Consider the following 57671-nt stretch of genomic DNA (forward strand, 5'->3'; position numbering starts at 1 on the left):
TTCGCGCTCAAGTAGCCGAATAGGCGGTAGCGCCACTATCATGGCTGTCTCTTTCTGGATCAGATCAAGCGCGAGAAGGGCGTTTGGTGAATGCCTTGGCAGTAAGAGGCGATGAAGGACGTGATACTCTGCGATAAGTCATGGGGAGCCGAGAATAGGCTTTGATCCATGAATTTCCGAATGGGGGAACCCACCTGACTGTTCATTATTGTTAGCCGCAAGGTTATCAATAATGTTCATAACCAGGTACTTAAGACCTGAATACATAGGGTTTTAAGAGCAAACCCGGGGAACTGAAACATCTAAGTACCCGGAGGAAAGGAAATCAATTGATACTCCCCTAGTAGCGGCGAGCGAACGGGGACCAGCCGAGCCTGATGAGTGACTAGAATGCGTTGGGAAGCGCAGCCATAGCGGGTGATAGCCCCGTATAGGAAGCTCTGAGGGACGTATTAAGTAGGGCGGGACACGTGAAATCCTGTCTGAAGATCGGAGGACCACCTTCGAAGGCTAAGTACTCCTTACTGACCGATAGTGAACCAGTACCGTGAGGGAAAGGTGAAAAGCACCCCGACGAGGGGAGTGAAACAGTACCTGAAACCGAACGCCTACAATCAGTTGGAGGCCCCTTGAGGGCTGACAGCGTACCTTTTGTATAATGGGTCATCGACTTGGTCTCACGAGCAAGCTTAAGCCGTTAGGTGTAGGCGCAGCGAAAGCGAGTCTTAATAGGGCGCATGAGTTCGTGGGATCAGACCCGAAACCGAGTGATCTAGGCATGGCCAGGTTGAAGGTGCGGTAACACGCACTGGAGGACCGAACCCACATCTGTTGAAAAAGATCGGGATGAGCTGTGCCTAGGGGTGAAAGGCCAATCAAACTCGGAGATAGCTGGTTCTCTGCGAAATCTATTTAGGTAGAGCGTCATCCGAATACCCCGGGGGGTAGAGCACTGGATGGGTAATGGGGCCCCACAGGCTTACTGATCCTAACCAAACTCCGAATACCCGGGAGTACTAGATGGCAGACACACTGCGGATGCTAACGTCCGTAGTGGAGAGGGAAACAACCCTGACCTCCGGCTAAGGCCCCTAATTCATGGCTAAGTGGGAAAGCAGGTGAGACGTCCAAAACAACCAGGAGGTTGGCTTAGAAGCAGCCATCCTTTAAAGATAGCGTAACAGCTCACTGGTCTAATTAAGATGTCTTGCGGCGAAGATGTAACGGGGCTCAAGCCATGAGCCGAAGCCGAGGATGCACATAGTGCATGGTAGCAGAGCGTAGTGTGACATAGTTCCATGCGTCTTTAACCTTCCTCTGGAAGGTCTTGGACGCAAGGAGCTTTCGATGAAGCGGGCGCGTGAGCGATCCCGTGGAGAGATCACTAGCGAGAATGATGACATGAGTAGCGACAAAGAGTGTGAGAGACACTCTCGCCGAAAGTCCAAGGGTTCCTGCTTAAAGCTAATCTGAGCAGGGTAAGCCGACCCCTAAGGCGAGGCCGAAAGGCGTAGTCGATGGGAACCAGGTTAATATTCCTGGGCCAGGAGGAATGTGACGGATCTCGAAGGTAGTTCATCCTTATTGGATTGAATGGGCTGCTGAGAGGTTCCTGGAAATAGCACCTCCATAAGATCGTACCCTAAACCGACACAGGTGGACTGGTAGAGAATACCAAGGCGCTTGAGAGAACGATGTTGAAGGAACTCGGCAAAATACCTCCGTAAGTTCGCGAGAAGGAGGCCCGGGTCCTACGCAAGTGGAATCCGGGGGCACAAACCAGGGGGTGGCGACTGTTTATTAAAAACACAGGGCTCTGCGAAGTCGCAAGACGACGTATAGGGTCTGACGCCTGCCCGGTGCCTGAAGGTTAAAAGGAGGGGTGAGAGCTCCGAATTGAAGCCCAGGTAAACGGCGGCCGTAACTATAACGGTCCTAAGGTAGCGAAATTCCTTGTCGGGTAAGTTCCGACCTGCACGAATGGCGTAACGACTTCCCCGCTGTCTCCAACATCGACTCAGCGAAATTGAATTGCCTGTCAAGATGCAGGCTTCCCGCGGTTAGACGGAAAGACCCCGTGCACCTTTACTACAGCTTCGCACTGGCATCAGGATTGTGATGTGCAGGATAGGTGGTAGGCATCGAAGCAGGGACGCAAGTCCCTGTGGAGCCTCCCTTGAGATACCACCCTTCGCACTCTTGATGTCTAACCGCGGTCCGTTATCCGGATCCGGGACCCTGCGTGGCGGGTAGTTTGACTGGGGCGGTCGCCTCCTAAAGCGTAACGGAGGCGCGCGAAGGTTGGCTCAGAGCGGTCGGAAATCGCTCGTTGAGTGCAATGGCAGAAGCCAGCCTGACTGCGAGACTGACAAGTCGAGCAGAGACGAAAGTCGGCCATAGTGATCCGGTGGTCCCGAGTGGAAGGGCCATCGCTCAACGGATAAAAGGTACGCCGGGGATAACAGGCTGATACTGCCCAAGAGTCCATATCGACGGCAGTGTTTGGCACCTCGATGTCGGCTCATCTCATCCTGGGGCTGGAGCAGGTCCCAAGGGTACGGCTGTTCGCCGTTTAAAGAGGTACGTGAGCTGGGTTTAGAACGTCGTGAGACAGTTCGGTCCCTATCTGCCGTGGGTGTAGGATACTTGAGAGGAGTTGCCCCTAGTACGAGAGGACCGGGGTGAACGATCCACTGGTGGACCAGTTGTCGTGCCAACGGCAGTGCTGGGTAGCTATGATCGGACAGGATAACCGCTGAAGGCATCTAAGCGGGAAGCCCCCCTCAAAACAAGGTATCCCTGAGGGCCGTGGAAGACCACCACGTCAATAGGCCGGAGATGTAAGCATGGTAACATGCTCAGTTGACCGGTACTAATCGCCCGATTGGCTTGATCTGATCCAGTAAAAGACAGCCAAACAGAAAGCACCAAGCAAGACTTGGACAACACTTGATTGTATTCCTGCGCTCTTGGAAGTGTCACGAAACACCATCGTGACATAACTCGGGTGCGGCTTCTCGCGCAGTTGCCACGCAACTACGCTGCCAGCCGCCAACCGAGAAAATCCAAGAACCGCAGGTTCTTGGATTTTACTCGGTTTGGTGGTCATAGCGAGAGCAAAACACCCGGTCCCATCCCGAACCCGGAAGTTAAGTGCCTTTGCGCCGATGGTACTTGGGCTTAAGCCCTGGGAGAGTAGGTCACCGCCAAACCTAGTAAAATCCAACAATCCTCTCTAAACGATCAATCAAAAATACCTCGCCTGACAAATCTATACGTTAAGTGAGGAAAAACGGGCCCAAAAAGCGATACGCTCAGAAGCCCGTAACCCTGTCCTCAAGCAGCCGAATAGGCGGTAGGACTAACACAGCGTCGCGGGATGGAGCAGCCAGGTAGCTCGTCAGGCTCATAACCTGAAGGTCGTAGGTTCAAATCCTACTCCCGCAACCAAAAACACAACAGAAATAGCAGAATGATAGCGCACAAAGGCGCGCTTTACCCGTTTGGGCCCAAAACTTCGTGGAAGCACCGTGGAAGCAAATTGAGCAAAGTGCTGTTGCAGCGGAGTTACAGTGCGTTGTTCCGAGCAGGCGTCCAGAAACGGCGGCCAGCCGAGCTTGGGAGCGGACTTTTGCGGCTTGAGCTACGATTGCCAAATTCTAATGGATGCAGATCTTTTTACTCATTTCGAATGTGGATTCAATCCGAGTCAGCTTCCTTATTCTTATTGAGCAGCTCTTCCAGAGCTTCGATGTCATCTTCATTTAACGCGGGGAAAAGCGACACCGACATTGCATTCTCTACCTTTGCTCGTGCGGCGTCCCAGTCGTCCAAAGGGTCATGCTCGATGTATTTTGCGATGGCTTCATACTGTTTGTGCACCTCAATGCGAGCCGACGTGGATAGTTCTCGGCTAAGAGCAAGGTGATAAGGGGTTGGATAGCCGAAACGTACGAGTTGAGGGAGGAAACCCGGCATCGGCCAATGGTAAATAGCGGTTGCAACCTCAACATCGGAGACTAACTGGGCGAAAGAACTCATAATGAAGCTAATCTCCGATGCAAACCGGTTCGAAAAACGTCTAGTGAATTTTGCCATTTCATCGGGTTTGATGGCTCTTTTTTCATCGCCTTCGTTATTAGCAATGAAGATAGAAATGGTTGAATCTATTTCGAGAAGTGTTTTTTGCTCAACCCAATCTACTAGGATTTCGCCAATACCCGTGAGAGCGACAGACCTCTTTGACACTAAGCCCTTTTGATTCTTGTATGCTCTGCCTAGAATTTTTTCCAAACTCTCGGGCCTGAAGAAGGCATCCAAATGATCCTCCCCCACTGAAGTGATCCGCCCGTATAGTTAGGAAACGGAGGATCAGATATGGGAATCAAGCGACACAAGCCCGAAGAGATTGTCACGAAGTTACGGCAGGTTGAGGTGCTTTGCGGCCAAGGGATGCCGCGCGTAGACGCCATTCGACAGGTGCAGATTACAGAACAAACCTTCTATCGCTGGCGCAAGCAATATGGCGGTATGGGAACCGACCAACTGAAGGAACTAAAGCGACTTCAGAAGGAGAATGACCGGCTGCGTCGGGCAGTTTCTGATCTGACATTGGACAAGCTCATTCTGTCGGAAGCTGCACGGGGAAACTTCTGAGCCCCTCGCGCCGCCGTAACTGCATTGATCATGTGCGACGCCAGTTCCACGTCTCAGAGCGTCGCGCCTGCCGTGTTCTGGGACAGCACCGTTCCACACAGAGGCGGGTGCCTGTTGGACGTGCTGACGAAGACCGGTTGGTGTCTGACATGATCGAACTGACACGCCAATATGGTCGATACGGTTACCGTCGGATAGCGGCTCTTCTGAGAGACGCCGGCTGGCAAATCAACGACAAACGTGTTGAGCGCCTATGGCGGCGTGAGGGGCTGAAAGTTCCAATGAAACAACCGAAGAAAGGACGGCTCTGGCTGAACGACGGGTCGTGTGTTCGACTCCGGCCCGAATATCGTGACCATGTCTGGTCCTATGACTTCGTGCACCATCGAACGGATGACGGGAAAGCGTTCCGGACACTGAACATTCTGGATGAACACAGCCGGGAATGCCTGGCGATCCGGGTGAAGAGGCGCTTGAACTCGGCAGAAGTTATTGACGCGCTGACAGATCTTTTCATCCTGCGTGGCGTTCCTGCTTTCATCAGATCAGATAATGGCCCAGAGTTCATTGCTCAGGCCGTTCGAGATTGGATCGCAGCGGTCGGTGCCCAAACGGCCTACATTGAACCAGGATCACCTTGGGAGAACGGATACTGTGAAAGCTTCAACGCGCGCTTCAGAGACGAGCTGCTGAATGGAGAGGTATTTTACAGCCTGCGTGAAGCCCAGATCCTGATTGAACAATGGAGAAATCACTACAACACAAAACGGCCGCATAGTGCTCTGGGCTATCGCCCACCGGCTCCGGAAGCCATCGTTCCGGTGGAAACCAGGCCGATCATGCACTAACACTCACACTGGACCACTTCGATGGGGCTGATCAGGCTTCCGTTTGATCCTTTCTCGTTGTTTCAGAATGGTCTGGCCGCGCCCGAAGTAGACATCAGCCGGGGCGAGATTTTGCAGGCTCTCGTGATAGCGCCGGTGGTTGTACTGATCGACAAAGGCATCGATCTGTTGCCTGAGATCACCCGCTGCCCGGCAGCACATGCAAAGCATGTGTGAGAGGGGGCAGGTAGTAGTTTTCCAGCAAGATGCGGCTCTTCAAGGTCTGGTGCCATCGCTCGACCTTCCCCTGAGTTTGCGGGTGATACGGAGCACCTCGAACATGTTCCATCTGCTGGTCCTCCAGCCAATCGGCCAACTCGCTGGAGAGGTAGCTGGACCCGTTGTCGCTGAGTAGCCGTGGCTTGTGAACGACTGTCACCCGATCACAACCCGAAGCCTTTAACGCGAGATCCAGCGTGTCGGTCACATCACCCGACTTCATCGTCGTGCAGAGCTTCCAGGCGATGATGTAGCGGCTGTAGTCATCGAGGATGGTCGACAGATAGAACCAGCCCCAACCGATGACCTTCAGGTAAGTGAAGTCGGTCTGCCAGAGCTGGTTCGGCCGCGTGGTTTTGTCGTGGAACTCGTCAGCGGCGGACAGAACCACATAGGCTGGGCTGGTAATCAGGTCATAAGACTTGAGGATGCGATAGGTTGAAGCCTCTGACACAAAATACTTTTCCGTGTCGGTGAAGCGCACAGCCAACTCGTGCGGCGACACATCGCTTTCCTTCAGAGCCAAGTCCTTGATCTTCTCCCGAACCGGCTCGGGAATGCGGTTCCAGACCCGTGAGGGCTTGGGACTGCGATCCTCAAGCGCCTCGGGGCCGCCCGACAGATACCGGTCATAGCCCGTTGACCGGCAGTCGATTGCTAAGCGATCGATGAGAGGGGGCGATAGAAAGTGGCCCTGGGGACACCGAGCTTGTCCAGCGTGCGCTTTGTCGGCAGATGCCCCCTCCACCAGCCGAATGATTTCGAGTTTCTCGGATGCAGGGTATCTCATTCGTCGTCGCCCCCATCTGCGATCATGCTTTCTTTGAGCAACCGCAGTTCAAGGGCCTGTTCGGCAACCACTTCCTTCAGATCGCGTGCCTCACGGCGCAGATCTTTGACCTCGGTCGATGTCGCTGCACGCGCCGTGTCGCCCGCCAGACGTTTCTTCCCAGCTTCGAGGAACTCCTTGGACCAGCTGTAGTAGAGGCTCTCAGCGATGCCCTCACGCCGACACAGCTCGGCAATGCTGTCCTCGCCCTTCAGGCCGTCCAGCACGATCCTGATCTTCTCTTCCGCAAAATACTGCTTGCGGGTGGCTCGGCGGATGTCTTTGACGACCTTCCCGCCGTGGCTCCGCTTAGTTCCGGGTTTCTGTCTCATCTCCACTCTTTGGTGGTTACGATGTGCCAGAAAACCTCTCTTATCAAATCACCCTAAACTGTCCCATTGGCGCTGACGTCAGACAGTTGGAACGGGGCTTTCAAGAGATGTCGCGAGGAGATCAAGGCTCTGAGGCGAGCTTGGGGCAAAGATACCGTGTTGTGATGTTTTCGGATGTTGGGTAAGTTCTATGGGTGCATGTTTTTGGGCGAATAACTACTGGGCTGTTGGCCATTGCGCTGGCCTTGGTAACAGGGCTGGGAGCACATGCACATGCTCCGACTAGTCTTTCTCCGGCTGGTCTTTGCGAGAACCTGCGCTGTGATGCGCATGTGTTGGCCTCTTCCCAACAAACACACTTCGGTCATTCCGTAGCTCATGAAAAATGTGACGAGCATTCCAGAGAGCAAAACAGCGAGTGCTGTGAATTCCTCTGTAGTGGCTCTGTGTTTTTTGGACTAAGGGCAATTGAAGTAAAGCATCAGCTTTTGATCCTTGCCACTTGGCCCGTTCTGTCTCTCTCAGCTTTTGAAGCGCCAGATATGCTGGAAAGACCACCTAAGCTGTAAAGCAGTTTCGCCTCCGATTTTAGGGCTACGCCGCCATTGGCCGTGTTCTGAAACGGAATGCCTCAAGCTGTTTTTCAAGGTTAGGACCAATCAATGAACCGAAGTCTCAATCTGGCAGGCGCTTGCGCTGCCTTGGCCGTTGCTGGCTATATACTTTTACCTTCAAACATCTCGAATGAGGAGGAGAGCTCCTCAAAGCTTCCAACCGTCGGCCTGGTTTCCATCCAGGTGCCTCCACTTGAGGGAAATGCTGCTGTTGGGGCGCGAATTTTCGAAAACGCCTGCGCGACTTGTCATGGTTCCAACGCGAGCGGAATAGAGGGTGCGGGACCTCCGTTAGTCCACAAAATATATAAACCGAGCCATCATTCAGATGAATCCTTTCAAAGAGCGGTTGCAAGAGGAGTCAAAAGTCATCACTGGCGATTTGGCGACATGCCGAGGATTACTGGCCTGACCCGTGGTGATGTTACCATGGTCATAGCCTATATTCGCCAGGTTCAACGCGCCAATGGTATCAATTGAGGACACCAGAATGAAAATGCTTTTTCCTTTCCTCCTGCTCTCAGCGCTGGCCAGCGGTGTATTCGCGCATTCTCGTGTAGACAGGACCGTGCCCGAAGATGGTGCAACCATAGCTGCGGCGCCAGATGTGCTTAGTCTCAGCTTCGCCGCTGATATCCGTTTGACTCGGGTAGAATTGACCCATCAGGATCAGCACTCCGTCCGGCTGGACCTTGGGGAGCAGAGGAGTTTTGCTCAGGAGTTTTCCATACCTTTCCAGGACATGGGGCAGGGTAGATACCGCATTGAATGGCGAGGGCTCGGAGTTGATGGCCATTCGATGCAGGGCGCGTTCTCCTTTACGGTGGATTAAACATGCCTGATATCTGGGCGGTCACCGCGATACTGGTAAAGCTGTTGCTCTATATCTGTATCTTATGGGGAAGTGGGCTTGCGATCATGCGGGTCATTTTCTCTGACTTGGTCTCACCCCTTGCTTCTCTGATGACCTGGCACATGCTTTTTTGGGCTGGGGGTATCTTACTGACTTCAGGCCTTGGATTTATGCTGCGAGGTGCCGCCCTTACGGGTAGCGCCGATGGTATGATAGACCCTGAAATGCTCGGCCTGTTGTGGCAGACCTCAGCGGGGGATGCTTTGCTCTACCGTTGCATTGGGGCTGTCGTGCTTATTATTGGAACTATGCTCCCTCTTGGTGGGGCCTGGGTCTCGCTCTTTGGAGGGCTACTGACGATTTGGTCCTTTGGGCTGATCGGCCATGTGCCGGAACTCGGAGGGGGAGCTGCGCGAGTGCTCTTGTTTCTACATCTTCTGGGTATTGCTTTTTGGGTTGGTATTCTGGGGCCGTTGCGCAGGCTCGCGCAGCAATCCTTGCACCATCAGAGATCTGCTAGGCTGGGGCATCGCTTTGGCCAAGTCGCCGCGGTCATTGTCCCTGCGCTGATCTTGGCGGGGCTTCTGATGGCTTGGATTGTTTTGGGGGAAATCTCGGCATTGTTCACAACCGGCTATGGGCAAACTCTGGTTGCAAAAATGCTACTTGTGGCGGCGCTGCTCACCCTGGCAGCGGTAAACAAGCTACGGTTCGTTCCTGCGATGTTGGCGGGGGACAAACAGGCTGTGGGTCATTTGACCCGCTCCATCGAAATCGAAACCTGGATTATCCTCACCGTGCTTGCGGCAACCGCAATGCTTACCAGTGTTCTGGCGCTTCCAAACTGAGCTGTTTTTTATGCTTCTCGACCTGTGTCCACTCCTGGGCTAAGCTTGCTCCGGAGTGGATTTGGAAATCTGTGTTCGCTGACGGAAAATGATTAAAGGTTTAGGATCCAATTGAAGTGGATCGCTCTCAGGCACATATTCCAGAATGCTCTAATTGATTTTTGTTACTAAGTACTTTTCTGGAGATTTCGGCGATGTGGATAATCTACACGACAAAACCCGGTGACACCTTGGAAACCATAGTTGCGAAACATCGCATCAAGGATCCGGCCACCATTCTGACCCACAAACAGAACAAGAAGATTGCCAAAGACCTCAAAGCTGGCAAGGAACTGCCAAAGGGAACTAAAGTCACAATACCAGACCCTAAGGGTAAGGTTTACGTTGTGAAGACGAAATCCGGCACCCAGTACCTGGATGAGGCCGGCTACAAAGACTACTTGAAAGTCGTGCATAAGAAGATGGATGAAGCCATCTTTAAGTTAAAGCAGCGTATCAACTATGCGACGGGGCGGCATGATGCGCAAAACAAAATCAATGACGACCAGTGGTTCGTTGCGGCCTGCATTAGCGTCGTCAATTCTGTTCCAGAGCCCAAATCGCGCAAGAAAGCGGAGTCTGCCTTTAGCAAGGCAGAGAAAGCCGGAAAGGCGCGCGATTACAAAGCTTTTGAAAAGAATATTGAACCGGCCAATATCGCTATTGCCACCTACAGCAATGAGGTCCTCTCCTGGATTGACGGCATTATCAATGCTGGCGAGGGTACTGTTAAGGTTCTCGAGGGGGTAAAGACCGTCGGAATGGTCTGTGGTGCGGTTGCGGCAACGACGGTGATTGCACCGGCTGGACTGGCCGCCGGTGTCTTGACCGGGGCTGGTGTCGGTGGGGGAACCACGATGGCCTACGACGGTTTTGACCAAATTGGCCGGGTTGTCGCCGGAACCAAGCCGCGTCCTACGGATGAGATCCTGAAACGCGCCGCCGGTGGGGCACTGGCCGGAGCTGCAGGTGCTGCGGTTGTCGGCATCATTATGAAGGGAGCCGGTCCCTATATTTCCAAATTGGCAAGTTCGAACAAGTTTCTGGAAGGCCAGGTGCAACGCATCCTGACCGGCTCCCACCTGAACCTGGATAAAGTCTACGCGGCTGAAGTCAGTGCCATGGTGCAGAAACTTGGCATCGAAAGCACTGAAGCTTTGCTCAAGGCCCGTGCCTCCATCATGGGTGTCGCTCTGTCCAAGCTTCTATTGCGTATTTCTATGGGCGCTTTGAACAAACAGGTTGGTAGCGGAAAATGGATCACGGATCAGATCACCAGCTGGATTTCTGGAGATGAAAAACGCGTTGGTGGAAAGAGCGCTGATGCGACCTCCAAGGCCTTCGCAGAAGATCTGGTGAAGTCCAAGGCTCTGGATCCCGTGTTTGATGATATGGTGCATAAGAACGAAAAGAACCTTCGGAAACTTCTTCAACAGGAAATCAAAACTGCTGCTCTGGCGGAGTTGAAGAAACAGAAGGCCTAAACAAGGGCTTCTGGAAGAGAACCAAAGGCGGTGGGGCAGCTCTGCCCCTGCCGCGCTTTCCGTGGTAACCGAAGATGCCAGGTGAAACCCCGCTATTCGGGGGCAAATCCAAGTTCCTGGCCACTTCTGCGCGAAGAAGCAAGAGCCGTTGGTGGTGCGGTTTTTGATACCAACGAAGGGTTTTCCAAGATTTTACCGGATTAGTTCGAATGCTGTGAATTTTCAGCTTCCGAGCGGTTCGAATTACGCTCTGACTTCTGCATTTGATTAACTTCCCGCTCCTAGACTCGCCTCAGCTTGACGCAAGTTCGGTGGGGCTGGGATGGGACCCTGTGACCTCTCCTGCTGGCTCGCGTATCGCCATTGGAAAGGATCAAAATGCTGAAATCAACTTTTGCCGCAATCGGCACCGCCGCAGTTCTGGCCACGGGGGCAAGTGCAGCCGAGCTGGGTGATGTCAATAAGCCAATTCGACTGGGCTTGAACAACTGGACTGGCCATCAAGTCAGCACCTATGTTGCAGGTGAAATCCTCAAAGCTGCAGGCTATCAGGTCGAATATGTGAATGTGACCAACCAAGATTTCTGGTCCTCTTTGGCCGCTGGTGACATCCATGCAAACGTGGAAGTCTGGTCAACCAGCCAAACTGCGGAAGTTGCCGAGTCTTTGGCAAGCGGTGCCACAATGGACCTGGGAGATTTGGAACTCTATGCGCAGGAAGGCCTGGTCTATCCGGCGCATGTCGAGGAGCTGTGCCCAGGGCTGCCGAACTGGGAAGCGCTGCGTGATTGTGCATCCGTCTTTGCAACCTCGGAAACCGGTGATCAAGGGCGCCTCATCGGCTATCCTGCGGATTGGAGCAGCCCGGGGGCCGATCGGGTCGCAGGCTTGGGCCTCCCCTTCACGAATACTCCCGCTGCGGATGAAAACGGATTGACCGAGGCTCTGCGCGAGTCAGTTGAAAACAATACCGCAGTGCTGGCGACCTTCTGGCAGCCGCATTGGGCCATGCTGGAATATAACCTCAAGTTCGTGCAGCTGCCTCCGGCAGAGCCTGCCTGCTTTAGCGACCCTTCTTGGGGGCCAAACCCAAATGCCGTCAACGACTGCGGATTTGAAAGCGCACGTGTGATGAAAGCGGGCTGGGGTCAGCTTGCTGAAACATGGCCGGCTGCTTTTGAAATCCTCTTCACCTTCACTCTGAATATTGAAGATCAACAGCCTATGATGGGCTCTGTTGATGTTGAAGGGCGCCCGGTGGAGGAAGTTGTAAAAGAATGGATGAGCATGAATGAATTCGTCTGGCGTCCACTCCTGGATGACGCGACCTCCTAAACAGGTCCATTCCTAGGCATTAAACAAAGAAAGGCCCGGAAAACACCGGGCCTTTCTTCTTTTATCCATCGTCTTGTTCTGTCCTGGTCAGGAGGCGCGGCTAAAGCGAGCCTCGGCAGGCATATGGGCATCCAGAACACTGGCAATCAGACGAGTGAGCGGGCGCCCATCTGGGTGGATTTCCAAGACCTCATTGTTCAGGGTAACCAGGTCGCCAAAGCGCGCAGCGGCCTTCAGCAAATCTGGTTCCAGCACCTCGCTGAGATTGCCAAATGTCAAAGACAGTTCTTTGCGATCTACGCGGAAATCACACATGATCATCTCAATGGCGCGGGCGCGAAGCAGGTCTTCCTGGGTCATCTCATGTCCGCGCGCGCCCGCCAGTCGCCCTTCCTCCACGCGTTTCACATAGGCTGGTGTTGCGGGTGCATTCTGCACATAGCCGCCGGGAAACCGGGAAATGGATGAGGCTCCAAAGCCGATCAGGGCCGGGCAGGTATCTACCGTATACCCCTGAAAATTCCGGCGTAGATGGGCGCTGTGCGCAGCAATGGCCAGACTGTCATCCGGGCGCGCAAAGTGATCAATGCCAATCGCGGAGAAACCCGCCGCCTCAAAAGCCTCTGCTGCCTGTCCAGCCAAGGCATGGCGATCCCGATCCCCTGGCAAGGTAGCCTCATCGATCAATTGCTGACGTTTGGCCATCCACGGCACATGTGCATAGCCAAAGAGGGCGATGCGGTCAGGGGAGAGAGAGAGGACTTTCTCCAGAGTGTCCTGCATGCGGGCCTGGGTTTGATGGGGTAAACCATAGACTAGATCCGCATTAAGTGAGGTAATGCCCGCAGCCCGCAGGTCTTCGACACAGGTCTTGGTCACGTCATAGGGCTGGGAGCGGCCGATTGCGTCCTGCACCAGCGGATCAAAGTCCTGAATGCCGATGCTTGCGCGACTCATCCCCTCAGCCGCAAGGGCCGAGATCTTGTCACGGTCCACCAGTGTTGGGTCGATCTCGACCGAGAATTCCCAATCGTCGGTCGGGGTGAAGACTGTTTTGATCGCCTTGGCGAGCCGGTGAATCAAGTCAGGTGGCAAGATGGTCGGGGTGCCGCCCCCCCAATGCAGGCGCCCCATCCTGAGGCCCTGTGGAATGATGCGGCTAACATGCGCCAGCTCTTGTTCTAGGGTGCCGATATAGGCTTCAACCGGTGACAGGGATTGGGTGCCTTGGGTGCGGCAGGCGCAGAACCAGCACAGGCGCTCGCAAAACGGGATGTGAATGTAGACAGAGACCGGAACCGATGGGTCAAGATCCGCCAGTTGGCGCTGTTGCAGTGCTTCACCTGTCTCTGGCTTGAACACCGGAGCGGTAGGGTAAGATGTATAGCGGGGCACGCGGCTGTCAAAAAGACCCAGCGCGGCGAGTCGATCAATCTGTTTCATGACTCCCGTTTGTCTCTTTGTTGGCTCGCCCGCTTTGCGCAGGATCAAATTCTGGCCCAAATGGTGAAACACAATTCTCCAATCATGCTAAAGTAATTTTCGCTTAAATGTTTGAAAAAGAAGTGGTTTTCTCTGTCTTGAGCCAATTTCCCAAGGAGGTTTAAAAAATGGCATGGGCCATCTATTTTTCCATTTGACGATGCCGGGAACTCAGCTTATACGCCCATCACGACACCTGCCCAGGTGGCGGAATTGGTAGACGCGCTAGCTTCAGGTGCTAGTGTCCGTATGGACGTGGAGGTTCGAGTCCTCTCCTGGGCACCACTTTTCCCGCATCTTCAAAATTTGCAGCGCACAGCGCGTTTATGTTGACCCATACTTGCCGCATCGGCGGGGGGTAGGTGTTTTCAACATTCGAAAGGCAATGCTTCTTCGAGGTGTTCCAGGATCTTTGACCTCTGATTGAGAGGCAGTCTTGAACAAAAGTTCTAGGGCAGTTTCTGGTTAGGCTATCTTTCCTGGATTGGGGCGTTGCGGACGTGAAAAAGGCCCCTCAAGAGAGGGGCCTTTTCGTCAAACAGACTATGTTGCTTAGCTGCGGCCTTTCCAGGGGACCAGCCAGTTTTCGGCCTTGCGCATCAGAATGTCGATGCCATAGCCAATGATCCCGATCAGCACGATGCCCATGATGACGATATCCGTCAGCTGGAACTTGGAAGCGGCGATGATCATCATGCCAGCACCTTTTTGTGCGGCAACCAGTTCGGCGGCCACAACAGTGCCCCAGCAAACGCCCATAGCGACCCGGGCACCGGTAAAGATCTCTGGCAGCGAGTTCGGTACAATCACATGCCGCATGATTTGTGCTTTGGAGGCGCCGAGAGAGTAGGCGGCGTGGATCTTGGAGATATTCACCCCGGATACCCCGGCACGTGCCGCAATTGTCATGATCCAGAGGGCGGCTAGGAACAAGAGGAAGATCTTGCCGGTTTCCCAGATGCCGAACCAGATTATGACCAGTGGGATCAGCGCCAGGGGTGGCACCGGACGCATGAATTCCACAATTGGGTCAAACCAGCCGCGGAACCAGCCGCTCAGCCCCATGGCGTAGCCCAGCGGGATACCAACTATCGAGCCAAGGACAAAGCCAACAACAACACGGATCAGCGACCAGCCGAGATGCTCCCACAGGGTGAAGTTCTGGTAACCTTCGTCCGCAATCTCAAAGAAACGCTCAACGACCTTTTCCGGCGCAGGCAGCCAGATCGGGTTCATCTGCATCCCCAGTGACGGTGTGAACAGGATTGCGCCCTTACCGCTGAGCGAAACAGAGCCATCCCCGGTATCCACAGAACCATCAGCGCTGATCTCTTGGCCATTGATGGCCACGACACGTGCACCGGATTTGCGTTTCAGTTCATCGTTCTTGTCAAAGAGGATGGTGGCAGAGCGAGAAGCGGTCATCGCTACCGCGTCGTTCGAGGCGAGTCCTTCGCCGGGCTCGACTTCGAACTTCTCAGCTTTTTCCCCAAAGGGCGCAACACGCACAAAGATTGTCGCGTCATCCCGTTGGCCGTCTTCAGCTTCCACCGTGTAGGTGAATTGGGTTTCACCGGTAAACGGGGCAGGGACATGGATGGGGATCAGCTTTGAACCGGTGAAGGCACCCCAGATCACAAAGATCACCACCACTGATATGATCGAGGCGGCACGATCAGGGCGTACCGCACTTTCATCGCCAAAGGTCACGGTCTTGAGGCTGGTAAAATCCTTTTGCGAGGTCATGCCGCCGCGGATCACCTTGACCAGCACAAAGGCGCCAATAAAGAGCGCGAGATAAAACAGAAGAACGGTCATGCTACTTCCTCCGTGCGGCCCATGATTTCCTCTTCCATCTCCCAGATCATCGAGAGGATTTCATCGCGGGTTTCAGCAAAACCTTCGGATTTCTTGACGTCGCGCAGATCGGCATTCACACCACGCTCAGCAAAGGGCAGGCGATATTCCTTGTGGATGCGGCCAGGGCGCGGCGCCATGACCAGCAGCCGCTCACCCAAAAGCAGGGCTTCTTCCACAGAGTGAGTGATCAGGATGATAGTCTTGCCGGTTTCTTTCCAAAGCTTCAGAACCAGCCCCTGCATCTTTTCGCGGGTCAAGGCGTCCAGGGCGCCAAGGGGTTCATCCATCAGGATGATGTCGGGTTCATTGGCGAGGCAACGGGCGAGAGCCACACGCTGCTGCATGCCGCCTGATAGTTCGTAGACCGCCTTTTCCTTAAAGTCCTGCAGGCCAACGACCTCCAGCAGGTGATCAGCGATCTTGTCGCGCTCGGCCTTGGGCATGCCCTTCATCCTGGGGCCGAAATCGACGTTTTCACGCACGCTCATCCACTCGAAGAGCGCCCCCTTTTGGAAGACCATTCCGCGTTCGGCATCCGGGCCGGTGACGAGATGGCCGTTCAATTCGATCTTGCCCTCGGTTGGGGCAAGAAAGCCTGCCACGATGTTCAGCAAGGTGGTTTTGCCGCAGCCTGATGGCCCCAGCACCGACATCAATTCACCGGGTTTCAATGAGATCGAGACGTCTTTGAGCGCTTGAACCGAGCTGCCGTTGGGCAGATCAAAGCGCATGGAAAGACCGTTGATGTCCAATCCAGACATGGGCATCCCCTAGTGTTTATGTAGATAAGGAAATGGCCCGGATTTTACCGGGCCATAGAGCAAGTGTGCTGTGGTTTAGTTGCCTGAAGCAGAGTCCAGCGGACCAGTATCCACCGCACCTTCGTAGGTGTCCAAAGCGCTTTCGATGCTGCCGGCGGAAACAAAGACATTGGCAACACCGCCCATGAAGATCTGCGCCGCGCCGCCCAGCCATTTGTCCGAAAGCTGCTCTTCAACTGAGGGGAAGGTGAATGTGGCGATTGTTGCTTCCGCTTCTGCTACATCCATGCCGGCGTCTTTGGCGATCACTGGAAGCATCACGTCCTTTTTGTCGCCAGCGTTCCACATGGCATTCATATCGGCGGTCACCTGCAGGAATTTTGCAACCAGTTCCGGCTGTTCTGCAACAAAGTCAGAAGGCGCAGAGGTGACGTCAAAAACCAGGATGCCCAGTTCTTCTTTCTCTGCACCGGTCAGGAGAACATTGCCGTGCTCTTTCATGCGTCGCAGCGCACCGCCCCAGCCGCAAACCATATCCAGGTTGCCCTGAGCAAAGGCTGCCGCGCCATCCGCAGGTGCCATATCGACGATTTCCATGGAGTTCACATCGACGTTGAAATGCTTCATCTGCGACAGGAAGCCGTAGTGCGCGGCGGTCCCGATAGGCACACCGACCTTTTTGCCTGCCAGCTCAGACGCACTGGTTTTGTCGATTTCCAGTGTTTCGGCGACAACACAGTTGTCGTTCTCGGAATAGCTCACAGCAACATCGAGGGTCTGCAGGTCCTGACCTGCGGAGGTGGCGACCACGAAGGGGGGCACGCCCTGGCTGACTGAGATCTGAACGTCACCAGAGGCCATTGCAGCGGACATTGCTGTGCCCGCGTCAAAGGAAACCCAGTTGATCTTAACGCCCAGCTCTTTCTCATAGATACCTTCAGCCTTGCCATATTGGAAAGGCATCGGCCATTCTAGGAAGTAGGCCACAGTCAATTCATCCAGAGCTGCCGCCTGGGAGGCGGTCAGCATTGCTGCCGCAGCTGCAGAAGAGGCCAGTGCTGCTTTGATTTTGGCTAGTTTCATTTTTTCACCCTGTTTTGGTTGTCATCTAAGCGGCAGTTCTCTCTGCCTTGGTATCGTTGTGTTCAAAGAGCCTAGCGAAGAAATTTCCGGAGTCGGGTCACAAAAAGGTGGTTCCAGTAAAGTCGAAATATAGTATCGGAAAAACCGTAACTGCCAAAAGGCATGAACCCAAGGGAGATCGCGACCGATGGATCGTTCCAAACTCAGCATGCGCTGGCTCGAAATTTTCCTGCTGGCGGCACGAACTGGTTCTATCCAGAAAACCGCTCAGGAAAGTGGGCTTTCCGCGAGCACGGTCTCGCAACATCTTCATAACTTGCAGAAAAGCCTGGGGGTAGATCTATTGGATCACTCCAAGCGACCTATGCAACTCACCTCGGCCGGGGTGATTTTTGCACGTTATGTAGAAGATGGTATTCGCTTGATCCGGCGAGGAGAGACGGAGCTAACGACTGGGAACTGGGCGGAATCACGGGATCTGCGCTTTGGAATTGTGGATGATTTTGACAGCGAGGTCGCACCCGAACTGGCGCAGTTCTTGGCGACCGCGCTACCTAAGTGCCGTTTCATGCACTATACCCGGCCTAGCCATGCCATTCTTCAATTGCTTGTTGAGCAGAAGCTGGATGCCGCAGTCTCAACCCGTCCGCTGAACGACATGCCGGGATTGGTGGAGTACCGTTTGCTGCGGGATCCCTTTGTTGTCGCAGTTCCATCCAGCTCAACCATGAGTGCTGAAGATTTTCTGGCGGGAAAATCAAACTTGCCATTTTTGCGCTACTCAGGGGCGCAGATCATCGGAAACCTGATCGAGATCCACCTGCGGCGCCTAAAAGTTTCGCTCCCAAACCGGTTTGAAATGGAGAGCAATCATTCGCTCATCGGGCTTGTTGCGGAGGGGAGCGGCTGGGCAGTTACCACAGCCGCAAGTTATCACCGTGCCAAGCGCTTTCAGGACAGGGTGACGCTATTGCCCTTTCCGGCCAAGGGTTTTGCCCGAAACCTCTCACTTTTCAGCACAGAGGTTTTTCCACCCGGTATGGCAGAGGTGGTCGCCAGCGCGCTGCGCCGTCTCATCGCTCGGAACTTTACCGAACCGGTGGTCTCAAAGGTTCCATGGCTCGCCCACGAGTTCATGGTGTTGGGGGAAGATCCCGAAGCCAAAATCTAAGAGAGGCTTTCAGATAAGTGAATGTAGGTTCAAATATTTGAAATCTAGCAGCAAGTCGCATCTGAGCTTCGGTTTTCTAGAAATCGCTGTGGATTTATTGACGTCGATGTTTTTCTGTATGAATTCTGCAGTCGTGTCTTTTGAAACGCGCCTGGGAGAGCATGGATGACCATCACGTATTTGAAAAAGTCGAAACCGCGACCCTCGATGGAAAACGCGGATTTGCGGGATACGGTGTCGATCATGCTCGCCAATATTTCCAAAGATGGTGAGGAGGCCGCGCGGCGCTACGCAGAGACGCTGGATGGTTGGACGGGGGCGATTGTTGTTTCGGAGGAGCAGTGCTTAGCAGCAGCGGAGCGAGTGTCGCAAGAACTGAAGGATGATATCCGCTTTGCCTATGACAATATTCGTAAGTTCGCTGAGGCGCAGAAGGCGACCATGGGCGAATGCGAGGTGGAGCTGTTTCCAGGTCATATCGCCGGTCAAAAGCAGATCCCGGTTTCCAGTGCCGGGTGTTATGTTCCCGGCGGACGCTATAGCCATATCGCCAGCGCCTTGATGACGATCACAACAGCCAAGGTCGCGGGGGTGGAGCATATCACAGCGGTTTCGCCGCCAAAGCCGGGCCAAGGTATCCCGGACGCGATACTCTACGCCATGGATCTCTGTGGAGCTGATTTGATCCTTAACCTTGGTGGTGTTCAGGGCATTGCGGCGATGGCGCAGGGGCTGTTTGGTGCAAAACCGGCAGATATTCTTGTGGGGCCTGGCAATAGCTATGTGGCCGAAGCCAAGCGTATGCTGTTTGGAGAGGTGGGCATTGATATGTTTGCCGGCCCTACCGACACTCTGGTGATCGCGGATGCGACAGCCGACCCCGAAACCGTGGCCTGGGATCTGATCGGGCAAGCGGAACACGGTGTCGACAGTCCGGTTTGGTTGGTCACCACAGATAAGCAGCTGGCGGATAAGGTGATGGAGCTGGCCCCCAAACTTGCCAAAACACTGCCAGACCCCAATGGACAGGTTGCAGCCATCGCCTGGGAAGAGCGCGCCGAGGTGGTGTTGTGTTCAACGCGGGAGGAAGCCGCGCAGGTCTCGGACCGCCATGCGCCGGAGCATCTGCACGTGCAGGCTGCTGATCTGGATTGGTGGTTGTCGCGGCTCAGCGCCTATGGCTCCCTTTTCCTGGGAGAGGAAACCACGGTGCCATTTGGAGATAAGAGCTCCGGTCCAAACCATGTGCTGCCCACCAGTGGTGCTGCGCGGTATACTGGTGGCCTCTCGGTGCACAAGTTCACCAAGACTGTGACCTGGCAACGTTGTAGCCGTGATGCAGCCCAGGAGCTTGCTCTTCGAACAGCTCGCATCAGCCGTATGGAGGGTATGGAAGGTCACGCCCGGTCTGCCGAGCAGCGTCTAAAGCTGCGACCAGTTGAATTGCTGAAATCCGGCTAATTCCACTGGGGAGCGGTCGCAGGGTTTTATGGGGCTAGGCTGAAAGCCTCAGCTTGGAAGTGAGATAATCCCAGACCTTGGCGTTCTCTGATTTTTGCATCTTTGCCATGCGTACCAAGACCAGTTGCAAGGGGATGTCGGGCAAAGGGTCTGGCAGAACCCGCAAGAGCCCCTGATCTAGCTGGTCAGAGATGAGCGATTGCGGCAGCCAGCCTATCCCGGTTCCCTGCAAGACCAGTTGCAAAACCGCATGAGACAGTGGGGTGCTTGCAACCACATCCATCGGGCGATCCTCCATCAGCAGTGGAGCCATTTTTTGGCTGACCAGACGGCCAAAAAAAACGTCCTTGGGGTATGTGATCAGGGGGTAAGGCGCGCGCGGCTGCGATTGGAGCCGCTGCCAGAGGGGCGGTGCGGCAACAGGAAGGAGAAGATCCTGACCCATTGGCGCTACATCCACATCCAAACGCCCTAGCACTTCATTGCTTTGGGCCGATTGAAAAAAAAGAGCAAAATCAGCCTCTCCAGACAGGAGGGAGAGAATTGCCTGATCGCGGTCGGCGGATTGAACCGAAACGCTGAGGCCGAACTCGGCATGAATTTCTTCGACCAACCTGGGCGCTTGTGTCGTCGCAAGGGAGTGCGACCCCGCGATTGTCAGGGTCTTGCGACGGCTCTTGGATCCGGCGCTCAAAGATTGCTCCAGACTCTGTAGTCGCATGACAAGCTCGCGCATCTCTGCTTCTTGGGCCAAGACATTGGGAAGAGGGCGCAGGGGCTTTGCCTTCCGATCAAACAATTCTGTTCCCAAATAGGCCTCAAGCGCGGCAATGCGGCGGCTAAAGGCGGACTGCGTACGGTGGCGCGCTTCTGCGGCCTGTGCCAGCGACCCTGTTTTTAGGACTGCCAAGATGTCTTCTATCCACTCTAGACGCATATCACTCCTCAAAGATGTATTCTTTGCAAGTTAACACGAGAATTACGCATTTGATATGGAGCTATTGCCAGATCATAATTCTTAAAACGCATCTTACCTGGAGTTTGTCTCATGCATCTTGCGCGCTATCCACGCCGATTTATCGCTCATTTGCCTACCCCTCTTGAGCGCCTGGACCGCCTTAGCAAAGAGCTTGGCGGGCCCGAGATCTGGATCAAGCGGGATGATTGCACCGGGCTTTCCACTGGCGGGAACAAGACGCGTAAGCTGGAGTTCCTGATGGCCGAGGCGGAACTGCAGGACGCGGATGTGGTGATCACCCAGGGGGCGACGCAATCGAACCATGCCCGTCAAACCGCTGCATTTGCAGCCAAACTGGGAATTCAGTGTCATATCCTGCTGGAAGACCGCACTGGCTCAAACGATGCCAACTATAAGAACAATGGCAATGTTCTGTTGGATCACCTGCATGGTGCCACCACCGAGACACGCCCCGGTGGGTTGGACATGAATGCAGAGATGGAAGCGGTTGCAGAGCGTATGCGCGCCGAAGGCAAGAAGGTCTACACCATTCCTGGTGGAGGCTCGAATGCCACTGGGGCGCTGGGCTATGTCAATTGTGCTTTCGAGCTTTTGGGGCAGGCGAATGATCGCGGATTGCGGATCGATCGTTTGGTCCATGCAACTGGATCAGCAGGAACCCAGGCGGGTCTTATCACTGGACTGAAGGCAACCAACGCCAATATCCCACTCTTGGGGATTGGCGTACGCGCGCCCAAGGCAAAGCAAGAAGAGAACGTCTATAATCTGGCAGTGAAAACCGCCGAGAAGCTAGGTTGCCCCGGGGTTGTTGCACGTGAGGATGTGGTGGCTAATACTGACTATGTGGGTGATGGCTATGGCATTCCGACCGAAGGCGGCATGGAAGCCATTCGCATGTTTGCCGAATTGGAGAGCATTCTTCTGGACCCTGTCTACTCGGCCAAAGGGGCAGCAGGACTGATCGATCTGATCCGTAAGGGTCATTTCGACAAGGAAGAGCGAGTGGTTTTCTTGCATACCGGCGGGGCAGCAGCGCTTTTTGGCTATGATGCTGCTTTTGATTTTTCCGGTCGCTGGGTTGCCAGCTAGTAACAGGCAACTGAACATGATTCTAGGCCGGGGCAGGGTTGCTTTTAGCTGCGCTGGTCCTGGCAATCAGGGAAATGTGTAAGATGGCAAAGCGTAAGATTGGGATCCTGGGTGGTATGGGGCCAGAAGCCACAGTGTTGATGATGCAGCGCATCATTGCAGGCACCGATGCGTCAGATGATTGCGATCATGTCCCTCTTATTGTCGATAACAATACTCAGGTCCCCTCCCGCATAGATGCGCTGGTTCATGAAGCCGGTGAAGACCCGGGGGTGGTCCTGGCAGAAATGGCGCGCGGCTTGTCCGCTGCAGGGGCCGAGGCGTTGATTATGCCTTGCAACACCGCGCATCACTATGCGCCCCAGATCATTGAGGCGAGTGATGTCCCCTTTCTGAACATGGTCGAACTCACAGCGCGAAAAATTGCTAGCGAGGTCGCTTCGGGGGCATTGGTCGGGATACTTGCTTCACCTGCGGTTCGCAAAACGGGGTTGTTTGAACGCACTCTGGCGGAGGTCGGTTTGCAGGCGGTCTATCTTTCAGAGGATGCGACCCTCTTGCGGATCATTCAGGATGTGAAGGCGCATGGCCCTTCGGCTGCTTCGCGGGCGAGCCTTACTTTTGCGGCAGAGGAGCTTGTGGAAATGGGCGCCGCTGCTTTGCTGGTGGCCTGCACCGAGTTTTCGCTGCAAAGCCGGGAAATAGAGGCTGCTGTGCCCATCACTGACAGTTTGGATGTTGTGGTGCAGGCAGCTCTGCAATTTGCGCAAAGCTGAGGTCCAGCTCCAATTCACCCTCCTTAGAAGGGATTTCACGCAGGGCCTGCGCAGAGACCGCTGTGTAAAGAGTCTCTGAGCGTCCTGTTTCGCATGCGCAGTCAATTGGTAAACTGACCAGTTTTCCCAAACTTGAAGGGGAGGCTGAAAAACGTCCGTTGGCATTGTCGGCCTTCCTCGGCTATTTGAGGGGCGGGGCCAAGACTTGATTGGGTGTATCCATAGGGAGTGCAGCACAGGCCTTTGTGGGAAAAGGGATGGCAATGACCAAGGATCGCCGTAAGTTCACGCGTGAAAGTCCGGAGCAACGTAAGCTGGCTCTGATTGAGGCAACTCTGGAGCTGGTTGCGGAAAACGGGGTGCGTGGTGCGACCGTCAGGGGGATTGCAGAGCGCGCCGAGGTCACTCAGGGTCTGATCCGGCACTACTTCTCGACCAAAGAGGATCTAGTGCAGGCGGCCTACGACTTTCACATGACCCGGATGACGGATGAAACCTTTGCTGGCTCTGAGGGGGTGCAGGGCAGTGCTATCCACCATCTTGCGGCATTTGTGCGCTCCTCTCTAACACCACCTGTTGTGGATTCGCGTTCGCTCGCACTTTGGGCAGCCTTTCTGAATAAGGTGCAGCATGATGTCGGTATGCGAGAGACCCACGCAAAGACCTATCTTGATTTCCGCTGCAGGCTTCAGTCCTTGATTGAGGCAGCTTTGGAAGAAGCCGGGCAAGAGGTTTCGCAGGCCCAGCTGCTTCAATATGCAATCGCAAGCAACGCTCTTATCGATGGTCTCTGGATGGAGGGCGGCGCGCTGCCTGAGGCATTTGAACCTGGCGAGCTTGTCGAAATCGGGCTCTCTTCTATCGGTGCGATCCTGGGTCTGGATCTGAAGCAGGCAGCGGGTGCTGTACCACCACCCACCTGAGGCCTGCGGAACCTTAGGTCCGCAGAATAGGCCAGTAGAAAAAGAGCGCGGCGCTGGGAGCAGACACCGCGCTGTCCAGTTTTCAGGTTTACCCACGCTAGGCTACTGCGCCTGATATTGCGGAGCTGAGGCTATGAATTCACCATAGGCGGGAGCGCTAGGATAAGAGAATTGCTCCGCCAAGGGGTTGTCTCGTTTGCGTTTCTTCGCGCCCATATCAGCAAGCAATTCGTCGAAATGCTTGAAATGGAACGGAGCTGAGCAAAGCCCACCATAGACCTGAGCCGCCGGGCGCTCGCGCCGCCGCCAATCAAGCATCATTTCGATGTTTGCGTTCATCTCTGACCGACTTGGCTGCTGCGCAAGTTGCCCGTCTGCGTAGCGCACCAGCCAGTTTGCGATCATCTCTGCGGACAGGATGGTGCAGAAGCTGGAGTTAAAGCCAACAAATCCCATCTCTGGCAGATCCGGATTGACGCTGAGGCGGAAGGTCCGGTACTGGCCATCGCTTTCGATCAGCTTGTCACGGTATTCCTGCGCCAAATAGGGTATCCCCAATTTCCAGCCCACTGCCAGGACGATGAGGTCAGCTTCCACCCGGTCACCTGTGGTCAGGATCACCTCATTGCCCTCATAGTGGTCAAAGGTGCCCTGTATCGGTTTCACCTTGCCGGATTTGAAGCTTTCGAACAGGCCTGGTGTCACGATCGGCAAAGAGCAGGACGCCTCTTTCTCGATGGGGGTATCCGGCACCATTTTCCATTTCTTCAGGCCCAGCTGCAGTTTTAGGAGCGTCTCCAACCCCCGAAAATTCGCCCAGACCAGAGGTTTCAGGGCTGCTGCGATGACCCGTTGAAAGGGGTTCTTGCCCCATTGGTTGAACTGTTGCTCCTGCGCGCGCATGTAGAGCAGCTTCTTAAAGTTGATGCCGCCGACAAAATAGGGCACCCGCCAGACGTTCTCGCGGTAGACCATGGTGACCTGCTTGGCGCCATTCTTGGCGGCGTTGACGGCAATATCGGTAGCGGATTTGGAGCCGCCCAGAACCACCACTCGCTTGCCCTTCATCATCGAAGGGTCAGTGTAGTCCGAGGAGTGGATCACTTCGCCACCCTGGGCGATGAATTGCTCCTGACCCGGGTGGGTGATGATGTTCTTGTCGGAAAACTGCCCAGTGCAGATTGCGACAAAGTCAAAGTTCTCCTGCCGCTGGCGCCCGGCTTCCTCAATGGTCAGGCACCAGCCTGGCGCGCCATCCGTGCGGCGATCCATCGACAGAATATTGGTGTTGAGACGAAAGAGACGGCTCAGCCTGTGTTTGTCTGCATAGGAGTGCAGATAGGCATGCACCTGGGGTCCCTTGGGCCACTCCGGATAGTGCTCCGGCATGGGGTGATCAGTGTAGCAATAGAGATCCTTGGGGGATTGGGTCTGCACATCCGGATAGGAGCGAGAGAGCTCCCAAACCCCGCCAAAATCATGGCTGCGCTCAAAGCCGCTAACGCGATGTCCGCGTTCATCAAAGGCCTTGGCCGCGGCCAATCCACTTACTCCGCCGCCGATCACGGCGACGCTCTTGCGTTTTACCATTTCCTGCGCCTCCCTTATTCGGCCGGGGGCGGCAGAAAGTCGACTTCATGAAGCGCAGAGAGCCGAACAAGTTCTTCCGGATCAGTCACTCCATCCAGCGCTACAAAGAGGTCATAAAGCTTGCGCGCCGGTGCAACTCCAAAGACTGTTTTGGCCGTCTTGCCGCTTCGATTGAAGATTCCATGGGCAACACCCATTGGCATACGGATGGTGTCACCAGCGCTTGCTTTGTGGACGCTTGGTGCGCCTTTGTCGTGGTCGAACTCCACCTCCAGATCCCCTTCGAGAACGTAGATCCATTCATCCTGCGTGGGGTGAATATGCGGTGGAACAAATGTCTCTGCTGGAATGTCTGCATGCCAGATAAAGGCATTATCGCTATGCAGCTTGGGTGTGTAGGTATGGCCAACGACATTCCATGCAACACCATTCAGCCCCTGTGGCGCGTCGGTAATCCCTGCGGTTTCTTTCATATTCTCCTCCCCGAGTTGAAAGATTGTTTGACGAGCCTAGGAGCGCATTTGCGTTTTCTTTGTCCAAAAAACGCAGAGAAATGAGGGGAGGCGGAAAAAGCTTTGTTTTAGGTGTGAAATTTATGCAGAGTGATGAAATGCAAGGTTCATCGGCGTATAAAAAGCATGGCAGCGGGAAAGAACCGCTGAACGCCTTTCCTCTGTTTCAGACGAGGGATATTGACCGCGCGCGCCATGCGGTCGCCAGTAAGTTCTGCACCCATAGCCTCTCCCCTGCTAAATCTGCTGAGGGTTTTGACGCCTGCCACAACCACCTAGCTTGGTCCGACGTCTCGTTGAACTATCTCAGCTATGGTTGTGAAGTGAAAATAGAGCCGGGAGAGCTGGAGCGCTTTTACCTGATCCAGGTGCCGTTGCAGGGGCGGGCGATTGTAAAGAACGGCCGGGTGGAAGTGCGGGCGGATCGGAGCTGCGCTACTGTGCTCAACCCCACGCGTGATACCCAGATGGTTTGGGGCGAAGGGTGCTGCAAGTTGCTTCTTCAAATCAATCGCGAAGCCTTGCATTTGCAAGCGGAAGAGCTGTTGCAGAGAAAACTGAGCGAGGCAGTCCTGTTCGCGCCAGCGGTCGACATGCGAAACCCTGGCTTGCTGCATTGGGTGAATGACCTTTTTTCGGTTGTAGGGTTGGCGGAAGAAGGAGAGGCGTTTTCGGGGCGTGCGGCCCTGCGCCAACCACGTATGGAAGAGTCCCTGATACTTGGTTTTTTAACCCAACAGCCCAGTTCTATTTCACATGAGCTGCGCGAAGAGCGCCCAGATGCCTTGCCCCACCAGCTGCGCCGCGCGCAGGAGTTCATCAATAGCAATCTCACTGAACCGCTGACGCTGGCAGAAATTTCCAAAGCGGCAGGCTGTAGCTTGCGGTCTCTTCAGGTTGGGTTTCGCAAGCACTTTGGCGTGACCCCGATGGGCTATCTCAATTGCCAAAGGCTGAACCATGCCCACTACCTGTTGCAAAGCAGAACGGGTGCGCGGCGGGTAAGTACCGTTGCTTTTGATGCGGGGTTTAGCCACTTGGGACGTTTTTCAATTGCGTATCGCAAGGCTTTCGGCTGTTCGCCCAAAGAAACGCTGCAATACGGCGGGCCCACCTGAAAAGGGGCGCGGACTTTGGTGAGTGGTCGGGTACAAGATAGAACCGGTTTTGTCCCCATGTGGTTGAGCACCTTCCCGCGCCCGCACGCGTAGGGGCTTGATTGATGTTGATGGGGCAGCAATAGACCTTTATTTTATGGTGCTGCCTTGTTAGCTTTGAGCTGCAGAAAAGAAAAAAGAGCAGGCGAGCAAGTAAATGAAAACGGGCTTTGGGGGCACGTTTGTCATTTCCTGGACGCAGACCGAAATTGACGGATTTCAAGCCGCGCCGTTGGAGACCTTGAAGGTTGGCGCAACTTGGTCCTGGCGCGGGGAAGCTTTGCGGGTTGATGGCCCGGCGGAGCTGTTGCGACTGGAGATGCCGGACGGCAAATCTGATCTGAGGCAACGCGCCGCGCGATCTGTTCGTCGGCTGGTTGGAGATGCGCTTGGAGAGGCGAAGGTCCCGGCACAGCCAATGCCGCACGCATCTCTGCCAGATACGAGTTTTGTCATCACCGATGGGGTGCAAAGTTACACTGTGACTTTGATTGAAACCGGACCAGAGCAAACCTCTTTGCTGATGTTTGTAGATGAGTTCCCGCCGAGCAGGCGCGAGATGTGGGTTGTCCATCATTCACTTGGCGAAGGTCTTCGCCATCGCGATGATCTGCACAATCCGGCAGAAAAAGGTGTCATTTGTTTCAACTCCGGTACCGCGATCGCGACCCCGGGTGGCGCGCAGTTGATCGAAGATCTGCGGGTGGGCGATGAGGTGCTGACCCGTGATTGCGGTGCTCAGCCGATTGCCTGGATCGGGACCAAGAGGATCAGTGGAGCACGGCTTTATGTGACACCCAGTCTGCGGCCCATTCGCATAAAAACTGGGGCTTTGGGGGGCGCTCCTGGAGAGCAGGACCTGCTGGTTTCGCCGCAGCACAAGATGCTTTTGACCGGAACCGATGCTCAGCTACTCTTCAATACAGATGAGGTGCTGGTCGCGGCGGAAGATCTGGTAAATGGCACTACGGTCTTTCGCGATACCTTTGTTAGGGAGGTGACATACTACCACCTGCTTTTGGATCGGCATCAATTGATCTGGGCCAATGGGATGCAAAGCGAGAGTTTTCACCCGGCCAGTGCTTCGTTGCCCGCTTTGGAGGTCCAAGACCGGATCCGTCTGGAGCAATTGTTGCCTGGTCTGGAGCGTGATCCGTTGCGCTATGGTGCCTATGCGCGGCGCAATCTCAACCCTTCCGAGGCCGCAATTTTACAGCATGAGGCAGCCTGAGGGAAAAAGCGGAGCAAAAGCGCAGCGGCAGTGTTGACTCTCACTGCTTTGCGAATATAAGCGCGACTTCATTGGTGTTGGTGGCCTCCGCGAGGAGATGCCTGTCATAGGGAAAGCCTAATGGCCAGACCTAAGAGGACAACGCCCTTCATAGTGGCCATTGTGGCCTCGACCTGACGAAGGAGATCAGCCGTGACCAAACGCACGTCTGCCAAGTACAAAATTGACCGCCGTATGGGCGAAAACATCTGGGGCCGTCCGAAGTCCCCGGTCAACCGTCGTGAATATGGCCCCGGCCAGCACGGTCAGCGCCGTAAGGGCAAACTGTCCGACTTCGGCATTCAGCTGCGCGCCAAGCAGAAGCTGAAGGGCTACTACGGCGACATGACCGAGAAGCAATTCCGTCGCATCTATGCAGAAGCTGTTCGTGTGAACGGCGATACTGGTGAAAACCTCATCGGTCTGCTGGAGCGCCGTCTGGACGCGGTTGTTTACCGTGCCAAATTCGTTCCTACCGTTTTCGCTGCACGTCAGTTCGTCAACCACGGCCACGTCACCGTCAACGGCAAGCGCGTCAACATTCCTTCTTACCGCGTGAAAGAAGGCGACGTGATCGCAGTACGTGACAAGTCCAAGCAACTGGCTGTTCTGATCGAAGCGACCCAGCTGGCAGAGCGCGATGTTCCTGACTACATCGAAGCCGACCACTCCAAGATGACCGCGACCTTCGTGCGCACCCCGGGTCTGGGTGATGTGCCATATCCGGTTGTCATGGAACCAAACCTGGTCGTCGAATTCTACGCCAAAAACTAATTCCCTTCCCTCTTTTGCGAGGATCGGAACGAAGGGCTGCCAATTGGCAGCCCTTTTTGCATTCTCCACAACTTTTGGGCGGTCGCATTGTGGGGTTGAGCTCACTCTGTGGGTGTATTCCTAAAAAGTGATTTCTGAACACAGAAATGCGATTGCCGGTTCTAAAGGGTTGCCGTTAGTCTGACTGTACATGCCAACCGCTAGAGTAGGCAGAAAAGGGAGAACTCAATGAGCAAAATTTGGAAAGCTGTAGTCGCAGCCGCTGTGCTGTTTGGCGGTTTCGCTGCAGAGGCGGCGCCACTGAAATTGCAACCGGCGAACCCACAACCCGCTTCGGTAAAACCGGGGCTTTCGGTTCGTTATGCCTATCCCCATGATGTCAAATTCCTGAGCGCGGCAAGGACTGCACTGAAGCAAGGCTCTGAAGCTGGACGCCCGCTTAGCGGTCTGGACTATCGGGATACAAGTGAAGGGGAAGCCGCCTTGACCTCTAAGCGTGCGGAGAATGTTGCAGCGGCCATCAAGGGCTATGTGCATTTTGATAAGCCAGGGGTCTATAACATCGATTTTCTGACAAATGATGGTCTGCAAGCCCGGATCGGAGGTAAAGTTGTTGGTGAGTTCGATGGTCGACAGGCCTGCGAGAGCACCATAATGACGGAAGTTGAAGTGCCTAGCTCTGGTTGGTATCCGGTTGACATCACCTATTTTCAACGCAAAGGGACCTCATGCTTGCACATGCGTATGGGGCCAGCCGGAAAGCGCGTGAAATGGATGCCAAACAAAGCCTTTGGCCATTGAGAAACCGAAAACGCAAAATTTTCACTGCGCCAAGTGCAAAAACGCCGGAGAAAGTGCCGGTTCCTGTCATCAGTTCGGCCATGTGCAGGGCTGATGAAAGGCTCACCCTCCGACAAATACACCCTCTTTGGGATAGTAAAAGACCTTTTGGTTATGGAGCCGGCCCAAGAGTTCATGGATCCGGTTGACCATATCATCGGCATCGCTGTCTGGTGCCGTCAATTGCTCTTGCGACAGCTCCTCTTTGGTGCGCCGTAGTGCCGTTTCAATGAGTTCCATATCCTCAACGGTCAGTTCAAACATGTCATTGTAGTCGGGCATCAATCGCTCCTTTGCAGTTTGCGAAGAAAAGGGAGGCCAGTTTCAAAGCTGGCCTATTGTGATGGGCTTTTCCAGATGTTTGTTTGCTTTGCTGCGAATTGACAGTCATCGTCACAAAGGCAATGGTCGGTTTTCTGCAATTGCTTCCATCGCGAAGTAAGAGGTGACGCTATCCAGCTCGACGCCTGCGATTAAGCGTTGATAGACTTTGTCATAGCTTCCCATATCCTCTGTCACGACTTTCAGCTGATAGTCATAATCGCCGCCGATCCTATGAAAATCCACCACTTCGGGAATGGTCAGGACATGACGGCGGAATTGGTCCAGCCATTCCGTCGAATGATGTCTGGTGCGCAGCATGACAAAGACCACAAGATCCAGACCAAGTTTCTCTCGCGCGATACGGGCTGAGGAACCCTGAAGGATTCCCTTCTCATTCAGTGCTTTGAGCCTGCGCCAGCAGGAATTTTGCGACAGACCGACAAGATCGGCCAACTCTCTTTGGGACAGATTGGCATTCTGCTGCAGCTCTCGCAAAAGGCGCAAATCAATATGATCGAAAATTTCCCTCATAGTTAGATCGTATGATAGAACAATTATGAAAACCACTGTGTAGTTGGTGATGAAATCACTGGGTTCCTCTGTGATGTTAATTGCAACAGAGAACTTGGAGACGCGCCATGACCCTTGAGACTTTCAAAACAACACTCAAAGCGGCAGCCCAGGATGGTAGCCTGGCGGGGGGTGTCATCGGCGAAGGGGTCATGATCCCTGGTGCAAATGGAGAGGTGCCGCTGGTCTATGCAGACTATGTGGCCTCTGGGCGGGCGATGCGCCAAGTAGAAGACTATGTCACCGAACATGTCCTGCCATTCTACGCCAACTCCCATACCGAAGCGTCTTATTGCGGTTCCTATATTACCCGTTTGCGGCGCGCTGCCCGTGCCGAAATTTCCAGAGTGACAAAGGCCAGTGACGAGGATGCGGTGATCTTTGCGGGATCTGGCGCGACTGCGGGGCTAAACCGGCTTGTCAGCCTGCTGGAAGTTAACAATGCAGAGGCCCCTGTTGTCCTTATCGGCCCTTATGAACATCATTCCAACATTCTGCCCTGGCGGGAAAGCAAGGCAAAGGTTGTTGAAATCCCAGAGGCGCCAGAGGGCGGTGTGGATCTGGAAGCGCTTCGCCTGGCGCTGACTGAACATGCCTCCAGCGATTTGTTGATTGGCAGCTTCTCTGCCGCCTCCAATGTGACAGGCATTGTCACCGACACAGATGCGGTCAGTCGGATCCTCCATGCAGCGGGCGGGCTGGCGGTTTGGGATTATGCAGGTGGGGGGCCCTACCTGCCGATCGCGATGCAGGGAGAAGATGGGGCACATAAGGACGCAATTGTTGTGTCGCCCCATAAATTCCCTGGTGGCCCGGGATCCTCTGGCGTTCTGATCGTGAACGAAAACGTAGTAAAGCGACGCTGCCCCTCTTGGCCCGGCGGCGGAACCGTGAGCTTTGTCTCACCCTGGACCCATGAGTATAGCGATGACATCGCCACGCGCGAGGAGGCAGGCACGCCTAATGTAGTTGGTGACATTCGGGCGGCATTGGCCTTCCTGGTGAAGGAAGCCGTGGGAGAGACAGAGATTGCCCGAAAAGAGGCCCGTTTTGCTGAGATGGCCCGTGTTGGCTGGGGCGACAATCCGAAGATCAATATCCTTGGTCATTCAACAGCGCACCGCCTGCCGATCTTTTCCTTCACGGTAAAGGGGGCCTCTGGCGCCCCTGTGCACCAACAGCTTTTCACGCGGATGTTAAGTGACTTTTACGGTATCCAGGCGCGTGGTGGCTGCGCTTGCGCGGGACCCTATGCACATAGATTGCTGGGGATCGAACGGGCGGAATCCGATGCGCTCTTTGAGGATCTGAAGGCTGGCAAAGAGATGCTCAAGCCGGGTTGGGTGCGTCTGAACTTCTCTTATCTGATGTCAGAGGAAACAGTTCAGTTCATCATTGATAGTGTGAATGAGCTGAGCGAACAGGCGGAGAGCTTGGCCGAGAAGTATCAGGCGGATCCGCTCACCGCTCGGTTCCAGGCCTTCGCAGCATAGATGGGTGGTTGACCAAGGGGAAAACTGACAGCGAAACCCCCTGACAAGGCTGAGTCTTTGTGGCAGCATTTGACTATTGTTAAATCTGTTGCATGGTCGGAGTCACGTTATGGCGCTAAAGCTGTCTGCCCCCGTCGGGGATACAAATAGGATCACCAAGCCGGATCCGAAGGCCGGCGAAACCAAGTTCAAGCCGGTCAAAAACGCAGCTGCTGATGTTGAGCTGGTCCGCTTGATGCTCAAGGCGAATGGCTTCTCCAGTATCGAGATTTCCAAGAAATGCGATGCTTCGCTGATCAAGGACATCCGAAGCTTTCAAAAGAAGGCTCTGGGCTTCAAAAAACCGGATGGGATTGTGGATCCGGGTATGCGGACCTGGAAGGCAGGCCTGCCCAAGCTGCAAGCGATGATTGCGGCTGACCAGAAGGTTGAGGTCTACGAAATCAAGGAAGGCGGCCAGACCAAGCAGGTTAAAGTCGCGGAATTCGAAGAGGGTGAGAAGGCTCTCAAACACGAAATCCTCTCCAAGGCCCGGATGATGTATGGGCAGGCGGAATGCTGGGTGAGTTTCTGCAATGACGTGGAAAAAACCCGTCAGGCCGAAGAGGGCATGATGATGGCGATTGCCGAGTTCACCATGTCGACCTTGAATAGCGATACGGATCCGCCCTGGACCCAGATTCTCAATGCACAGTCTGAGGCCGCGGTGCTGAAGTCTCTTGTCAATCGCGCAAAACCGGACTGGAAAAAGGTTCAAAAGCAGGACGCCAAGGCCACCAAGACCTATAATACGGGCCAGAAAGCCTTTGATAAGTTTATCAAGGCTCGGATCGGTACAGCGGGCAAGGCGGTTTTCACTCTGGAAATTGTTCGCGAAACCTCTTTCACCATCATCGAAGTCTATGCCACTGCCCGGCTAATGGCGACTAAGGGGATGAGCCCCGCTAAAGCCCATGCCGTTGCCGCTGCGGGAACCGAAGCGATGAAATCCGGGGCCGGTCAATTCGGAGAATACCTGGCTGGCAACAAGGTGACCTGGGAAGGGGCTGCAAAGAAGGTTGCGGGAGATGCTTTCTTTGCCGGGCTGGCGGGCGCGCTGGGCGGGAAGCTCACCGGGTCCTTCCTGAATGGCATTGCAACCAAGGTGGTGTCGCAATTGCCTTCGAAAGCATTCCAGAATTTCTCTCAGAAGGCCCTGACCAAGTTCATGGAGAAGATGTTCACCACGACGGTTGGGCAGGAGATGCTGAAGAATGCCGCCAAGGAAACTGTTATGCTGTTCAAGCCGGTGGTCTTGCTGGGGCGTCCACCAAGTCAGAAAGAAGTGATGGACGCCGTGGTCAAAATCGTTTCGGGCGGCATCATGTCGTCGGGGCCGATGAAAGGTGTTTCCGAGTTTGGATCAAAGTATCTCGCGAATTCGCAATCCTTCCTGGCGGCAAAACTCGCCCCCAATGCCATGGATGCCATTGTGAAACAGGATCTGATTGCCAAATACGGCGCTGATGTGGTGGAGGAATTCGCCAAGAAGCACGGGCCGGGGATCTACGCAGATGTGGCGGCGGCTATTCAGGATAAAGTCTTTGTTGCCTATGCGAATGACATCCTCGGGGGATCGGATGGTGGCCAATCCGCCAAGGTTCTGCAAAAGCAGATGGAAGAGAAAATGCGCAAGGATGCCAAGCTGCGCAAGGAAATCGCCGCCATGATCAAAAAACAGGCGGAGGCCAAGCTGGCAAAATTGGCCAAGGCACGCTGAGTACTGTGCAGGTGAAACCAGCCAGAATCTGGCATCTTGCTGCTTTCCCATCTCTCATCAGGGCGTTATGAGGAAGGGGAAGCGAGGAGCCCGTGATTATGACGCAGATTACGCCGCAGCCCGGTATTTTGGATATCGCTCTTTATCAGGGTGGCCAGAGTCAACTTGCCGGTCATGCAGAGCCGCTAAAGCTCAGCTCGAATGAAAACCCTTTTGGGCCAAGCCCAAGGGCAGTTGCTGCAGCGGCTGCAGAAATGGCGGCGATCCATCGCTATCCCAGCACGGACCATGCCGAGCTGCGCCAGGCAATTGGCAAGGTTCACAGCGTGAACCCCGAGCAGGTGATCTGCGGCGTCGGTTCTGACGAGATCATCCATTTCCTGTGTCAGGCCTATGCCGGGCCGGGTGATGAGGTCATCCATACCGAACATGGCTTTGCCATGTATCGCATCAGCACTTTGGCAGCCGGTGCAACCCCTGTCGAAGTGCCAGAGCGCGACCGTTTTGTCGATGTGGATGCCATCCTTGCAGCGGTGACCAGCGCCACGCGTCTGATCTTTATTGCAAACCCCGCCAACCCCACGGGAACGCTTTTGCCGATGGAAGAGGTGCAGCGCCTGGCCGATGGCACGCCAGAGGGCTGCCTTCTGGTCCTTGATGGGGCCTATGTGGAGTTTGCGGCAGGCTATGACGGCGGCAGGACCCTGGTCGAAAGTCGCAGCAATGTGGTGATGACCCGAACCTTCTCCAAGCTCTACGGGCTTGGCGGGCTGCGTGTGGGCTGGGGCTATGCGCCGCAACATGTGATTGATGTTCTCAACCGTATTCGTGGTCCCTTCAACCTCAGCAATGCGGCTCTTGCGGGTGCAGAAGCAGCCCTGAAGGATGAGGGCTGGGTGACAGAATGCCTGCAGGTCAATGCAGAAGAGCGCGCGCGGCTGATAGGCGGGCTGCGTCAACTGGGGCTGGGTTGCGATGAGAGTGCAGCCAATTTTGTGCTGGCACGGTTCGCCGATGAGCAAACCGCCCTGGCTGCGGATGCCTATCTGAAAGGGCAGGGCATCATCGTCCGTCACCCCAAGAGCTACAAACTGCCCCATGCTCTGCGCATTACCGTTGGCCGCCCCGAGGACAACAGCCGTGTCTTGGCAGCATTGACGAATTTTAAGGAGCAGGCATGAGCAGCGTTGTCTATAATCGTGTAGCCCTGATTGGCCTCGGCCTTATCGCCTCTTCGATGTATTGGGCGATGAAGCGTGGCGGGCTGGTTGGCGAAGTGACCGGCTATGCCCGAAGCGATGAAACCCGCGAAACCGCGCGCCGTATCGGGCTATGTGACCGGGTCTGTGATACTGCGCTCGAAGCCGTTGAAGACGCGGACCTTGTGGTGCTGTGTGTGCCGGTTGGTGCCATGGGCAAAGTCATGGAGGAGATCGGCCCGGCGCTGAAACCTGGTGCAACGGTTTCCGATGTCGGCTCGGTCAAACGTCATGTGATCGAGGCGGTCTCTCCGCACATCGCCGAGGGTGTCCATTTTGTTCCTGCGCACCCGCTGGCCGGGACAGAGCATTCCGGGCCGGAATCCGGCTTTGCAGAACTTTTCGATAATCGCTGGAACCTCTTGGTGCCAGTGGAGGGCAGCGACCCAGCGGCCGTGGCCCGCCTTCGGCAGCTTTGGGAAGGCATGGGGGCCAATGTCGATGAGATGGAGGCGGATCATCATGATCTGGTTCTTGCGGTCACCAGCCATGCGCCACACCTGATTGCCTATACCATGGTAGGCGTTGCGGATGATCTGCGTCGTGTGACCGACAGTGAGGTGATCAAATACTCGGCGGCAGGATTTCGCGACTTTACCAGGATTGCGGCCTCGGATCCGACGATGTGGCGCGATGTCTTTCTGACCAATAAGGATGCAACGCTGGAAATCCTGGGGCGTTTCACTGAAGAGCTCTTTGCCCTTCAGCGGGCCATCCGAACCGGCGATGGTGAACACCTGCATGATTATTTCACCCGCACCCGCGCAATCCGCCGGGGCATTATCGAAGCTGGGCAGGATACTGCGGCTCCGGACTTTGGCCGGGGACAGTCCTGATGCGAGGTTCCGTTGCCATCATGGCTGGTTGGGTGCTGGCTTGCCTGCTTCCAGGCGTGACAATGGGCAATGCGCTGGCACCGGACAATTCCCTGCGGCCCAGTCTGCGCCCAACCACTGTTGCGGCTGTTCAGAGCGAACTGCCGCAGACGCTGGCGGGCTCACTCCCAGCGCTGACCGGTGAGGACATCGGGTTGAGACCGATCCTGCGTCCAAAATCGGAGCAGATCCTGGCGGCTGCCGCGCTACCATCTGGGCTTCCTGACTTGGGGCCCGGTACGTCTTTGCGGCCCAATCTGCGCCCAGACAGCGTGCTGGAACAAGCCTTGTTCAAACGGCGTCAGCGTCGCAAAGGTGCAGTCTGTGGTGATCTGGAGATCCAGGGTTCTGAAGTCGGCGCTGTTTCTGGGAAACTGGCAGGCTGTGGGGCCAAGGATGCCGTGCGCGTCAAATCCATTGCGGGCGTCACCCTCAGTCAGCACTCGGTCATGACCTGTGAAACGGCCAAGGCCCTGAAACGCTGGATTGAAAAGGATGTGATCAAGGGTTTTGGTCGGCGCAATAAGGTTGTCAGCCTGCGGGTTGCGGCGCATTACTCTTGCCGGACACGGAACAATCGCCCTGGAGCGAGGATTTCGGAACATGGGCGAGCCAAGGCAATCGACATATCAGGGTTTCGCCTGGAAGACGGAACACTGGTCACAGTTCTGGAAGGCTGGAAAGATCGGCGGACCCGCAAGCGTCTAGCAAAAATCTGGAAAGGGGCCTGCGGACCCTTTGGCACGGTCTTGGGGCCAGAGGCGGATCGCTACCATCAGGATCATTTCCACCTGGACGTAGCGCGCCATCGCAGTGGTGCCTACTGCCGCTGACAACCTAGCTACGCAGCAACCGCAAACAGCGACGCGATAGATTTCCGCCGCACCAAGGCTGGGGCGGTTGAGGTTGGGGTGGTTGAATATCATTCATCCCGCACCCTCTCGATACCGTGACACCTCTATACTGTGAGAGGTGCCGGTCTGCCCAGGATCCTAGCGCAGCTGTAACCTCGGAGCGGCTCCAATGGGAATGGGGCCTGCATAGGTTCTACCATCCTGAAAGCGTAACCGCGCGTCGAGTTTATCGGTGTTTCCAGAGAGTTTCGCCAGAAGGTCCAGCAATTGCTCCAGGCCCTCTCGGGCAGAGCCCTGCGGCAGCAGCCTTGCGCTTTCCAGCATATCCAGAAGAGAGCGCCAATTCTCCAGTTGCAGGGCCAATTCCCCATTGACCCAGCCCTGCTCATCGATCTCCAGCTCGCCTGTTGCCCGCAAGAGGATCTCACCCCAATGGAGCTCCGCCAACATGAGATCAATCGTACGAGGCTGCGGACGGCGGAGCTCCAGGGCGCGTCGATCCCAGGCTGTATCAAAAGCCACATTGGCCTTCAGGCGCAGTGCATCGAATTGTTCCGGCTGATCGCGTCGCACTTGCAGGAGCCTGCGGACTTCCCCTTTGGGAGCAAAGCCCTTGCTTTCCATGCTGATCGCATAGCTGGGGTTCGGGGCATTCTGGACCATCAACAGATCAAAGCCGCCGGCAGCGAACAACTCCTCAGTGGCCTGGGAAATTCGCCAGTTGCCAGCGGTGAGGGCCAGGGTCTCCAACTCCAGCGCAGTGCCGGGGGCCAACTGAAGGTCGGCATGCATGTCTTGCGCTTCCAGAACGAAGGTTTGATCGAAATAGGAAAACCGCTGTGGTGTGCTGGCAAAACTAAGCCGCTGTTGGCCCGGCCAGACGGCGGGACTTTCGAGGCTCAGCCAATCAGCGCGCCAAGCGGTTCCCGTTCCCGGGTCGGCCAGAACAGGTGTCTGGATTAGGGTATTGTGCTGAAATGGGAAGCCGCGGGTCTCAAGGTCGTGGAACTCTGCCTGCCAGCCCTGGCGCTCTTGCTCTGCAAACCAGGAGGAGATCCCGCTCCGCAACCCCCAGGCGGCCACGCTCCAATAGATCATCCAGACCGCAGCAGCCAAAGATAGCCATTTCAACAGGCGCATATTCGAAAGACCTCTTTTGCTGGAGTTCGTTTTGCTGTTTATAGGCCGCGTTCAAAAAGGGCCATAGAACATGACAATGTGGGTATTCGGATATGGATCGCTACTGTGGAACCCAGGGTTTCCGGTCGCAGAGCGAGAGGTCGCAACGTTGCAGGGATATGCGCGGTCCTTTTGTATGAGCTCAATCCACCACCGGGGGACCGAAGAAAAGCCGGGTTTGGTTTTAGCTCTGGATGAGGTTGTGGGCAGCCACTGCCAGGGTCTAGCCCTTTCGGTCCAAGCGGGCGAGGAAACGCGCACACTTGACTATTTGCGTGAACGCGAGTTGGTCTCTTCCGCCTATCTGGAGCGTAACCTTGAGGTGGTTCTCGCAAATGGCAACCGCGTAGAGGCGGTGACCTATGTGATTGACCCCCATCACGTTCAATATTGTGGCGGGATCTCACTGGAGGAACAGGCGCAGATTATTGCCCATGCGGTCGGCGGCCGTGGTCCCAATACCGAATATCTCTATAACACTGCGGAGCATCTTGCCGAAATCGGCCTGGGCGATTCAGAGCTTGAGTGGCTTATGCACCGCGTCCGGGAGATTTCAGCATAAACAGCCGCTCCGGTCTTGGCGCTTTCCATTCCCAACATATAGGCTAAAGTCGCAAAAACTGAAATAAACCTGTCAGGACACTCAGGAAATGGCGACACCGGACCGTAAGATCAGACCGCAGTTTTCGCAGCCTGTCCGGCAGGTTATCCTCATGCTGATCGCACTAGGGCTTGCGGGCTTTGGTGCCTTTGTTGCACTGCCGCGTGTTTTGCCTGTTTTTGAAGCAAACCCATGGCTCAATGGATTTATCGTCTTTGTCTTTGTGATTGGGGTTCTGGCCTGCTTCTGGCAGGTGGTGCAGCTGATCAGCTCTGTGCGTTGGATCGAACGCTTTGCCTCTGGTGACACCTCGGATGAGCGGCGTCCGCCTTCTATGTTGGCGCCATTGGCCTCGCTCCTGCGATCGCGTGCGGCGCGGATGCAGCTGGGGTCTTCCTCTACCCGCTCGATCCTCGATTCCGTTGCCTCTCGGATTGACGAAGACCGGGAAATCACCCGCTATATCGTCAATCTGCTGATTTTCCTGGGTCTTTTGGGTACTTTTTATGGCTTGGCCACAACGGTACCGGCAGTGGTGGATACCATTCGCAGTCTGGCGCCGCAGGAGGGCGAAGAAGGCCTTGCCATCTTTAACCGCTTGATGACAGGGCTGGAGGCGCAGCTGGGCGGTATGGGCGTCGCCTTCGCGTCATCCCTCCTCGGGCTTGCGGGGTCATTGATTGTCGGGTTGCTGGAGCTTTTTGCAGGCCACGGACAGAACCGGTTCTACCGCGAACTAGAAGAATGGCTGTCCTCCTTTACCCGTGTCAGCCTCTCATCCGGAGATGAAAGCGGTACGGACGGCGAGAGTGGCGCGGTCTCAGAAGTCTTGGACACAATGGCAGAGCAGATGGATGCGCTGCAAGCGATGTTTGTGCAGAACGCCGAAAGCCGTGCTGAGGTCGACCAGAAACTCTCGAGGCTGGTGGATGCGATTACCGATATGAATACTCGTCAGGATCAGAATGCCAGTCTCTCTGCCGCCTTGGAGCGCGTGGCTGTGGGGCAGGAGGCACTGACCGAGATCATGCGCGCGCATGGGGACGTCGGGATCGATGCCGAAAGCCGGATGCGCCTGCGCTCGATTGATGTGCAGATGCTGCGTATTCTCGAAGAGATTTCTGCCGGTCGACAAGAAAGCCTGGCTGAGCTGCGCAAGGACATTGATCTTATGGTTAAGGCCTTCGCGGTGCCGCGGGGCTATCGGAGGGAGCGTCAGCCCGCCGAGACATCAGGGTCGGACAGCGCCATTTTCCACCCGGGCGAGGAATAAAAAATGGCCCTGTCCCGGCGTACTGGTCAGAGATTCCAAAATTCGATTTGGCCTGGGTTTGTGGACGCAATGACCGGGCTCTTGCTGGTTTTGATGTTCGTTCTCACCATTTTCATGGTGGTCCAGTTTGTTTTGAGAGAGACGATCACGGGACAAGAGAGCGAGTTGGATGAACTCGCGACGGAGGTTCAGGCCTTGGCCGATGCGCTGGGCTTGGAAGAGCGCGAGAACAGTCGGTTGAATGCCCGGCTGGGCGCACTCAGCTCAACTCTCACCGACACCCAGGGGAACCTGCAACAGGCTGAGGCAAACCTCGCACGTCAGCGTGATTTGATTGCGGGTCTTACAGCTGACCGGGACCGTCAGGTCGCGGCGCTGTCGGAAGCACAGGGGCAAATCACTGCTTTTGAGGCGCAGGTCGCGATTTTGCTTGCAAACCGGCAAGAGGCTGAGGCCGAAATTGCAAAACTAAGCGCAGATCGCACGCGCCTGGATGAAGAGCGCACGGCTCTTCTTGGTGAAAAAGACGCGCTTTTCCAGGCCCTGGCTGAAGCACAGGCAGAAGTGGATGCAGGCGAAGAAGCTGCCCGTCTTGCGGCTGCAAGGCGTGAGGCAATGGAAGCCCTGATCGCTGATCTGGAGGCCAAGGGCGAAGGTCGTGAAGCAGAGTTGCAGGACCTACAGACCCGGCTCAGCGAGGAGGAGCAAACCAGATTGGCGGAGGCCGCTGCTGCGGAGGCCCTGCGCGCCCGTCTGCAGGAATCGGATGCGGAACTCACCGCCATGACATTGTCATTGGAGCGTCAGCGCAAAGAGGCGGAGGATACGCTCACGCTGTTGGCTGCTGCGGAACAGGCCCGCATTCAATTGCAGACCCAGCTAGAGGATGCTCTGTCAACTTTGGAAGCCGCAAAGGCGCAGTCCCAGGAACGTGACGAACTGGCAGAACGTCTCACCAGAATTCTGTCACAGATGCAGGTGACACAATCCAGCGCCCAGGCGCGGGTGACGGCCCTAGAGGCTGAGATGACTCGCCTACGGGATGAGCATACTGCCACCCGCGAACGACTGGCTGCCAACCTCGAGGCGGCGCGCCAGCAGGCCACGCAAAGCCAGGCTGCCTTGCAGGCAGAGCTGGCGCGACAGCGGGCTGCAAATGTTGAAACCCGGTCGCAGTACCAGGAAGAACTGGCCAGGCTGCAAAACACCCATGCCGAAGCAGAACAGGCACTAAAACAACAGCTTCAGGCGGCAAAAGCTGAAGCGGAGACAGTGCGCAGAGAGTTGGAACAGCGTTTGGCTGCAGCGACAGCGGATGCGGTTGACATTCAGGCCGGGTTGGAAACCAGATTGCAACAGGCTGAAGCCGATCTGGCAGCCGCGAGAACGGTGGCCAGCAGCAGCGAGGAAGATCGGGCTTCGGTTGAGATGCGCTTGCTTCAGGCCTTGGAACAGTTGGAGCAAGCGCAGGCTGCTGCTGATGATCAGGCGGTGCTGCAGCAACGTCTGCTGGCGGCTCTGGCGGATCGGGATCAGGCCAAAGACAGGGCGCAGGAACAGCAAAGCCTGGCCCAGAAACGTGAGGCCTTGTTGCTGCAGGCGCGTCAGGCTCTCTCAGAGCAGGATGCGAAGACAGTCAAAGCACAGCGCGAAACAGCACTCCTGAACCAGCAGGTCGCGGCCTTGCGGCAGCAGCTAGGTAGTCTGCAGGCGATACTAGATGACTATGAGGCCAGGGATGCGGCGCAACGTGTGCAATTGCAAAACCTTGGCCAGGATCTGAACGCGGCGCTGGCGCGCGCAGCCTCCGAGGAACGGCGTCGACGGCTCCTGGAAGAGAAAGAGCGCAAAAGGTTGGAGGCTGAGGCGGCCGCTTTGGCCAGCAAGGCGGAAGAGCTGGAAAACAAGGCCCAGGACCTGGAGCGCTATCGGTCCGAGTTTTTTGGGCGCCTGCGCGATGTCTTGGGCAAACAGGAAGGAGTGCGCATCGAAGGAGACCGTTTTGTCTTTGCCTCCGAAGTGCTCTTCCCACCGGGAAGCGCGGATCTGTCGGCTGCTGGACAGGCCGAAATTGGCAAGGTTGCGCAGATCCTGCAATCCGTCGTGGTGGAAATCCCAGCAGAAATCAACTGGATCATCCGCGTAGATGGCCATACGGATAACACGACCATGCTCGGCCACCCAAAATATAGTGACAACTGGGAGCTCAGTCAGGGTAGGGCGCTCTCTGTGGTTCGCTATATGATTGAAAACCTCGGCATCCCGCCAGGACGGCTTGCCGCGAATGGATTTGGCGAGTTCCAACCGGTCAATTCAGCCGATACGCCAGAGGCACGGGCTCAGAACCGCAGGATTGAGTTGAAGTTCACCGAGCGCTAGGCGACGCTGCTGAAAAGGACTGGCATTCAGTGTCCAGTGTGAGACATCGCTTTCACGGGTTAGGGATATTGGATCGTGTGGCTGATCCTGTCTATTTCTCGGTCTCCGCGAAAGAGAATGGCCAATCCCTCATAAGCGCCTTTAGGTAGGCGACGTTGCTTTAGGGCTTTGCCAACAGCGCGGAAGAACTGAATTTGGTTTTTGTCCAATATGGTCTCGTGCACCCAGAAAATGCCCTCTGGTCCGCTGATGGAGAGGCGGATACGGTCGCGTTTCTGCCCGCCAAATGCATAGGCCCAAAAGACCATGGCTTCGGGCTCTGCACCCAGAGTGTCTATTGCTGCATCGCCTGACTTTACGTCCGGAAATTCAGGGATTGCGCTGTTAAAGCCTGAACTCATGAAGCCGCCTGCTTGATAGGCGGGGGGATCCGCCCAGAGACTGCGCCCTCCCCAGCGACGGTGGCAGCCCTGCGGTTCATCGGGCGCAAAGGGATCAACAATGCGCCCGTCACGGCGAATGGAAAGGTGCAGGTGTGGAAATTCTGTCCTGCCGGATAGACCAACCTGACCCAATACGGTTCCAACTGTGACGTTCTGACCAGGCTCAACCTGAATAGAACCACGCTTCATGTGGCAATATTGGGTTTCCCAGCCGCCAGAGTGACGCACGACGACGCCGTTTCCACATTCCCTCCCACGTAGGCTTTCAGCAGTTTTTGCTGAGGCATAGCCGTCGGACATGCTATCACGTATTGCACGTACAACGCCCGGTGCTGCCGCGAGAACGGAGACTCCTTCGTGCATGGCTTGAAGGGAAGGGAGGGCTATATCTGTCCCTTGATGGTTGTCGTAGGTGAGGGAGCTGCAGCGATAGTCCTGTGCCTGATCTCCGGGCGCACGGTCCACATAATGTTGAATGTGGCAGTCCTCGCCAAGGCGACAATCCAAGGGCCAGTGCAAAATGACATCGCTCGCCTTGGCTTCCACCGAGGCGAGCGAGAAGAGGGCAGCAATGAGCGCCCTCCGCATATTAATCCGCTGTGAGCAAGGGTGGCTTGTCCCCAGAGATACGGGGCTTGCCGGGACCTTCAATACGCAGATCCAGCTTGCCATCCTTGATGCCAACTTTGACCAACCCACCCTTGGCTAGCTTGCCAAAGAGCAGCTCTTCTGCCAGCGGCTTCTTGATGTGCTCTTGGATGACACGTCCGAGCGGGCGTGCGCCCATACGGTCATCATAGCCTTTTTCTGCCAGCCATTCCGCGGCTTTGCGGGTCAATTCGATGGAGACATTGCGGTCCATAAGCTGAGCTTCGAGCTGCAGGACGAATTTCTCGACCACCTGCAGGATGACCTCTTTGGGCAATGGTGCAAAGCCGATGACGGCATCCAGACGGTTGCGGAACTCTGGCGTGAAGGTTCGCTCAATCGCGGCGGTATCTTCGCCCTCGCGCCGGTCACGGCCAAAGCCAATGGCCGCCTTGGCCATATCCGAAGCACCAGCATTGGAGGTCATGATCAGCACCACATTGCGGAAATTCACCGCGCGACCGTTGTGATCGGTGAGCTGCCCATTGTCCATGACTTGCAAGAGGATGTTGAAGACATCCGGATGCGCCTTCTCGATCTCATCAAGCAGAAGTACACAGTGTGGGTGCTGATCAACCCCATCGGTCAAAAGGCCACCCTGATCAAAGCCGACATAGCCGGGAGGGGCACCGATCAGCCGGGAAACTGCGTGTTTCTCCATGTATTCCGACATGTCAAAACGCAGGAGTTCCACACCGAGGGTATCCGCCAGCTGCTTGGCCACTTCTGTTTTGCCGACGCCCGTTGGGCCTGCAAAGAGATAGTTGCCAATTGGCTTTTCGGGTTCGCGCAGGCCCGCACGGGCCAGTTTGATCGCGCTGGAGAGCGCATCGATGGCATCGTCCTGCCCAAAGACCACCCGTTTCAGGGTCTTCTCCAGATCCTTAAGAACTTCGGCATCGTCTTTTGAGACGCTCTTTGGCGGGATGCGGGCGATCTTGGCGACGACGGCTTCGATCTCTTTCACGCCAATGGTCTTGCGACGCTTGCTTTCGGGGACCAGATGCTGGGCCGCGCCGGCTTCATCGATCACGTCAATTGCCTTGTCGGGCAACTTGCGATCATTGATGTAACGCGCCGAAAGCTCGACCGCTGTCTTGATTGCATCCGCGGTGAATTTGATACCGTGGTGTTCTTCGAAATAGGGTTTCAGACCCTTCAGGATGTCGATGGAATCCGGCACCGAAGGCTCATTCACATCGATTTTCTGGAACCTGCGGCTAAGGGCGCGGTCCTTTTCGAAATGCTGGCGGAATTCTTTGAAGGTGGTGGAGCCCATGGTGCGCAGCTTGCCGCCCTGCAGGGCAGGCTTCAGCAGGTTGGAGGCATCCATTGCCCCGCCAGAGGTTGCGCCTGCGCCAATCACCGTGTGGATTTCATCGATGAAAAGCACGCCATCGGGGTGATCTTCCAACTCATTGACCACCGCTTTCAGGCGTTCTTCAAAGTCACCGCGATAGCGGGTGCCGGCCAACAACGCCCCCATGTCGAGCGAGAAGATTGTGGTCTGAGACAGAACCTCGGGCACTTCACCCTGAACGATTTTACGGGCAAGCCCTTCCGCAATTGCGGTTTTGCCAACACCAGGATCCCCCACCAGGAGCGGGTTGTTCTTGCGACGACGGCACAGGACCTGGATGCAACGCTCAACCTCATGGCCGCGACCAATCAGCGGGTCGATGTCGCCTTCACGCGACTTGGCATTGAGATCAACGCAGTATTTATCCAGTGCGCTTTCCTTTTTCTCACCTTCCGAAGGTGCCGCACTCATGGTGTCGTCGTCATTGTCCTTGGCGCCGGTCACAGGGCGAGACTCACCATAGGCGGGGTCCTTGGCCACGCCATGAGCGATGAAATTCACCGCATCATATCGGGTCATGTCCTGATCCTGCAGGAAATAGGCAGCATCGCTTTCACGTTCGGCAAAAATGGCAACCAGCACGTTTGCGCCGGTAACTTCGGTTCGGCCTGAACTTTGAACATGGATTGCGGCGCGCTGGATGACGCGCTGGAAGGCTGCTGTTGGAACCGCTTCGGATCCATCAACATCAGTGACCAGATTAGAGAGATCTTCGTCGATGAACTCAATCAATGAGGAGCGCAACTCCCCAAGTTCAACACTGCAGGCACGCATGACGCGGGCAGCTTCTGGTTCCTCAATCAATGCCAGCAAGAGATGTTCCAGCGTGGCAAACTCATGGCGTCGCTCATTTGCTAACGCGAGCGCAGCATGAATGGCTTGTTCTAATGTGCTCGAGAATGAAGGCACGATCGTCCTCCTCTGTTCTTGGGTTGGCCGGGGCAGAGGGTCTGTTTACCAACTTTCCCTAGTTCAACCATGGCCTCATATTATTAGAGTTTGGTTGATAGAGCGGCAGCTTCAAGGACTTTCTTTCAAATTTCAGTCACATTTCTTTTGAAAGCTGTCAGAAAGCTACCGTTCCATCACCGTGAAACCAGCGTGACTGAGGGCTAGAAATTGTCTTTCCGCTTGCGAACCTCCGCAAAAACAGAAGCGTTTTCAACACCCTGTAGCCCAATCGCCTCTTTGAGTGCTGGATCAGCGGCGCGAAGGAAAGGATTTGTTTCAATTTCAAGCTTTAACAAACTGGGAACCGTGGCCTCTCCTTTGGCGCGCTTGGCGTTAACCTCTGCAACGCGTGCTTGCAGTGCTGCATTGCCGGGTTCGATGGTTAGCGCAAAGGCTGCGTTCGATTGGGTATATTCATGACCAGAGTAGACCATCGTTTCCGCCGGTAAGGCTGCAAGGCGGGAGAGGCTGTGCCACATCTGCTCTGGTGTTCCCTCAAACAGGCGCCCGCAACCGAGTGCCATCAGGCTATCTGCAGTAAAGACCGCTTTGCTCTGTGGCATGTGGAACGCAATATGTCCCAACGTATGCCCAGAGACATCCAGAACGGTTACCGCTTCTCCAAAAAGATCAAAACTCTCGCCATCTTTGAGCGCCACATCAAGTTCCGGTAGCCTATGTGCATCAACCATCGCTCCGTAAACTTTGGAGCCATAAGTGGCGCGCAGATCTGCGACCCCATCCACATGGTCCCAATGGTGATGAGTCAACAGGATCGCATCCAGCCCCCAGCCACGCTCTTGCAATGCGGTTTTGATAGCTGCGGATTCCGGCGCATCCACCAAGGCGGTTTTGCCTTCGGCGGCATTGTGGAGCAAAAAAGCATAGTTGTCGGAGAGGCAAGGAAGGGTAATGATTTCAAGGGGCATGGTCTTTCGCCTGAGCATTGTTAAACTGCCCCCAGATTGGCCGAAGCAGCAGGCGCCCGCAATGCATCTTGATGTCCAGGATTTGAGGAACTTCTACTACCGCAGCACGCTTGGTCGTGCGGCCCAGGCCTCTGTGCGCAATAGGTTGTTGGAGTTTTGGCCAACCGCCGGGGGACAAACGGTTGCAGGATTTGGTTTTGCGGCCCCCCTCTTGCGCCCCTACCTCAAGGATGCGCGACGCGTCATTGCTTTGATGCCGGGTCCGCAGGGCGTTATGCAATGGCCCGCTGGGCAACCGAATGTTTCCGTCTTGTGCGAGGAAACACTATGGCCAATCGATACCGGTAGGATTGACCGGCTGGTTGTGATGCATGGGCTTGAGACCTCTGAACGGCCCACCCGTCTGCTCGAGGAGTGCTGGCGGTGTTTGGGTCCTGGGGGGCGTGCGATCTTTGTGGTGCCTAACAGGGCAGGGTTCTGGGCACGCTCGGACAAAACGCCCTTTGGCTATGGGCGCCCCTATACTCTGGTGCAGCTTGAAAACCAGCTCAGGCTACATGAGTTCGCAATTGAGCGGCATGCGGCGGCGCTTTACCGGCTTCCCAGTTCCAGGAGATTTTGGCTGAAATCTGGGGCCCTGTTCGAGCGTTTTGGCCGCAGAATCCCTGCGATGTTGGCAGGTGGTGTCTTTATGGTTGAGGTCAGCAAACAGACCCATTCCCAGAAGGGGCATATGACGCGTATCAGGCCAGCAAACCCAATCCGAGTCCTGGAAGGGCTATCTAATCCGATGCCCGAACCCGCCTAACCAAAACCAGCGAAACTTGGGGTGAAATAGGCTGATTGCCTCCAGGTCGCCCCCGGGAATTCTGATTCTGATTTTGACCTTTTGAAATTCGCGAGCGGTAACCTGCGTGGTATTGGCAACAGTTTTCCAACCCCTTTGGTCGTTTTTTGCGGGCGAGGAATCGCAAATAGCTACAGTTCTGAGGAATATTTTTCCGCGAATTGCAGGGGCAAAGGGCCGCACTTTGTCTAAGTTGTTGAAAACATAGGGTTCAGCCATTTGCCTCCCCCCATTATAGACAGTTGATAGGTTGCAAACGCTCTGCTACATCCACGCTGATTTTATCGCCCTGCCGCTACGGCGGGGCTTACTCACGCCCCCGGACGCCGTCTGCGCGCCAGATATGCCAACCGGGGCCATAAAATGTCGGAAGGGTGGACGTGTCCGAACCAGCTTCGATTTCAGCAGGCATTGCCGCGCGCTATGCCACTGCGGTCTTTGAGATCGCAGAAGAGAGCAAGGCGCTCGATAGCCTTGAATCCAGCATCAATGACCTGGCAGCTGCTCTGGCTGACAGTGAAGATTTCCAAAACCTGATCAGCTCACCTTTGGTGTCGCGTGAAGATCAAGAGGCTGCGATTGCGGCTGTTGCCAAGAAGATGGGTCTTGAACCCGTGCTTGCCAACACCCTGTCGCTGATGGCGCAGAAACGCCGCCTCTTTGTCGTGCCCGCGCTGGTCGAAGCGCTGCGCGCCCGTCTGGCGGAAGCCCGTGGCGAAGTCACCGCAGAGGTGATCTCCGCTAAGGCGCTGACCAAGACCCAAAGCGAAAAGCTGGCCAAGACCCTGGCCGAGCGCGTGGGCAAAACAGTTACTATCAATGCTACCGTCGATGCATCCATCATCGGCGGTCTCGTCGTTAAAGTGGGCTCGAAGATGATCGATAGCTCGATCCGCTCCAAGCTCAACTCCCTACAGAACGCAATGAAAGAGGTCGGATAAATGGGTATCCAAGCAGCAGAGATTTCTGCGATCCTAAAAGACCAGATCAAGAATTTTGGTCAAGAAGCAGAGGTGGCCGAAATCGGCCGCGTGCTGAGTGTTGGTGACGGTATCGCCCGTGTCTATGGCCTCGACAATGTTCAGGCCGGCGAGATGGTCGAATTCCCCGGCGGCATCATGGGCATGGCGCTGAACCTGGAAGCCGACAACGTAGGTATCGTTATCTTCGGCTCCGACCGCGACATTAAAGAAGGTGACACTGTCAAGCGCACCAACTCGATCGTGGACGTTCCTGTTGGCCCCGAACTGCTGGGTCGCGTTGTTGACGGTCTGGGTAACCCCATTGATGGCAAAGGTCCGATCAATGCTGCCAAGCGCGGCGTTGCCGACGTTAAAGCCCCTGGCATCATTCCACGTAAATCGGTTCACGAACCGATGGCGACCGGCCTCAAATCCGTTGACGCGATGATCCCAATCGGCCGCGGCCAGCGCGAGCTGATCATTGGCGACCGTCAGACCGGTAAGACTGCCGTTGCTCTGGACGCGATGCTGAACCAGAAAAGCTACAACGACGCCGCAGGCGACGATGAGAGCAAGAAACTGTACTGCGTTTACGTCGCGGTTGGTCAGAAGCGCTCCACCGTTGCTCAGCTGGTGAAGAAGCTGGAAGAAAACGGTGCGATGGAATACTCCATCGTTGTGGCCGCGACCGCGTCCGACCCTGCTCCGCTGCAGTTCCTGGCGCCTTACGCCGCAACCGCGATGGCAGAGCACTTCCGTGACAACGGCCAGCACGCTCTGATCATCTATGATGACCTCTCCAAGCAGGCTGTTGCTTATCGTCAGATGTCCCTGCTGCTGCGTCGTCCGCCCGGACGTGAAGCCTATCCTGGTGACGTTTTCTACCTGCACTCCCGTCTGCTTGAGCGTTCCGCGAAGCTGAACGAAGACTTCGGTGCCGGCTCTCTGACTGCTCTGCCGGTTATTGAAACCCAGGGCGGCGACGTTTCGGCCTTTATTCCGACCAACGTGATCTCGATCACCGACGGCCAGATCTTCCTGGAAACCGAACTGTTCTACCAGGGTATCCGTCCTGCTGTGAACACCGGTCTGTCGGTTTCGCGCGTTGGTTCCTCGGCTCAGACCAAAGCGATGTCTTCTGTTGCTGGTCCGGTTAAACTGTCGCTGGCTCAGTACCGCGAAATGGCGGCCTTTGCTCAGTTCGGTTCCGACCTCGACGCCGCAACCCAGCAGCTGCTGGCCCGTGGTGCACGCCTGACCGAGCTGATGAAACAGCCTCAGTACTCGCCGCTGACCAACGCAGAAATCGTCTGCGTCATCTACGCCGGTACCAATGGTTACCTGGACAAAGTCGACCTGAAAGATGTTGGCCGCTATGAAGCTGAGCTGCTGAACCACCTGCGTGGCAAGCATGCTGACCTGCTGGCAGACATCACCGACAATGACCGTAAGGTGAAGGACGAGCTGGCGGACAAAGTTAAGGCTGCGCTGGACGAGTTCGCCGCTAACTTCGCTTAAGGGGGGACGAGGCAATGCCGAGTCTTAAGGACCTTAAAAACAGGATCGAGTCGGTCAAATCGACCCGCAAGATCACCAAAGCCATGCAAATGGTGGCCGCGGCGAAACTTCGCCGCGCCCAGGAAGCTGCCGAGGAATCCCGGCCCTATACCAAACGGTTCAATGCCGTGATGGCAGGGCTGGCGGCCTCGGTCGGCGGTAGCGACTCCGCGCCCAAGCTGCTTCGCGGCACCGGGAGCGATCAGGTCCAGCTGCTGGTTGTACTGACTGCAGAACGCGGTCTGTGTGGCGGCTTCAACTCCAATATTGCCAAACTGGCGCGCCAGAAAGCGAATGAGCTGAAGGCCGCAGGCAAGACTGTCAAAGTCCTGACCGTTGGCAAAAAGGGCCGGGATGCCCTGAAACGTGACTTCGAAGAAGACTTCGTTGGCCACGTGGACCTGAGCGAGGTCAAGCGGATTGGTTACACCAATGCGCAAGACATCGCCAAGGACATCCTGACCCGGTTCGACGCTAGTGAATTCGACGTCGCGACGATCTTCTTTGCGGAGTTCGTCAATGTTGTGACCCAGATCCCGACCGCTCAGCAGATCATCCCGGCCTCTTACGAGGGCGCGGAAGCTGCCGATAGCTCTGCTGTCTACGACTACGAGCCCAGCGAAGAGGCGATCCTCGCCGACCTGCTGCCGCGTGGTGTATCGACACAGATCTTCTCGGCACTGCTGGAAAACGGTGCATCCGAACAGGGTGCCCGGATGAGCGCGATGGACAACGCAACCCGCAACGCGGGCGACATGATCGACAAGCTGACCATCGAATTCAACCGTTCGCGTCAGGCCGTGATCACCAACGAGCTGATTGAAATTATTTCGGGCGCTGAGGCGCTCTAAGAGACAACCGGAGACCATAAAATGGCACAAGCAAAAGGCAAGGTGACTCAGATCATCGGCGCCGTTGTGGACGTCCAGTTTGACGACCACCTGCCCGCAATTCTGAACGCCCTGAACACCGAAAACAACGGCAAGAACCTGGTTCTTGAAGTTTCCCAGCACCTCGGCGAGAACACTGTTCGCTGTATCGCTATGGACGCAACCGAAGGTCTGGTTCGCGGTCAGGAAGTAACCGACACCGACGCTCCGATCTCGATTCCGGTTGGTAACGCCACCCTGGGCCGTATTCTGAACGTTGTTGGTGAGCCCGTGGACGAAAAAGGTCCGGTCAACGCGACTGAGACCCGCGCGATCCACCAGCCCGCTCCTGAGTTCAACGACCAGTCCACCGAATCCGAAGTTCTGGTGACCGGCATTAAGGTTATCGACCTGCTGGCGCCTTACTCCAAAGGTGGCAAGATCGGCCTGTTCGGCGGCGCCGGCGTTGGCAAAACCGTTCTGATCATGGAACTGATCAACAACATCGCCAAAGTGCACTCGGGCTTCTCCGTGTTCGCGGGTGTTGGTGAGCGGACCCGTGAAGGTAACGACCTTTACTGGGAAATGATCGAATCCAACGTTATTAAGCCGGACAACCTGGAAGAATCTCAGGTGGCCCTGGTTTACGGCCAGATGAACGAACCTCCCGGAGCCCGTGCGCGTGTTGCTCTGACCGGTCTGACCCTGGCTGAGCAGTTCCGTGACCAGTCCGGTACCGACGTTCTGTTCTTCGTTGACAACATCTTCCGCTTTACTCAGGCGGGTTCCGAGGTGTCGGCACTTCTGGGCCGTATTCCTTCGGCGGTGGGCTACCAGCCAACACTGGCCACCGACATGGGTGCGATGCAGGAACGCATTACCTCCACCAAGAACGGTTCGATCACCTCGATCCAGGCCGTTTACGTTCCCGCGGATGACCTTACCGACCCGGCGCCTGCGACAACCTTTGCTCACTTGGATGCGACCACCGTTCTTAACCGTGCGATCTCCGAGCTTGGCATCTACCCAGCTGTGGACCCGCTCGACTCTTCGTCGCGCCTGATGGACCCGCAGATCGTTGGCGAAGAGCACTATGCTGTGGCTTCCGACGTTCAGCAGATCCTCCAGCGCTACAAGTCGCTGCAGGACATCATCGCGATCCTCGGCATGGACGAACTGTCTGAAGAAGACAAACTGACCGTTGCCCGTGCGCGTAAGATCCAGCGCTTCCTGTCCCAGCCCTTCGACGTTGCGAAGGTCTTCACCGGTTCCGACGGTGTTCAGGTTCCTCTGGAAGACACCATTTCTTCGTTCAAAGCAGTTGTGGCCGGCGAGTACGACCACCTGCCCGAAGGCGCCTTCTACATGGTTGGCGGCATCGAAGAAGTGAAGGCAAAAGCCGAGAAGATGGCTGCGGAAGCCGCCTAAACATGGAACTCCCCTGCGCCCAATGGCGGAGCAGGGGAACCCTGAAAGGAGGCCCCAATGGCACAAACGATGCAATTTGATCTCGTGAGCCCCGAGCGGAGCCTTGCTTCGCTGCAGGCCAGCGCGGTTCAAATCCCCGGCGCCGAAGGCGATATGACGGCCATGCCAAGCCATGCGCCCACCATCACCACCCTGCGCCCCGGTGTCCTGAAGGTCGAAAGCCCCGAAGGCAACGCGGACTATCTGGTGACCGGCGGATTTGCGGAAATCAGCGGCGAAGCTCTCTCGGTTCTGGCCGAGCGTGCGATCCCGATGACCGAAATGACCCGTGCGCATCTCGACGAGCTGATCGAAGAGGCACGCAACACCTATAAGACCGCCAAGGAAGAAGAGCAGCCCCACGACATCGTCGAGGAAGCCGCGAAACTCCTGGCAGACATGGAAGCCCTGGGCACCCATATGAGCCTCTAAGGCTTGGGCGCTATTCCAGGATATTCCTGAAAGCTTAGAACCGGCCCGGATCTTCCGGACCGGTTTTCTTTTTTTAAATCACGACTATTGTAGGTTGAAAATCCGATGCACCAGAAAAGTGGTGCGGGACCAAGAGCATAACGAGTTGCCAACACATGCAAAGACTAAGAAACCCACGCACAGGAATCGATCAAGGGGAGGTCGCTCTCTTTTCTGAATTTGAGAGCGGCGGCAGCATGTGGACCGGTGAGGGCCCCCGAGAACGGCGAAAGACTGTCATCTATAGGGAGCCCTTCAGAAGGCCACCAGCGGTGCATGTTTCCATCTCCCTCTGGGATATGAACACCGATGCTGCCATTCGGGCGGAATTGGTAGCTGAGCACGTCACCGAGATCGGCTTTGATATCGTTTTCAGAACATGGGGCGACAGCCGTATAGCGCGCCTGCGTGCAGCCTGGCTCGCAATTGGCGAGCTGCCCTTTGACGACGATTGGGATGATGTGGATTGATTAGGCAAAGGTTGGAGTTGGATTGAAAGAGTTTTCCAAATACATTCTGGATGAATTTGGGCGTTTGATAGTCGCAAAAGGGTTTATGCGGAAACGGCGAGGCTTGTTTTTTCGCCGCCTAAATGACGAGATGACTGCTGCCCTTAGTCTCCAAACCCGCTCTTACGGAGGATCTTATGTCGATATCACTCCGTACTACCAAGTATATTGGGAGCCTGTTGAGCAGATATTTTGTTTGGGCACCGGGAGGCAATACAGGTATTTGGACCAACCCACGCTTTCCCAAATTAGAATCGTGGTTTCGGAGAATGGGCTCGGGGCTTCTCTGTTTTGGAAAGAAGTAGCCGAGCCTGCAAAATTGGAAGGATTGGTGGAAAAATTCTGTTCCGATTTTGAAAGAGAGACAGCAGCATTGGCTGATCCTGCGAAGATATTGGAATTCTTTTGTTCAGAGTTGAAGTATGGAGGCGGTCGGCTAGAGCAATATCTTTCTGTACTAGTCTGGAAGAAACGCAGCTTGAGTTTGGATAATGAACTGGTAGAGGTTGATAAAGAACTTAAAACGCGACCTAACGTGATAGCGTTTCCAGGGTTCCTGCAAAAACTGCGGGAGAGCTCGGAACTGACCAGTCTTTTAAAACGGGCCTACGACTGAACAAAGACCCCGGCAGAGCTCTGCGCGGGGCCTTTGTTTTGGTATCGAGAGGGGCTCAGACGCCGTTGGAATAGAGGCTCTCGTAAATCGGGATCAGTGTCTTGTCCTCAAAGAGGGAAGAAACGGATGTTCCGTGCCAGATATTCAGGATTGCCTGGGTGAACAGCGGGGCTGTGGGCAGGATCCGGATATTGGGGGTGTTGAGGATCTCTTCGGTCGGCTGAATGGAGTCAGTCAGTACCAGAGACTTCATCACCGAGTTGGAGACACGCTCTACCGCAGGTCCGCTCATCACACCGTGGGTGATATAGGCGTGAACCTCTTTGGCGCCATTGTCCAAGAGAACCTGAGCGGCCTTGCAGAGGGTGCCGGCGGTGTCACACATGTCATCGACAATCAGGCAGATCTTGTCGGTGACATCACCAATGACCGTCATCTCCGCCACTTCACCTGGCTTTTCGCGGCGCTTGTCGACGATGGAGAGCGGTGCGTTGATGCGCTTGGCCAGCTCACGCGCGCGGGCCACACCGCCCACGTCAGGAGAGACAACCATAAGATCGCTCATCTGATCCTTGAACTGTGCCTTCACGTCGAGCGCAAAGATCGGAGAGGCATAGAGGTTGTCCACGGGAATGTCGAAGAAACCCTGGATCTGGGCTGCGTGCAGATCCATTGTCAGCACCCGTTCCACGCCGGCGCCGGTCAGCATATTGGCAACCAACTTGGAGGAGATTGGCGTGCGGGCCTTGGTGCGGCGATCCTGGCGGGCATAGCCGAAATAGGGGATCACCGCGGTGATCCGCTGGGCCGAAGAGCGGCGCAGGGCATCGGCAATGATCAAAAGCTCCATCAGGTTGTCATTGGCCGGATTGGAGGTCGGCTGGATGATGAACATATCCTCGCCGCGCACATTCTCATAGACCTCGACAAAGATCTCACCATCGTTGAAACGCTCAACGCGGGCATCAACGAGGCCTTGATCAACACCCCGGTGCATGCTCATGCGGCGGGCAATAGAATTGGCGAGCGGAAGGTTTGCGTTCCCAGAGATGAGCTTGGGTTCGTTCAAAGTCGGCATTGGCTGATATCCCCGGCAGCAATGGCTATGTGACAGATTCGCGATATTGTGCACCGCTTAGCACGGGCTTAGCTTTCAGCCTAGTTCTAAGCGGGAGAAAGACAAATGGCTGGCATCGATTTCTACTTTTCAACCCTATCGCCCTTTACCTATCTGGCGGGAACGCGACTGGAGGAGGTGGCAAAGCGCCAGGGCGCAACCATAACCTACAAGCCGCTGGACATCATGTCCCTCTTTGCGCGCACCGGGGGGACAGTGCCCAAGGAACGTCACGTCTCGCGGCAAGAGTACCGCTTGATCGAATTGGAGCGGCAAGCCAGAAAGCTGGATATGAAAATCAATTTGCAACCGGCCTTTTGGCCGACCAACCCGGCGCCATCTTCCTATGCGATCATCGCGGCGCAATCAGTGGGCGGCGGGGATCTGGGCGCATTGGTGCATGGTTTTCTCCGGGCGGTCTGGGCGGATGAGAGCAATATTGCAGAGGATGAGGTCGTCAGGAATTGTTTGCAGAGCGCCGGTTTCGACCCTGCGCTGGCGGATAGCGGCCTCCTGACCGGCGCGGAGACCTATGCGCAAAACCTCGAGGATGCAGTCAGTGTAGGGGTGTTCGGAGCACCTTTTTATGTGACAGAAGACGGTGGGCGTTTCTTTGGTCAAGACCGGATCGAAGAGCTGGAGCGCCACCTGGCCGGATAGGAGTGCGAGACAAAGCATGAAGGGTGAAGCCGTGAATGAGATCTATTCCCGTAGTTTTGGAACCGGACCGCGTCCGGTCCTAGCGGTACATTGTTCACTGGCGCACTCCGGTGCCTGGCGCGCTCTAGGGGCGGAGATGGAGCAGGAGGCCCGGCTTCTGGCCTATGATATGCTGTCTCATGGGCGCAGTCCGGATTGGGATGGGCAAGGCAATTTCCAAACGCTGAATGTTGAGGCTGGCCTCGCTCTGCTTGAAAGGCGAGAGAAGCCTGTGGATCTCCTGGGGCATTCCTTTGGGGCGACTGTGGCTCTGCGCATTGCCAAAGCGCGACCAGATCTGGTGCGCAGCCTGGTTCTGATCGAGCCGGTTCTTTTTGCGGTCACTCGTCAGGAGGCGCCAGAAGAACAAGCGGCTCTGGATGGGCTGGAAGCCCCTTTCGGGGAGTATTACGCCGCTGGAGATCTGGAGAATGCCACCCGCTTCTTCAATCGTATTTGGGGACCGGGAAAGCCCAAGTGGCCGGATCTGCCTGACCATACCCGTGCAGCCATGCTACGCGCGATGCGGGTGATCCCGGAGAGCTATGCGACGCTCTACCTCGATGAGATCGGGATCTTGCAACCCGGCGCCTTGGATGCCGTCGATATGCCCTGCCTGCTTGTGAGCGGAGGCGATAGCCAGCCGGTAATGCCCCTGATCAATGAAGGGTTGGCCCGGCGGCTACCGGATGCGAAATGCCTTACCGTAGAGGGCGCCGGGCATATGCTGCCGATCACCCATCCGGTGGAAACCGCAGAGATATTGCGTGGGTTCTGGCGCGACTTCTGAAGCCTGCACACTGCCAACGCAGAAACGGCCTGAACATCTGAGCATAGCCGCCTAGGCCGCCTTGGGCCAAGCATCTGGCATCATGGGTGCTTAGCTTCTTTCGAGTGAAATTGGTGCCCAAATCCGATGGACCTTGGATACCAACCACTAAGCAGAGAACGGCCAGGGAAGGAAGCGCTAGAGAAGGGAGAGAAACTTCTGGATCTCTTCTTCGGGAATAGACCAGTCGCAGACAAAACGCGCGGTGATTAGCTCCTCAGCTGGTCCTTCCAATACCCCATCCCAGAGATGATAGGCAGCACCGGCCTCAAAGAGCGCTTGGTGCTTGGCTCTTGGTAGGGCCGCAAAGATCATGTTGGCCTGAGGGGGATGGCTGAACTTTGCCCCTACTGCGCGCAGCCCCTCTGCCAGGATGGCCGTTTTGGCGTTGGCGCGGTTTGCGTTTTCCAGCCAGAGATCATCCGTCAGATAGGCCAGCATCTGGGCCGACAGATAGCGGTGCTTGGAAAAGAGCTGAGCGCCCCGCTTGCGACGGTACTCAAATTCCTGCGCATGTTTGGGATCAAAGAAAATGACAGCTTCGACCCCCATGCAGCCATTCTTGGTTCCCCCAAAAGAGAGCGCGTTGATACCTGCTTTCCAGGTCATGTCAGCGGGCGTGCAGCCGAGTGAGACCAGAGCATTGGTAAAACGTGCGCCATCCATGTGAACGGGCAGGTCATATTCCTGCGCAACAGCACAGAGCGCGCGCAGTTCTTCTAGGCTATAAACTGTGCCAAATTCGGTGACCTGGGTGAGTGAAACGGGGCCGCGCTGGGGGCCATGCACGCCGCGGGTTTCCTCACCCTCGATTGCGGCACGCAGATCCTGCGGAGTCATCTTGTCTGCCTTGGTAGCCAGGGTCAGCTTGGCTCCGCCCATAAAGAACTCTGGTGCGTTGCATTCATCCATATTGATATGGGCTGGGCCCGCACAAAAGACGGTTTGCCAGGGCTGGGTGAGGGTCGAGAGTGCCAGCACATTGGCAGCAGTGCCAGTTGCAACCA

49 protein-coding genes, 2 tRNA genes, 2 rRNA genes and 1 pseudogene (1 of these 54 only partly in view) are annotated in these 57671 nt (G+C 55.8%); 37 read left to right on the forward strand and 17 right to left on the reverse strand.

Annotated features, from left to right (window positions below; all coding sequences use genetic code 11):
• Positions 1–62: 62 nt before the first annotated feature.
• The 3 genes from RSK20926_RS14235 to RSK20926_RS14245 all read left to right on the forward strand — a co-directional run bounded on the left by RSK20926_RS14235 (position 63) and on the right by RSK20926_RS14245 (position 3450).
• A 23S ribosomal RNA gene (locus tag RSK20926_RS14235) occupies positions 63–2897 on the forward strand.
• 200 nt (positions 2898–3097) lie between these two features.
• Positions 3098–3212: ribosomal RNA gene (gene rrf, locus RSK20926_RS14240) — 5S ribosomal RNA — on the forward strand.
• 161 nt (positions 3213–3373) lie between these two features.
• Positions 3374–3450 (forward strand) — tRNA-Met (locus RSK20926_RS14245).
• A gap of 249 nt (positions 3451–3699) precedes the next feature.
• On the opposite strand, the gene RSK20926_RS14250 is transcribed toward RSK20926_RS14245, so the two are convergent.
• A complete protein-coding gene (locus RSK20926_RS14250; RefSeq protein ID WP_037255228.1) occupies positions 3700–4320 on the reverse strand; it encodes a hypothetical protein in 621 nt (206 codons plus the stop codon).
• A 57-nt stretch (positions 4321–4377) separates the two neighbouring features.
• On the opposite strand from RSK20926_RS14250, the gene RSK20926_RS14260 reads away from it, so the two are divergent.
• A protein-coding gene (locus tag RSK20926_RS14260; RefSeq protein ID WP_085979699.1) for an IS3-like element ISRosp5 family transposase occupies positions 4378–5504 on the forward strand; the annotation gives its coding sequence in 2 pieces (ribosomal slippage) (positions 4378–4642 and positions 4642–5504; 1128 coding nt in all).
• 3 nt (positions 5505–5507) lie between these two features.
• On the opposite strand, the pseudogene RSK20926_RS14265 reads toward RSK20926_RS14260, so the two are convergent.
• A pseudogene (locus RSK20926_RS14265) lies at positions 5508–6923 on the reverse strand (IS3 family transposase).
• 662 nt (positions 6924–7585) lie between these two features.
• On the opposite strand from RSK20926_RS14265, the gene RSK20926_RS22535 reads away from it, so the two are divergent.
• The 5 genes from RSK20926_RS22535 (at position 7586) to RSK20926_RS14290 (ending at position 12096) form a co-directional block, all read left to right on the forward strand.
• Entirely contained in the window at positions 7586–8017 is a 432-nt protein-coding gene (locus RSK20926_RS22535; protein ID WP_083805797.1) for a c-type cytochrome, read from the forward strand.
• A 10-nt stretch (positions 8018–8027) separates the two neighbouring features.
• Positions 8028–8369 (forward strand): copper resistance CopC family protein, encoded by a 342-nt coding sequence (locus tag RSK20926_RS14275; RefSeq protein WP_037255229.1) that lies wholly within the window; start codon positions 8028–8030, stop codon positions 8367–8369.
• A 2-nt stretch (positions 8370–8371) separates the two neighbouring features.
• Positions 8372–9238, forward strand: coding sequence for a copper resistance D family protein (locus RSK20926_RS14280; RefSeq protein WP_008207756.1), 867 nt, complete (start codon positions 8372–8374; stop codon positions 9236–9238).
• Positions 9239–9432: 194 nt separating this feature from the next.
• Entirely contained in the window at positions 9433–10761 is a 1329-nt protein-coding gene (locus RSK20926_RS14285; RefSeq protein WP_008207758.1) for a hypothetical protein, read from the forward strand.
• Positions 10762–11139: 378 nt separating this feature from the next.
• Positions 11140–12096 (forward strand): ABC transporter substrate-binding protein, encoded by a 957-nt coding sequence (locus tag RSK20926_RS14290; RefSeq protein WP_008207760.1) that lies wholly within the window; start codon positions 11140–11142, stop codon positions 12094–12096.
• An 87-nt stretch (positions 12097–12183) separates the two neighbouring features.
• On the opposite strand, the gene hemN is transcribed toward RSK20926_RS14290, so the two are convergent.
• Positions 12184–13539, reverse strand: coding sequence for an oxygen-independent coproporphyrinogen III oxidase (gene hemN, locus RSK20926_RS14295; protein ID WP_008207761.1), 1356 nt, complete (start codon positions 13537–13539; stop codon positions 12184–12186).
• 237 nt (positions 13540–13776) lie between these two features.
• On the opposite strand from hemN, the gene RSK20926_RS14300 reads away from it, so the two are divergent.
• Positions 13777–13863, forward strand: a tRNA-Leu gene (locus RSK20926_RS14300).
• Positions 13864–14130: 267 nt separating this feature from the next.
• On the opposite strand, the gene RSK20926_RS14305 is transcribed toward RSK20926_RS14300, so the two are convergent.
• The 3 genes from RSK20926_RS14305 to RSK20926_RS14315 all read right to left on the reverse strand — a co-directional run bounded on the left by RSK20926_RS14305 (position 14131) and on the right by RSK20926_RS14315 (position 17282).
• The gene (locus RSK20926_RS14305; RefSeq protein ID WP_008207763.1) at positions 14131–15396 is read right to left on the reverse strand and encodes an ABC transporter permease; all 1266 of its coding nucleotides are present in this window, start codon (positions 15394–15396) and stop codon (positions 14131–14133) included.
• Entirely contained in the window at positions 15393–16199 is an 807-nt protein-coding gene (locus tag RSK20926_RS14310; protein ID WP_008207766.1) for a taurine ABC transporter ATP-binding protein, read from the reverse strand. Before RSK20926_RS14310 ends, RSK20926_RS14305 begins: the two co-directional genes overlap by 4 nt.
• 75 nt (positions 16200–16274) lie before the next feature.
• Positions 16275–17282: a taurine ABC transporter substrate-binding protein gene (locus tag RSK20926_RS14315; protein WP_008207768.1), complete on the reverse strand. Its 1008-nt coding sequence runs from the start codon at positions 17280–17282 to the stop codon at positions 16275–16277.
• Positions 17283–17469: 187 nt separating this feature from the next.
• On the opposite strand from RSK20926_RS14315, the gene RSK20926_RS14320 reads away from it, so the two are divergent.
• Both RSK20926_RS14320 and hisD read left to right on the forward strand, forming a co-directional pair.
• A complete protein-coding gene (locus tag RSK20926_RS14320) occupies positions 17470–18453 on the forward strand; it encodes a LysR family transcriptional regulator (protein WP_008207769.1) in 984 nt (327 codons plus the stop codon).
• A 165-nt stretch (positions 18454–18618) separates the two neighbouring features.
• On the forward strand, positions 18619–19914 hold the full coding sequence (gene hisD, locus RSK20926_RS14325) for a histidinol dehydrogenase (protein ID WP_037255230.1): 1296 nt from the start codon (positions 18619–18621) through the stop codon (positions 19912–19914).
• A gap of 34 nt (positions 19915–19948) precedes the next feature.
• Here the strand turns inward: hisD and RSK20926_RS14330 are convergent, their stop codons facing one another.
• Positions 19949–20851, reverse strand: a complete 903-nt coding sequence (locus tag RSK20926_RS14330) for a LysR family transcriptional regulator (RefSeq protein WP_008207771.1) — start codon at positions 20849–20851, stop codon at positions 19949–19951.
• Positions 20852–20962: 111 nt separating this feature from the next.
• Here RSK20926_RS14330 and RSK20926_RS14335 point away from each other — a divergent pair, with 111 nt between their 5' ends.
• The 3 genes from RSK20926_RS14335 (at position 20963) to RSK20926_RS14345 (ending at position 23681) form a co-directional block, all read left to right on the forward strand.
• Positions 20963–21982: a D-cysteine desulfhydrase gene (locus RSK20926_RS14335; RefSeq protein WP_008207772.1), complete on the forward strand. Its 1020-nt coding sequence runs from the start codon at positions 20963–20965 to the stop codon at positions 21980–21982.
• Between the two features lie 83 nt (positions 21983–22065).
• Positions 22066–22758: an aspartate/glutamate racemase family protein gene (locus RSK20926_RS14340; RefSeq protein WP_008207773.1), complete on the forward strand. Its 693-nt coding sequence runs from the start codon at positions 22066–22068 to the stop codon at positions 22756–22758.
• A 263-nt stretch (positions 22759–23021) separates the two neighbouring features.
• A complete protein-coding gene (locus RSK20926_RS14345) occupies positions 23022–23681 on the forward strand; it encodes a TetR/AcrR family transcriptional regulator (RefSeq protein WP_037255283.1) in 660 nt (219 codons plus the stop codon).
• Positions 23682–23783: 102 nt separating this feature from the next.
• On the opposite strand, the gene RSK20926_RS14350 is transcribed toward RSK20926_RS14345, so the two are convergent.
• Positions 23784–25271 carry a flavin-containing monooxygenase gene (locus RSK20926_RS14350; protein WP_008207775.1) on the reverse strand — a complete coding sequence of 496 codons (1488 nt, stop codon included), beginning with the start codon at positions 25269–25271 and terminating at the stop codon, positions 23784–23786.
• 14 nt (positions 25272–25285) lie between these two features.
• Positions 25286–25744, reverse strand: a complete 459-nt coding sequence (locus tag RSK20926_RS14355; RefSeq protein WP_008207776.1) for a cupin domain-containing protein — start codon at positions 25742–25744, stop codon at positions 25286–25288.
• 122 nt (positions 25745–25866) lie between these two features.
• On the opposite strand from RSK20926_RS14355, the gene RSK20926_RS14360 reads away from it, so the two are divergent.
• From RSK20926_RS14360 to RSK20926_RS14375, 4 genes are all read left to right on the forward strand, one after another.
• Complete coding sequence (locus tag RSK20926_RS14360) at positions 25867–26901, forward strand: AraC family transcriptional regulator (RefSeq protein ID WP_198136583.1); 1035 nt, start codon at positions 25867–25869, stop codon at positions 26899–26901.
• A gap of 196 nt (positions 26902–27097) precedes the next feature.
• Positions 27098–28171, forward strand: a complete 1074-nt coding sequence (locus RSK20926_RS14365; protein ID WP_008207778.1) for a Hint domain-containing protein — start codon at positions 27098–27100, stop codon at positions 28169–28171.
• A gap of 192 nt (positions 28172–28363) precedes the next feature.
• Positions 28364–28984, forward strand: coding sequence for a 30S ribosomal protein S4 (gene rpsD / locus RSK20926_RS14370; protein ID WP_008207779.1), 621 nt, complete (start codon positions 28364–28366; stop codon positions 28982–28984).
• A 228-nt stretch (positions 28985–29212) separates the two neighbouring features.
• Positions 29213–29785 carry a PA14 domain-containing protein gene (locus RSK20926_RS14375; RefSeq protein ID WP_008207780.1) on the forward strand — a complete coding sequence of 191 codons (573 nt, stop codon included), beginning with the start codon at positions 29213–29215 and terminating at the stop codon, positions 29783–29785.
• Positions 29786–29887: 102 nt separating this feature from the next.
• Here RSK20926_RS14375 and RSK20926_RS14380 read toward each other — a convergent pair whose 3' ends face one another.
• Both RSK20926_RS14380 and RSK20926_RS14385 read right to left on the reverse strand, forming a co-directional pair.
• Positions 29888–30106: a hypothetical protein gene (locus RSK20926_RS14380; protein WP_008207782.1), complete on the reverse strand. Its 219-nt coding sequence runs from the start codon at positions 30104–30106 to the stop codon at positions 29888–29890.
• A gap of 111 nt (positions 30107–30217) precedes the next feature.
• Positions 30218–30679 carry an Lrp/AsnC family transcriptional regulator gene (locus tag RSK20926_RS14385; protein ID WP_008207783.1) on the reverse strand — a complete coding sequence of 154 codons (462 nt, stop codon included), beginning with the start codon at positions 30677–30679 and terminating at the stop codon, positions 30218–30220.
• Positions 30680–30786: 107 nt separating this feature from the next.
• Here RSK20926_RS14385 and RSK20926_RS14390 point away from each other — a divergent pair, with 107 nt between their 5' ends.
• The 5 genes from RSK20926_RS14390 to RSK20926_RS14410 all read left to right on the forward strand — a co-directional run bounded on the left by RSK20926_RS14390 (position 30787) and on the right by RSK20926_RS14410 (position 36937).
• A complete protein-coding gene (locus RSK20926_RS14390) occupies positions 30787–32211 on the forward strand; it encodes an aminotransferase class V-fold PLP-dependent enzyme (protein ID WP_008207784.1) in 1425 nt (474 codons plus the stop codon).
• A 109-nt stretch (positions 32212–32320) separates the two neighbouring features.
• Positions 32321–33970: a peptidoglycan-binding protein gene (locus tag RSK20926_RS14395; protein WP_008207785.1), complete on the forward strand. Its 1650-nt coding sequence runs from the start codon at positions 32321–32323 to the stop codon at positions 33968–33970.
• 98 nt (positions 33971–34068) lie between these two features.
• Complete coding sequence (gene hisC, locus RSK20926_RS14400) at positions 34069–35151, forward strand: histidinol-phosphate transaminase (protein ID WP_008207787.1); 1083 nt, start codon at positions 34069–34071, stop codon at positions 35149–35151.
• A complete protein-coding gene (locus RSK20926_RS14405) occupies positions 35148–36065 on the forward strand; it encodes a prephenate/arogenate dehydrogenase family protein (RefSeq protein WP_008207788.1) in 918 nt (305 codons plus the stop codon). Before hisC ends, RSK20926_RS14405 begins: the two co-directional genes overlap by 4 nt.
• Positions 36065–36937, forward strand: a complete 873-nt coding sequence (locus RSK20926_RS14410; protein ID WP_008207790.1) for an extensin-like domain-containing protein — start codon at positions 36065–36067, stop codon at positions 36935–36937. The genes RSK20926_RS14405 and RSK20926_RS14410 overlap by 1 nt, the downstream gene beginning before the upstream one ends.
• A 159-nt stretch (positions 36938–37096) precedes the next feature.
• Here RSK20926_RS14410 and RSK20926_RS14415 read toward each other — a convergent pair whose 3' ends face one another.
• Complete coding sequence (locus RSK20926_RS14415; protein ID WP_008207792.1) at positions 37097–38098, reverse strand: DUF2125 domain-containing protein; 1002 nt, start codon at positions 38096–38098, stop codon at positions 37097–37099.
• Between the two features lie 70 nt (positions 38099–38168).
• Between RSK20926_RS14415 and RSK20926_RS14420 the strand changes: the two genes are divergently transcribed.
• From RSK20926_RS14420 to RSK20926_RS14430, 3 genes are all read left to right on the forward strand, one after another.
• On the forward strand, positions 38169–38699 hold the full coding sequence (locus RSK20926_RS14420; RefSeq protein WP_083805798.1) for a gamma-glutamylcyclotransferase: 531 nt from the start codon (positions 38169–38171) through the stop codon (positions 38697–38699).
• A gap of 88 nt (positions 38700–38787) precedes the next feature.
• Entirely contained in the window at positions 38788–40011 is a 1224-nt protein-coding gene (locus RSK20926_RS14425; protein ID WP_037255233.1) for a biopolymer transporter ExbB, read from the forward strand.
• Between the two features lie 3 nt (positions 40012–40014).
• Positions 40015–42390 carry a peptidoglycan -binding protein gene (locus RSK20926_RS14430; protein WP_008207798.1) on the forward strand — a complete coding sequence of 792 codons (2376 nt, stop codon included), beginning with the start codon at positions 40015–40017 and terminating at the stop codon, positions 42388–42390.
• Between the two features lie 59 nt (positions 42391–42449).
• Here RSK20926_RS14430 and RSK20926_RS14435 read toward each other — a convergent pair whose 3' ends face one another.
• From RSK20926_RS14435 to gloB, 3 genes are all read right to left on the reverse strand, one after another.
• A complete protein-coding gene (locus RSK20926_RS14435) occupies positions 42450–43421 on the reverse strand; it encodes a M23 family metallopeptidase (RefSeq protein ID WP_008207799.1) in 972 nt (323 codons plus the stop codon).
• A gap of 1 nt (position 43422) precedes the next feature.
• Entirely contained in the window at positions 43423–45750 is a 2328-nt protein-coding gene (gene clpA / locus RSK20926_RS14440; RefSeq protein ID WP_037255235.1) for an ATP-dependent Clp protease ATP-binding subunit ClpA, read from the reverse strand.
• Between the two features lie 203 nt (positions 45751–45953).
• The gene (gene gloB / locus RSK20926_RS14445; protein WP_008207802.1) at positions 45954–46721 is read right to left on the reverse strand and encodes a hydroxyacylglutathione hydrolase; all 768 of its coding nucleotides are present in this window, start codon (positions 46719–46721) and stop codon (positions 45954–45956) included.
• Positions 46722–46782: 61 nt separating this feature from the next.
• Here gloB and RSK20926_RS14450 point away from each other — a divergent pair, with 61 nt between their 5' ends.
• From RSK20926_RS14450 to RSK20926_RS14485, 8 genes are all read left to right on the forward strand, one after another.
• Complete coding sequence (locus tag RSK20926_RS14450; protein WP_037255239.1) at positions 46783–47529, forward strand: class I SAM-dependent methyltransferase; 747 nt, start codon at positions 46783–46785, stop codon at positions 47527–47529.
• Positions 47530–47948: 419 nt separating this feature from the next.
• Positions 47949–48509, forward strand: a complete 561-nt coding sequence (locus RSK20926_RS14455) for a F0F1 ATP synthase subunit delta (protein WP_008207804.1) — start codon at positions 47949–47951, stop codon at positions 48507–48509.
• Positions 48510–50048 carry a F0F1 ATP synthase subunit alpha gene (gene atpA / locus RSK20926_RS14460; protein ID WP_008207805.1) on the forward strand — a complete coding sequence of 513 codons (1539 nt, stop codon included), beginning with the start codon at positions 48510–48512 and terminating at the stop codon, positions 50046–50048.
• Positions 50049–50062: 14 nt separating this feature from the next.
• Positions 50063–50938, forward strand: coding sequence for a F0F1 ATP synthase subunit gamma (locus RSK20926_RS14465; protein WP_008207806.1), 876 nt, complete (start codon positions 50063–50065; stop codon positions 50936–50938).
• A 21-nt stretch (positions 50939–50959) separates the two neighbouring features.
• On the forward strand, positions 50960–52384 hold the full coding sequence (gene atpD / locus RSK20926_RS14470; RefSeq protein ID WP_008207807.1) for a F0F1 ATP synthase subunit beta: 1425 nt from the start codon (positions 50960–50962) through the stop codon (positions 52382–52384).
• Between the two features lie 57 nt (positions 52385–52441).
• Complete coding sequence (locus RSK20926_RS14475) at positions 52442–52855, forward strand: F0F1 ATP synthase subunit epsilon (RefSeq protein WP_008207808.1); 414 nt, start codon at positions 52442–52444, stop codon at positions 52853–52855.
• Between the two features lie 155 nt (positions 52856–53010).
• Positions 53011–53364, forward strand: a complete 354-nt coding sequence (locus RSK20926_RS14480; RefSeq protein WP_037255241.1) for an H-type lectin domain-containing protein — start codon at positions 53011–53013, stop codon at positions 53362–53364.
• Positions 53365–53386: 22 nt separating this feature from the next.
• On the forward strand, positions 53387–54019 hold the full coding sequence (locus RSK20926_RS14485) for a hypothetical protein (protein ID WP_008207810.1): 633 nt from the start codon (positions 53387–53389) through the stop codon (positions 54017–54019).
• A 55-nt stretch (positions 54020–54074) separates the two neighbouring features.
• On the opposite strand, the gene RSK20926_RS14490 is transcribed toward RSK20926_RS14485, so the two are convergent.
• The gene (locus tag RSK20926_RS14490) at positions 54075–55097 is read right to left on the reverse strand and encodes a ribose-phosphate pyrophosphokinase (protein WP_008207811.1); all 1023 of its coding nucleotides are present in this window, start codon (positions 55095–55097) and stop codon (positions 54075–54077) included.
• Positions 55098–55202: 105 nt separating this feature from the next.
• Here RSK20926_RS14490 and RSK20926_RS14495 point away from each other — a divergent pair, with 105 nt between their 5' ends.
• On the forward strand, positions 55203–55796 hold the full coding sequence (locus RSK20926_RS14495) for a 2-hydroxychromene-2-carboxylate isomerase (RefSeq protein WP_008207813.1): 594 nt from the start codon (positions 55203–55205) through the stop codon (positions 55794–55796).
• 16 nt (positions 55797–55812) lie between these two features.
• Complete coding sequence (locus RSK20926_RS14500; RefSeq protein ID WP_008207815.1) at positions 55813–56625, forward strand: alpha/beta fold hydrolase; 813 nt, start codon at positions 55813–55815, stop codon at positions 56623–56625.
• 177 nt (positions 56626–56802) lie between these two features.
• Here RSK20926_RS14500 and RSK20926_RS14505 read toward each other — a convergent pair whose 3' ends face one another.
• Positions 56803–57671, reverse strand: the 3' portion of a protein-coding gene (locus RSK20926_RS14505) for a threonine aldolase family protein (protein WP_008207816.1). 166 nt of this gene lie beyond the right edge of the window; 869 of the gene's 1035 nt are visible here — the last part of the coding sequence; the start codon falls outside the window, past its right edge; the stop codon is at positions 56803–56805.

It is taken from the genome of Roseobacter sp. SK209-2-6, assembly GCF_000169455.1.
Classification (GTDB): Bacteria; Pseudomonadota; Alphaproteobacteria; order Rhodobacterales; family Rhodobacteraceae; genus Pseudophaeobacter.

Excerpts from the sequence above, each read along its gene's own strand:
- RSK20926_RS22535 (WP_083805797.1), top strand. The coding sequence starts at position 7,586 with ATGAACCGAAGTCTCAATCTGGCAGGCGCTTGCGCTGCCTTGGCCGTT.
- RSK20926_RS14275 (WP_037255229.1), top strand. The coding sequence starts at position 8,028 with ATGAAAATGCTTTTTCCTTTCCTCCTGCTCTCAGCGCTGGCCAGCGGT.
- RSK20926_RS14280 (WP_008207756.1), top strand. The coding sequence starts at position 8,372 with ATGCCTGATATCTGGGCGGTCACCGCGATACTGGTAAAGCTGTTGCTC.
- RSK20926_RS14285 (WP_008207758.1), top strand. The coding sequence starts at position 9,433 with ATGTGGATAATCTACACGACAAAACCCGGTGACACCTTGGAAACCATA.
- RSK20926_RS14290 (WP_008207760.1), top strand. The coding sequence starts at position 11,140 with ATGCTGAAATCAACTTTTGCCGCAATCGGCACCGCCGCAGTTCTGGCC.
- hemN (WP_008207761.1), bottom strand. The coding sequence starts at position 13,539 with ATGAAACAGATTGATCGACTCGCCGCGCTGGGTCTTTTTGACAGCCGC.
- RSK20926_RS14305 (WP_008207763.1), bottom strand. The coding sequence starts at position 15,396 with ATGACCGTTCTTCTGTTTTATCTCGCGCTCTTTATTGGCGCCTTTGTG.
- RSK20926_RS14310 (WP_008207766.1), bottom strand. The coding sequence starts at position 16,199 with ATGTCTGGATTGGACATCAACGGTCTTTCCATGCGCTTTGATCTGCCC.
- RSK20926_RS14315 (WP_008207768.1), bottom strand. The coding sequence starts at position 17,282 with ATGAAACTAGCCAAAATCAAAGCAGCACTGGCCTCTTCTGCAGCTGCG.
- RSK20926_RS14320 (WP_008207769.1), top strand. The coding sequence starts at position 17,470 with ATGGATCGTTCCAAACTCAGCATGCGCTGGCTCGAAATTTTCCTGCTG.
- hisD (WP_037255230.1), top strand. The coding sequence starts at position 18,619 with ATGACCATCACGTATTTGAAAAAGTCGAAACCGCGACCCTCGATGGAA.
- RSK20926_RS14330 (WP_008207771.1), bottom strand. The coding sequence starts at position 20,851 with ATGCGTCTAGAGTGGATAGAAGACATCTTGGCAGTCCTAAAAACAGGG.
- RSK20926_RS14335 (WP_008207772.1), top strand. The coding sequence starts at position 20,963 with ATGCATCTTGCGCGCTATCCACGCCGATTTATCGCTCATTTGCCTACC.
- RSK20926_RS14340 (WP_008207773.1), top strand. The coding sequence starts at position 22,066 with ATGGCAAAGCGTAAGATTGGGATCCTGGGTGGTATGGGGCCAGAAGCC.
- RSK20926_RS14345 (WP_037255283.1), top strand. The coding sequence starts at position 23,022 with ATGACCAAGGATCGCCGTAAGTTCACGCGTGAAAGTCCGGAGCAACGT.
- RSK20926_RS14350 (WP_008207775.1), bottom strand. The coding sequence starts at position 25,271 with ATGGTAAAACGCAAGAGCGTCGCCGTGATCGGCGGCGGAGTAAGTGGA.
- RSK20926_RS14355 (WP_008207776.1), bottom strand. The coding sequence starts at position 25,744 with ATGAAAGAAACCGCAGGGATTACCGACGCGCCACAGGGGCTGAATGGT.
- RSK20926_RS14360 (WP_198136583.1), top strand. The coding sequence starts at position 25,867 with ATGCAGAGTGATGAAATGCAAGGTTCATCGGCGTATAAAAAGCATGGC.
- RSK20926_RS14365 (WP_008207778.1), top strand. The coding sequence starts at position 27,098 with ATGAAAACGGGCTTTGGGGGCACGTTTGTCATTTCCTGGACGCAGACC.
- RSK20926_RS14375 (WP_008207780.1), top strand. The coding sequence starts at position 29,213 with ATGAGCAAAATTTGGAAAGCTGTAGTCGCAGCCGCTGTGCTGTTTGGC.
- RSK20926_RS14380 (WP_008207782.1), bottom strand. The coding sequence starts at position 30,106 with ATGCCCGACTACAATGACATGTTTGAACTGACCGTTGAGGATATGGAA.
- RSK20926_RS14385 (WP_008207783.1), bottom strand. The coding sequence starts at position 30,679 with ATGAGGGAAATTTTCGATCATATTGATTTGCGCCTTTTGCGAGAGCTG.
- RSK20926_RS14390 (WP_008207784.1), top strand. The coding sequence starts at position 30,787 with ATGACCCTTGAGACTTTCAAAACAACACTCAAAGCGGCAGCCCAGGAT.
- RSK20926_RS14395 (WP_008207785.1), top strand. The coding sequence starts at position 32,321 with ATGGCGCTAAAGCTGTCTGCCCCCGTCGGGGATACAAATAGGATCACC.
- hisC (WP_008207787.1), top strand. The coding sequence starts at position 34,069 with ATGACGCAGATTACGCCGCAGCCCGGTATTTTGGATATCGCTCTTTAT.
- RSK20926_RS14405 (WP_008207788.1), top strand. The coding sequence starts at position 35,148 with ATGAGCAGCGTTGTCTATAATCGTGTAGCCCTGATTGGCCTCGGCCTT.
- RSK20926_RS14410 (WP_008207790.1), top strand. The coding sequence starts at position 36,065 with ATGCGAGGTTCCGTTGCCATCATGGCTGGTTGGGTGCTGGCTTGCCTG.
- RSK20926_RS14415 (WP_008207792.1), bottom strand. The coding sequence starts at position 38,098 with ATGCGCCTGTTGAAATGGCTATCTTTGGCTGCTGCGGTCTGGATGATC.
- RSK20926_RS14420 (WP_083805798.1), top strand. The coding sequence starts at position 38,169 with ATGACAATGTGGGTATTCGGATATGGATCGCTACTGTGGAACCCAGGG.
- RSK20926_RS14425 (WP_037255233.1), top strand. The coding sequence starts at position 38,788 with ATGGCGACACCGGACCGTAAGATCAGACCGCAGTTTTCGCAGCCTGTC.
- RSK20926_RS14430 (WP_008207798.1), top strand. The coding sequence starts at position 40,015 with ATGGCCCTGTCCCGGCGTACTGGTCAGAGATTCCAAAATTCGATTTGG.
- RSK20926_RS14435 (WP_008207799.1), bottom strand. The coding sequence starts at position 43,421 with ATGCGGAGGGCGCTCATTGCTGCCCTCTTCTCGCTCGCCTCGGTGGAA.
- gloB (WP_008207802.1), bottom strand. The coding sequence starts at position 46,721 with ATGCCCCTTGAAATCATTACCCTTCCTTGCCTCTCCGACAACTATGCT.
- RSK20926_RS14450 (WP_037255239.1), top strand. The coding sequence starts at position 46,783 with ATGCATCTTGATGTCCAGGATTTGAGGAACTTCTACTACCGCAGCACG.
- atpA (WP_008207805.1), top strand. The coding sequence starts at position 48,510 with ATGGGTATCCAAGCAGCAGAGATTTCTGCGATCCTAAAAGACCAGATC.
- RSK20926_RS14465 (WP_008207806.1), top strand. The coding sequence starts at position 50,063 with ATGCCGAGTCTTAAGGACCTTAAAAACAGGATCGAGTCGGTCAAATCG.
- atpD (WP_008207807.1), top strand. The coding sequence starts at position 50,960 with ATGGCACAAGCAAAAGGCAAGGTGACTCAGATCATCGGCGCCGTTGTG.
- RSK20926_RS14475 (WP_008207808.1), top strand. The coding sequence starts at position 52,442 with ATGGCACAAACGATGCAATTTGATCTCGTGAGCCCCGAGCGGAGCCTT.
- RSK20926_RS14480 (WP_037255241.1), top strand. The coding sequence starts at position 53,011 with ATGCAAAGACTAAGAAACCCACGCACAGGAATCGATCAAGGGGAGGTC.
- RSK20926_RS14490 (WP_008207811.1), bottom strand. The coding sequence starts at position 55,097 with ATGCCGACTTTGAACGAACCCAAGCTCATCTCTGGGAACGCAAACCTT.
- RSK20926_RS14495 (WP_008207813.1), top strand. The coding sequence starts at position 55,203 with ATGGCTGGCATCGATTTCTACTTTTCAACCCTATCGCCCTTTACCTAT.
- RSK20926_RS14500 (WP_008207815.1), top strand. The coding sequence starts at position 55,813 with ATGAAGGGTGAAGCCGTGAATGAGATCTATTCCCGTAGTTTTGGAACC.